General features: G+C 66.3%; 53 protein-coding genes and 1 pseudogene (2 of these 54 cut by a window edge). 28 read left to right on the plus strand and 26 right to left on the minus strand.

Going from position 1 to position 56,310, the window contains the following annotated elements; all coding sequences use genetic code 11:
* The 3 genes from BJF89_RS16835 to BJF89_RS16845 form a co-directional block, all read right to left on the minus strand.
* On the minus strand, positions 1 to 1,259 hold the 5' portion of the coding sequence (locus BJF89_RS16835; RefSeq protein WP_083651013.1) for a DUF1254 domain-containing protein. Its footprint begins 58 nt before the window's first position; 1,259 of the gene's 1,317 nt are visible here — the first part of the coding sequence; it begins with the start codon at positions 1,257 to 1,259; the stop codon falls past the left edge of the window.
* Positions 1,260 to 1,329: 70 nt separating this feature from the next.
* Positions 1,330 to 2,673 (minus strand): MFS transporter, encoded by a 1,344-nt coding sequence (locus BJF89_RS16840; protein WP_083651016.1) that lies wholly within the window; start codon positions 2,671 to 2,673, stop codon positions 1,330 to 1,332.
* A gap of 28 nt (positions 2,674 to 2,701) precedes the next feature.
* Positions 2,702 to 3,856 carry a CaiB/BaiF CoA-transferase family protein gene (locus BJF89_RS16845; RefSeq protein ID WP_075816219.1) on the minus strand — a complete coding sequence of 385 codons (1,155 nt, stop codon included), beginning with the start codon at positions 3,854 to 3,856 and terminating at the stop codon, positions 2,702 to 2,704.
* Between the two features lie 121 nt (positions 3,857 to 3,977).
* Between BJF89_RS16845 and BJF89_RS16850 the strand changes: the two genes are divergently transcribed.
* From BJF89_RS16850 to BJF89_RS16880, 7 genes are all read left to right on the plus strand, one after another.
* On the plus strand, positions 3,978 to 5,198 hold the full coding sequence (locus tag BJF89_RS16850) for a CdaR family transcriptional regulator (RefSeq protein ID WP_158026094.1): 1,221 nt from the start codon (positions 3,978 to 3,980) through the stop codon (positions 5,196 to 5,198).
* A gap of 51 nt (positions 5,199 to 5,249) precedes the next feature.
* Positions 5,250 to 5,651 carry a YidH family protein gene (locus tag BJF89_RS16855; protein ID WP_075816221.1) on the plus strand — a complete coding sequence of 134 codons (402 nt, stop codon included), beginning with the start codon at positions 5,250 to 5,252 and terminating at the stop codon, positions 5,649 to 5,651.
* Entirely contained in the window at positions 5,648 to 6,004 is a 357-nt protein-coding gene (locus BJF89_RS16860; RefSeq protein ID WP_075816222.1) for a DUF202 domain-containing protein, read from the plus strand. The genes BJF89_RS16855 and BJF89_RS16860 overlap by 4 nt, the downstream gene beginning before the upstream one ends.
* 14 nt (positions 6,005 to 6,018) lie before the next feature.
* Positions 6,019 to 7,212, plus strand: a complete 1,194-nt coding sequence (locus tag BJF89_RS16865; protein ID WP_255372716.1) for an MFS transporter — start codon at positions 6,019 to 6,021, stop codon at positions 7,210 to 7,212.
* Positions 7,213 to 7,469: 257 nt separating this feature from the next.
* Positions 7,470 to 8,096: a histidine phosphatase family protein gene (locus tag BJF89_RS16870; RefSeq protein WP_139312142.1), complete on the plus strand. Its 627-nt coding sequence runs from the start codon at positions 7,470 to 7,472 to the stop codon at positions 8,094 to 8,096.
* Positions 8,097 to 8,154: 58 nt separating this feature from the next.
* On the plus strand, positions 8,155 to 8,730 hold the full coding sequence (locus BJF89_RS16875) for a 1-acyl-sn-glycerol-3-phosphate acyltransferase (protein ID WP_075816224.1): 576 nt from the start codon (positions 8,155 to 8,157) through the stop codon (positions 8,728 to 8,730).
* A 9-nt stretch (positions 8,731 to 8,739) separates the two neighbouring features.
* Positions 8,740 to 9,423 carry a hemolysin III family protein gene (locus BJF89_RS16880; RefSeq protein WP_255372717.1) on the plus strand — a complete coding sequence of 228 codons (684 nt, stop codon included), beginning with the start codon at positions 8,740 to 8,742 and terminating at the stop codon, positions 9,421 to 9,423.
* A 60-nt stretch (positions 9,424 to 9,483) separates the two neighbouring features.
* Here BJF89_RS16880 and BJF89_RS16885 read toward each other — a convergent pair whose 3' ends face one another.
* The 7 genes from BJF89_RS16885 to BJF89_RS16915 form a co-directional block, all read right to left on the minus strand.
* Positions 9,484 to 9,687 carry a cold-shock protein gene (locus BJF89_RS16885; RefSeq protein ID WP_075816225.1) on the minus strand — a complete coding sequence of 68 codons (204 nt, stop codon included), beginning with the start codon at positions 9,685 to 9,687 and terminating at the stop codon, positions 9,484 to 9,486.
* A gap of 166 nt (positions 9,688 to 9,853) precedes the next feature.
* Entirely contained in the window at positions 9,854 to 10,465 is a 612-nt protein-coding gene (locus BJF89_RS16890) for a methylated-DNA--[protein]-cysteine S-methyltransferase (RefSeq protein WP_075816226.1), read from the minus strand.
* Positions 10,462 to 10,965 (minus strand): RNA polymerase sigma factor, encoded by a 504-nt coding sequence (locus BJF89_RS16895; protein ID WP_075816303.1) that lies wholly within the window; start codon positions 10,963 to 10,965, stop codon positions 10,462 to 10,464. Before BJF89_RS16895 ends, BJF89_RS16890 begins: the two co-directional genes overlap by 4 nt.
* Before the next feature lie 58 nt (positions 10,966 to 11,023).
* On the minus strand, positions 11,024 to 12,340 hold the full coding sequence (locus BJF89_RS16900; protein ID WP_075816227.1) for a replication-associated recombination protein A: 1,317 nt from the start codon (positions 12,338 to 12,340) through the stop codon (positions 11,024 to 11,026).
* Entirely contained in the window at positions 12,337 to 13,374 is a 1,038-nt protein-coding gene (locus BJF89_RS16905; RefSeq protein WP_075816228.1) for an alcohol dehydrogenase catalytic domain-containing protein, read from the minus strand. Before BJF89_RS16905 ends, BJF89_RS16900 begins: the two co-directional genes overlap by 4 nt.
* Positions 13,375 to 13,454: 80 nt before the next feature.
* Positions 13,455 to 13,979, minus strand: a complete 525-nt coding sequence (locus tag BJF89_RS16910; RefSeq protein WP_075816229.1) for a methylated-DNA--[protein]-cysteine S-methyltransferase — start codon at positions 13,977 to 13,979, stop codon at positions 13,455 to 13,457.
* A 53-nt stretch (positions 13,980 to 14,032) separates the two neighbouring features.
* Positions 14,033 to 14,818 (minus strand): amidohydrolase, encoded by a 786-nt coding sequence (locus tag BJF89_RS16915; protein WP_075816230.1) that lies wholly within the window; start codon positions 14,816 to 14,818, stop codon positions 14,033 to 14,035.
* A gap of 133 nt (positions 14,819 to 14,951) precedes the next feature.
* On the opposite strand from BJF89_RS16915, the gene BJF89_RS16920 reads away from it, so the two are divergent.
* The 4 genes from BJF89_RS16920 (at position 14,952) to BJF89_RS16935 (ending at position 19,433) form a co-directional block, all read left to right on the plus strand.
* A complete protein-coding gene (locus tag BJF89_RS16920) occupies positions 14,952 to 15,662 on the plus strand; it encodes a YoaK family protein (RefSeq protein WP_083651027.1) in 711 nt (236 codons plus the stop codon).
* 166 nt (positions 15,663 to 15,828) lie between these two features.
* Positions 15,829 to 17,415: a hypothetical protein gene (locus tag BJF89_RS16925; RefSeq protein ID WP_075816231.1), complete on the plus strand. Its 1,587-nt coding sequence runs from the start codon at positions 15,829 to 15,831 to the stop codon at positions 17,413 to 17,415.
* Positions 17,416 to 17,419: 4 nt separating this feature from the next.
* Positions 17,420 to 18,802 (plus strand): hypothetical protein, encoded by a 1,383-nt coding sequence (locus BJF89_RS16930; RefSeq protein WP_083651030.1) that lies wholly within the window; start codon positions 17,420 to 17,422, stop codon positions 18,800 to 18,802.
* A gap of 58 nt (positions 18,803 to 18,860) precedes the next feature.
* Positions 18,861 to 19,433, plus strand: a complete 573-nt coding sequence (locus BJF89_RS16935; RefSeq protein WP_075816232.1) for an AAA family ATPase — start codon at positions 18,861 to 18,863, stop codon at positions 19,431 to 19,433.
* Positions 19,434 to 19,590: 157 nt separating this feature from the next.
* On the opposite strand, the gene BJF89_RS16940 is transcribed toward BJF89_RS16935, so the two are convergent.
* The 4 genes from BJF89_RS16940 to BJF89_RS16955 all read right to left on the minus strand — a co-directional run bounded on the left by BJF89_RS16940 (position 19,591) and on the right by BJF89_RS16955 (position 24,052).
* Positions 19,591 to 20,808, minus strand: coding sequence for a hypothetical protein (locus BJF89_RS16940; RefSeq protein ID WP_075816233.1), 1,218 nt, complete (start codon positions 20,806 to 20,808; stop codon positions 19,591 to 19,593).
* A gap of 8 nt (positions 20,809 to 20,816) precedes the next feature.
* On the minus strand, positions 20,817 to 22,178 hold the full coding sequence (locus BJF89_RS16945) for a condensation domain-containing protein (RefSeq protein WP_075816234.1): 1,362 nt from the start codon (positions 22,176 to 22,178) through the stop codon (positions 20,817 to 20,819).
* A gap of 87 nt (positions 22,179 to 22,265) precedes the next feature.
* Positions 22,266 to 22,778 carry a GNAT family N-acetyltransferase gene (locus tag BJF89_RS16950; RefSeq protein WP_075816306.1) on the minus strand — a complete coding sequence of 171 codons (513 nt, stop codon included), beginning with the start codon at positions 22,776 to 22,778 and terminating at the stop codon, positions 22,266 to 22,268.
* Between the two features lie 5 nt (positions 22,779 to 22,783).
* Positions 22,784 to 24,052 carry an NADH:flavin oxidoreductase/NADH oxidase family protein gene (locus tag BJF89_RS16955; protein WP_075816235.1) on the minus strand — a complete coding sequence of 423 codons (1,269 nt, stop codon included), beginning with the start codon at positions 24,050 to 24,052 and terminating at the stop codon, positions 22,784 to 22,786.
* A gap of 66 nt (positions 24,053 to 24,118) precedes the next feature.
* On the opposite strand from BJF89_RS16955, the gene BJF89_RS16960 reads away from it, so the two are divergent.
* The 4 genes from BJF89_RS16960 to BJF89_RS20100 all read left to right on the plus strand — a co-directional run bounded on the left by BJF89_RS16960 (position 24,119) and on the right by BJF89_RS20100 (position 27,517).
* Positions 24,119 to 24,685, plus strand: a complete 567-nt coding sequence (locus BJF89_RS16960; protein ID WP_369803762.1) for a TetR/AcrR family transcriptional regulator — start codon at positions 24,119 to 24,121, stop codon at positions 24,683 to 24,685.
* 230 nt (positions 24,686 to 24,915) lie between these two features.
* Positions 24,916 to 25,626, plus strand: coding sequence for a type 1 glutamine amidotransferase domain-containing protein (locus BJF89_RS16965; RefSeq protein WP_075816237.1), 711 nt, complete (start codon positions 24,916 to 24,918; stop codon positions 25,624 to 25,626).
* 23 nt (positions 25,627 to 25,649) lie between these two features.
* Entirely contained in the window at positions 25,650 to 26,618 is a 969-nt protein-coding gene (locus BJF89_RS16970) for an alpha/beta hydrolase (protein ID WP_075816238.1), read from the plus strand.
* 116 nt (positions 26,619 to 26,734) lie between these two features.
* On the plus strand, positions 26,735 to 27,517 hold the full coding sequence (locus BJF89_RS20100; protein WP_083651033.1) for a thioesterase family protein: 783 nt from the start codon (positions 26,735 to 26,737) through the stop codon (positions 27,515 to 27,517).
* 223 nt (positions 27,518 to 27,740) lie between these two features.
* Here BJF89_RS20100 and BJF89_RS16980 read toward each other — a convergent pair whose 3' ends face one another.
* The 5 genes from BJF89_RS16980 to BJF89_RS17000 form a co-directional block, all read right to left on the minus strand.
* Positions 27,741 to 28,703 carry an NAD(P)H-quinone oxidoreductase gene (locus BJF89_RS16980; protein ID WP_075816307.1) on the minus strand — a complete coding sequence of 321 codons (963 nt, stop codon included), beginning with the start codon at positions 28,701 to 28,703 and terminating at the stop codon, positions 27,741 to 27,743.
* A gap of 11 nt (positions 28,704 to 28,714) precedes the next feature.
* Positions 28,715 to 29,533, minus strand: coding sequence for an SDR family oxidoreductase (locus BJF89_RS16985; protein WP_075816240.1), 819 nt, complete (start codon positions 29,531 to 29,533; stop codon positions 28,715 to 28,717).
* 2 nt (positions 29,534 to 29,535) lie between these two features.
* On the minus strand, positions 29,536 to 31,119 hold the full coding sequence (locus BJF89_RS16990; protein ID WP_075816241.1) for a succinic semialdehyde dehydrogenase: 1,584 nt from the start codon (positions 31,117 to 31,119) through the stop codon (positions 29,536 to 29,538).
* A 31-nt stretch (positions 31,120 to 31,150) separates the two neighbouring features.
* Positions 31,151 to 32,089: an acetoacetate decarboxylase family protein gene (locus tag BJF89_RS16995; protein ID WP_075816242.1), complete on the minus strand. Its 939-nt coding sequence runs from the start codon at positions 32,087 to 32,089 to the stop codon at positions 31,151 to 31,153.
* Between the two features lie 90 nt (positions 32,090 to 32,179).
* Positions 32,180 to 32,872, minus strand: a complete 693-nt coding sequence (locus tag BJF89_RS17000) for a TetR/AcrR family transcriptional regulator (RefSeq protein ID WP_075816308.1) — start codon at positions 32,870 to 32,872, stop codon at positions 32,180 to 32,182.
* A 127-nt stretch (positions 32,873 to 32,999) separates the two neighbouring features.
* Between BJF89_RS17000 and BJF89_RS17005 the strand changes: the two genes are divergently transcribed.
* Complete coding sequence (locus BJF89_RS17005; RefSeq protein WP_075816243.1) at positions 33,000 to 33,953, plus strand: NAD-dependent epimerase/dehydratase family protein; 954 nt, start codon at positions 33,000 to 33,002, stop codon at positions 33,951 to 33,953.
* On the opposite strand, the gene BJF89_RS17010 is transcribed toward BJF89_RS17005, so the two are convergent.
* The 3 genes from BJF89_RS17010 to BJF89_RS17020 are packed head-to-tail and all read right to left on the minus strand — an operon-like array spanning position 33,950 to position 36,173.
* Positions 33,950 to 34,750 (minus strand): isocitrate lyase/phosphoenolpyruvate mutase family protein, encoded by an 801-nt coding sequence (locus tag BJF89_RS17010; RefSeq protein WP_075816244.1) that lies wholly within the window; start codon positions 34,748 to 34,750, stop codon positions 33,950 to 33,952. The genes BJF89_RS17005 and BJF89_RS17010 overlap by 4 nt on opposite strands.
* Before the next feature lie 57 nt (positions 34,751 to 34,807).
* Positions 34,808 to 35,725 (minus strand): hypothetical protein, encoded by a 918-nt coding sequence (locus BJF89_RS17015; RefSeq protein WP_075816245.1) that lies wholly within the window; start codon positions 35,723 to 35,725, stop codon positions 34,808 to 34,810.
* Positions 35,726 to 35,738: 13 nt separating this feature from the next.
* Complete coding sequence (locus BJF89_RS17020) at positions 35,739 to 36,173, minus strand: VOC family protein (RefSeq protein ID WP_075816246.1); 435 nt, start codon at positions 36,171 to 36,173, stop codon at positions 35,739 to 35,741.
* 167 nt (positions 36,174 to 36,340) lie between these two features.
* Between BJF89_RS17020 and BJF89_RS17025 the strand changes: the two genes are divergently transcribed.
* Complete coding sequence (locus BJF89_RS17025; RefSeq protein WP_255372718.1) at positions 36,341 to 37,144, plus strand: ATP-binding protein; 804 nt, start codon at positions 36,341 to 36,343, stop codon at positions 37,142 to 37,144.
* 129 nt (positions 37,145 to 37,273) lie between these two features.
* On the opposite strand, the gene BJF89_RS17030 is transcribed toward BJF89_RS17025, so the two are convergent.
* A complete protein-coding gene (locus BJF89_RS17030) occupies positions 37,274 to 37,720 on the minus strand; it encodes a MarR family winged helix-turn-helix transcriptional regulator (RefSeq protein ID WP_075816309.1) in 447 nt (148 codons plus the stop codon).
* Between the two features lie 117 nt (positions 37,721 to 37,837).
* Here BJF89_RS17030 and BJF89_RS17035 point away from each other — a divergent pair, with 117 nt between their 5' ends.
* The 4 genes from BJF89_RS17035 to BJF89_RS17050 are packed head-to-tail and all read left to right on the plus strand — an operon-like array spanning position 37,838 to position 43,243.
* Positions 37,838 to 39,052, plus strand: a complete 1,215-nt coding sequence (locus BJF89_RS17035) for an MFS transporter (RefSeq protein WP_075816247.1) — start codon at positions 37,838 to 37,840, stop codon at positions 39,050 to 39,052.
* A 19-nt stretch (positions 39,053 to 39,071) separates the two neighbouring features.
* Entirely contained in the window at positions 39,072 to 39,893 is an 822-nt protein-coding gene (locus tag BJF89_RS17040) for an aldo/keto reductase (protein ID WP_075816248.1), read from the plus strand.
* 36 nt (positions 39,894 to 39,929) lie between these two features.
* Complete coding sequence (locus BJF89_RS17045) at positions 39,930 to 42,425, plus strand: alpha/beta fold hydrolase (protein ID WP_083651039.1); 2,496 nt, start codon at positions 39,930 to 39,932, stop codon at positions 42,423 to 42,425.
* A complete protein-coding gene (locus tag BJF89_RS17050; RefSeq protein ID WP_075816249.1) occupies positions 42,422 to 43,243 on the plus strand; it encodes an SDR family NAD(P)-dependent oxidoreductase in 822 nt (273 codons plus the stop codon). The genes BJF89_RS17045 and BJF89_RS17050 overlap by 4 nt, the downstream gene beginning before the upstream one ends.
* A gap of 12 nt (positions 43,244 to 43,255) precedes the next feature.
* Here the strand turns inward: BJF89_RS17050 and BJF89_RS17055 are convergent, their stop codons facing one another.
* From BJF89_RS17055 to BJF89_RS17065, 3 genes are read right to left on the minus strand one after another with little or no spacing between them, the layout of a single operon-like run.
* Entirely contained in the window at positions 43,256 to 44,818 is a 1,563-nt protein-coding gene (locus BJF89_RS17055) for an amidohydrolase family protein (RefSeq protein WP_083651042.1), read from the minus strand.
* A 48-nt stretch (positions 44,819 to 44,866) separates the two neighbouring features.
* Complete coding sequence (locus tag BJF89_RS17060) at positions 44,867 to 45,703, minus strand: MurR/RpiR family transcriptional regulator (RefSeq protein WP_075816250.1); 837 nt, start codon at positions 45,701 to 45,703, stop codon at positions 44,867 to 44,869.
* A 10-nt stretch (positions 45,704 to 45,713) separates the two neighbouring features.
* The gene (locus BJF89_RS17065; RefSeq protein WP_075816251.1) at positions 45,714 to 46,031 is read right to left on the minus strand and encodes a putative quinol monooxygenase; all 318 of its coding nucleotides are present in this window, start codon (positions 46,029 to 46,031) and stop codon (positions 45,714 to 45,716) included.
* Between the two features lie 367 nt (positions 46,032 to 46,398).
* On the opposite strand from BJF89_RS17065, the gene BJF89_RS17070 reads away from it, so the two are divergent.
* From BJF89_RS17070 to BJF89_RS17095, 7 genes and pseudogenes are all read left to right on the plus strand, one after another.
* Entirely contained in the window at positions 46,399 to 47,829 is a 1,431-nt protein-coding gene (locus BJF89_RS17070; RefSeq protein WP_075816311.1) for an MFS transporter, read from the plus strand.
* A gap of 51 nt (positions 47,830 to 47,880) precedes the next feature.
* Positions 47,881 to 49,119, plus strand: a complete 1,239-nt coding sequence (locus BJF89_RS17075; protein WP_075816252.1) for an amidohydrolase family protein — start codon at positions 47,881 to 47,883, stop codon at positions 49,117 to 49,119.
* 115 nt (positions 49,120 to 49,234) lie between these two features.
* Positions 49,235 to 49,990, plus strand: a complete 756-nt coding sequence (locus tag BJF89_RS17080; RefSeq protein ID WP_075816253.1) for an ABC transporter ATP-binding protein — start codon at positions 49,235 to 49,237, stop codon at positions 49,988 to 49,990.
* Positions 49,991 to 49,995: 5 nt separating this feature from the next.
* Complete coding sequence (locus tag BJF89_RS17085; protein WP_075816254.1) at positions 49,996 to 52,596, plus strand: ABC transporter permease; 2,601 nt, start codon at positions 49,996 to 49,998, stop codon at positions 52,594 to 52,596.
* Between the two features lie 87 nt (positions 52,597 to 52,683).
* The gene (locus BJF89_RS19815) at positions 52,684 to 53,094 is read left to right on the plus strand and encodes an MFS transporter (RefSeq protein WP_255372719.1); all 411 of its coding nucleotides are present in this window, start codon (positions 52,684 to 52,686) and stop codon (positions 53,092 to 53,094) included.
* Positions 53,094 to 54,248, plus strand: coding sequence for an MFS transporter (locus BJF89_RS17090; RefSeq protein ID WP_255372720.1), 1,155 nt, complete (start codon positions 53,094 to 53,096; stop codon positions 54,246 to 54,248). Before BJF89_RS19815 ends, BJF89_RS17090 begins: the two co-directional genes overlap by 1 nt.
* A gap of 116 nt (positions 54,249 to 54,364) precedes the next feature.
* A pseudogene (locus tag BJF89_RS17095) lies at positions 54,365 to 56,310 on the plus strand (OPT family oligopeptide transporter) (it continues 51 nt past the right edge of the window).

The following is a 56,310-nucleotide window of genomic DNA, read 5'->3' on the forward strand; positions in this document are numbered from 1 at the left end:
ATGTAGAGCCGGAGCGTGAGCTGGAACGGCCCCTCGGGTGCCGGCAACCAGTTGGACGTCGATTCAGGCCGTTCGTGGGAGATCACGATCTCCAGCGACCCGTCGTCCCCGTACTCGACGCCGGGGGTACGGTCGCCGATGGCGAAGCGGTCGATGGAATTGGAGACGAGGAAGTCGTCCTCGTCGTACATCGTGAGTGACCAGAAGGCGTCGACCGGGGGAAGGCCGTCCGCCTCGAAACGGAGCACGTAGCTGTTGCCTCCGTCGAATCGCTCACCGTCAGCGTCGCAGCCGGCGTTGGCGTACGTCGCCTCTTCGGCCGTGAGCGCTCCGAGTGCATTCAGTCCCACGACGGATCTGAGCAGGTGATCGCCATCGTAGCGTCCGAGATTGAGTTCGTATGTCCAGTCTCCGCCACCGGAGGACAACCCGCGCTCACTGGCGGCGATGCAGGAATGCGCGGCAGCGACTGACGCGTCGAGCGCCGCACGGACCGCGGGATCGGTGATCTCCCGGCTCGGCGTCTTTCCGGTACCGATGCCTGCTTCCGCCATCCGTGAGAGCTGTTCATTGTCGGCTGACAGGACGTTGCCCTCCAGAGCTGCCCCGAGCTCATCGAAGAACTCGATGCCCGCGTCCTTGACTGTATGCGGTGAGGGCGCGGGTGACGGGCCGGAGACATCGACCGTCGGCCCTGTCAGACGGAAGGACTCACCGATGGCCCTGGCCGTGTCCAGGTCGTCAGGCCCTTGGACGACGATCCTTCCGAGGAGCCATACGGTGTTCGTGGGTGAGGACAGGAGGGTCGTCCCCTCAGGGACGTCACCGCTCCAGTCGGGTCCGGCGATCATGTACTCACCGGCCTCCGAACCCGTGGCGCGTGTTCCCACGTAGCCCCACGTGTCCGTGTAGGCATCGAGAAGCTGCAGCCCGTAGTAGCGGGATACCGCGGGAACGGACAGGGAGACGGGTCCGTCGCTGAGCTCGAGCCACCCGGTCACGTAAATGGTGTCGTTGTTGGGCTTCACCACGTCGCGGTCCCGGTCGGTGAGCAGGCGGGGGACCACCCGCAGGGTGTTGACGGTGCCGGGCCGTGTACGGCCCGGGTCAATGAGTGCATTTCGGGTGCGGTGCATCAGAACGAGCGGATAGCCCCACAGGTAGGTGTTGAACCCGAGTCGGAACGCCTCCGTGGCTGTTGCGGTCAGATGCGCTGCAGTCTCGGTCTGATGTGTCTGGCTGGTTGTCTCGTGAGACATGGTGTCGTCCTTTCGTAGAGTGGAATCCGATCCCTACGAGGGGGGACCGGAGGTGGTGTGGTGCACCGAGTTAGGTGGTGGTCCCGTACCGTTCAGCGATGATCTTTGCGTCGCGCTCGGGATGAGCGAAGAAGTACGCCGCGACTGCGCCGAGGATCATGATGATGCCGACCACGATGAAGCCGTAGCCGTAACCCTGGGCCTTGTCGCTGGCGCCCGACACCAGCCAGCCGATCAGCAACGGGGCGGCAGCACCGCCGATGCTGTAAATGGCGACCATGGTGCTCATGACGGACCCGCGTTGCTTGCTCGGCACGACGTCCGACAACACTGAGAACGCCAGGCCCCAGGCGGCGGTGTTCAGCGAGAATGCCAGCGTGATCAGGACCATCTGTACGACGCCGACCGGGAGAACGGTGAAGCCGATCATGCAGATTCCCGCTGCAGCGAGGAGTACCGCACACAGGACGACGCGTGCCTTTCGGGAGGACACGCCACGCATCATCATCCGTGACGATACGACTCCGGTGGCGAAGGTGAGGATCACCGCAGCGGCAAAAGGCAGTGTCACCAGGAAGCCGGTTTCGGAGGCACTGTACTCCAGCCCCTGCCGCAGGTAGACGGGTAACCAGCTGACCTTCAACGAGGTGGCCCAGTACGAGCAGAACGCGAAGAAAGCGATACCGAAGACGGTGGGACGTGCCCAGATCGCGCGGAGAGGCGCGGTCTCCGGAAGAGCAACCGCCTCCTTGTCCTTGTCAGTTACCGGTGTGGAGGCATTCGCGGCGGGACCCTCTTTGCCCACGATGAGCCACAGGACCAACCAGGCGATGCCGAGCACAATGAGGACATAGAACGTCATGTGCCAGCCGAAACGCTGCATGACCCACGTCAACAGGGGCGCTGCGATCAACGGCCCCAGGGATGCGCCCATAATCACGACTGACGAGGGGAGAGACCTTCTCCTGGGCACGAACCAGGTGTGGGCGATCTGCTGTGCGAGTGCAGCCGCCGGCCCTTCGGCGAAGCCGAGGAGCATGCGGGCGCCGAGAATCACCGCGAAGGTCACCGGAATGAGTCCGGTAAGAGGGATGAGGCTGAGTATCCACACTGCCGCCAATCCGCTCAACAACCACTTGGCACTGACCCGGCCACCGAGGGAGCCGAGGACGATGGCACCGACGGCGAACGGCCAGAAGAAGACGCTCTGCATGAGACCGAACTGGCCGGAGGAGATATCGAACTCGTGCTGGAGCTCGACGCCGACGATTCCCACCACCACCTTGTCCGCGAAGTTCACGAACATGAACAGCATCAGGGCGATTGTGACAAGCCAGCCCCTCCGGCGGATTTCGGACGTGTCAATTGAGTTCCCGACGGGCGTGAACCCGATGTCGGGACGTGTATGGATCATGACTGTTCTCCTTGGGGAGGTACTGAAGCTAGTTGAGTGAGAGGGAGCCGAGGATGCGGTCGGTGTCACTGCCGAGGGCAGGGACGGTGCCCCCGTTGTCACCCCGCGGGACGCTGGTGGCCTGGTACGGCAGTCCCGGAATGCTGTAGTGCTCGCCCTTGGAATCAACGGCATCGACGAAGACCCCGGATGCGACGACGTCGCCTGAATCCCGGGCCTGGTCGTAGGAGCGCACTGCACCTGCCACGATGCCGACGCCGGTGAGAAGCCTCAGTGCCTCATCCGACGTCAGCGCAGCGAAATGAGGGCGGAGGATCTCCAGGAGGGCTTCCCGGTTCCGTACCCGGGAGGGATTGTCCGTGAACCTGGGGTCCGTCGGCAGGTCAGGAACACCGGCGAGCTCACAGAGCGCGCTGAACTTACCGTCTGTGTACGCCGAGACCACGATCGAGCCGTCTGCCGTCGGGAAATGGTCGGCCGCCGGCGCCGCGAGTGCCTGGCCGTTTCCCTGGCGAACCGGTTTCGCCCCGTAACTGTAATCCGCCCAGTTCACGGCCTGGAGATCGAGCGCCACGTCTAACAGTGAGACTTCGATGTGGTCACCGGCGTCGGTACGTTCGCGGCGGAACAGTGAGGCCAGTATCGCCTGTGCCAGGACATAGGACGTGGCGTGGTCAATGATGGGTGCACCTACGCGCTGAGGTTCGCCGTCGCGTTCCCCGGTCACGTACATGAGACCGGATTCCGCCTGGGCGGCGATGTCCAGACCCGGCCGCTGCCGGGACGGGCCGGTCTTACCGAAGCCGGTGACCTCGGCGAAGATGACCCCCGGGTTCAGGGTACGGATTGTCTCTGAACTGAGACCGAGCCGGTCGGCGGCGCCCGGACGGAGATTGCTGACGACGACGTCGGCGTCACTGATCAATGCCTTGACCTGTTCGATTCCTCTCTCCGTCTTCAGGTCGATCACGACAGAACTCTTGCGGCGGTTGTAGGCACGCATGATGCTGTCCCCGAACGGGCCGATCGTCCTTGCCTGGTCGCCGCGGGGGCCTTCAACCTTGATCACGTCGGCCCCGAGGTCGGCGAGTGTCTGTGTAGCACCGGGCGTTGCGATGTACTGCCCGAGATCGATGACGGTGATGCCGTGAAGGGGAGGGTGCTGGGGCGTGATGTGAGACATGGTTTTCCTTGGTGTCCTGGAGCCTGCCGACCTGCGGCAGATGGTGCAAGACACAGCATGCTCCGTTTGTGAAGTGAACAACACCGGTTGGGTCACACGAATACCAGGTAGAATGTGTGACATGTCACAAAAAGAAAATGATGTGATGTCGCCTCCTGGTCGTGCCGTGGACATGTCGTCCGACATCAGCGTTCTGCGCCGACGGACGAATGCGTTGGCGCACACCACCATCGACCGTTATGTCGAGGCATCCGGCCTGTACACGCCGGAGACTGTTCCCGAGCACCTGTACCGGGACAGTCTCCACACCATCCGGCGATTCATGGACACTGCGCTTCTGGCGCTGGGTGATCCTGGACTCGACGTACCCGAGATCCTGCGCGACGAACTGGCCCGGGCGAATGACCGTGCTGCTGAGGGGGTACCGCTAAGGAACTTCCTGCATTGCTGGCAGATCGGAGCGGACACGTTGATCGAGGCGGTGGAGGAACAACTTGGAGAACCGTCCCGGTCCGCGCCGGTTGTCGTGCAGATCCGTGCCACCTACGATGCAGTTATCCGCGAGGCGATCAGCGCCTACGAACGGACGTCGCGCGATACGATTACCGCCCGCGCCGGGTGGAGCAGCCGGTGGATAGCACATTTCTTCGACGGGGCTGTCTCACCCCACGACGACTATCCCGGGGAAGTTCCAGAGGATCCTGTCGTTGTGTTGATTCACATCGGGGTCACGGTTGCAGAAACCACCGGTTCTGACCAGGTTCGAACCATTGCCGGAACACGAAAAGTGCGTCGTACCCGAGCCTTGTTGCAACGACACCTCGGAGAACGTCTGTGGCTGGCCGACGTCAGGGAGCAGAGTGCGCGGTTGATCACCAGTTCCGTGCCGTCCGAGTTGGCTACCGCCGTAGAGAAACTGCAGGAGTTGCATTCCGTCCCCGTAGCGGCAGCGGTGGCCCAGGCGGAACGACCAGAGGACCTCCGCCGGGCGGCGCAGGAGGCATCCGAAGTGCTGGAGGTTGCTGTGCAGATCAACCGCACCGGGTGCGTCACATCCCTGGCGGATGTCGCGCTCGAGCACCATCTCGCTCACCACAGCATGTCACTGGCCGTATTGCAGCGTCGGTGCGCACCGGTACGAGCCAACGAAGAACTCCTGGAGACCCTCAACGTCTATTTCAAGACCGACCTGGACCGTCGGCAAACCTCAGAAGCTCTGCACGTGCACCCGAACACCATCGACAACCGGTTGGCGAAGATCCGGCAACTGACGGGACTGGATTCCCGACACCTTCCTGACCTCATGATTCTCGCTGTGGGCGTGAAGTATGCGGTGCCCTGACGAGTCGGGACGGCGACAGCCGGACCTGCCGCGTGTTTAGAATGTTTCACTGTGAATGAAAATGCGGAAGAACCTTCGGGCCACGGCGATGATGGTCGCTCGACGCTGTCGAAGGCCCTGTTTCCCACCGGAACCGAACCGGACCCACGGTTTACATTGGCCAATGAGCGGACTTTTCTGGCGTGGATGCGCACCGCGCTGGCGTTCATCGCTGGCGGCGTGGCACTCGAGGCACTGCCGATCGACACCGTTCCGGAGAACCTCCGCAATACCGGTGCGCTGGTGGCGCTGTGCCTCGGCATAGTGCTGGCCGCCGGTGCGGCGTTCCGGTGGCTGCGGGTTGAACGTGCGATGCGCGAACAGCGGCCCCTTCCCGCGCCGGCGATCGTTCCGGCCCTGTCGGTCGGAGCCATCGTCGTCGCCGTCGTGCTCCTGCTCCTGGTTCTGCTGTGACTGAGCGTTCGACGTCGCGGTCGCCGTCACCGATCCCGGTGGCGGATCCTGGTCTGCAGCCCGAACGGACCAGTATGGCCTGGGGGCGCACATCGATGGCCTACCTGGTGGCCGCCGCGGTAACGCTGCGATGGGTCCCGCACTACGGAGCGACGGTCGTCATCGTTACGGGGGGACTGGTGCTTGTCGCTCTCGGTATCTATGCAGGTCAGCGACGTCGGTATCGGCGTGCTGCCCTCGGTGTCGTCAATGACAGACTGCACAACTCCGTGGGTGCGGTCATCACGTTGGCTTTCTGCACCGTGGCGTTGGGCCTGTTCAGTGTGTACTTTGTCGTCACGGAATCCTTGTAGAAGGGCAGGGGTGCGTGGCCAGGTGTGCGGGGATCCGTGACAATCCCGTGGTGCAGCGGGGGACGGTGGCGCTTGTCCAGGTGTTGTGCCTGGCCACGTGGTTCTCTGCATCGGCCGTGGTTCCGTCGCTGCAGGATGAGTGGGGTATCAGTCTCAGTGCCTCGGTGTGGTTGACGGCTTCGACACAGGTCGGTTTCGTGGTCGGGGCAGTCGTCTCCGCCCTGGCGAACCTTGCTGACCGGATACCTGCCCCACTGCAGTTGTCGGCGAGTGCGGTGGGGGCGGCGGCGACAACAATGGCCTTCACACTCATCGCTGACGGCCTCGCGGTCGCGGTGCCGTTGCGGTTGCTGACCGGGGTGTTCCTCGCCGGCGTCTACCCGGTGGGGATGAAGATCATGACCTCGTGGTCGCCCGGGGCACGTCGCGGGCGGTCGCTGGGGATTCTCATCGGTGCACTGACGCTCGGCTCCACCCTGCCTCACCTGATCGGCACCGTGGACGTGGACTGGCGTGTGCTCATGGCCGCCGCTGCCGGTGTGACCACGGCCGGAGCGGTCCTTGCGTTGCTGGTCCTGACCACCGGACCGTACCTGTCGTCCGGCACGACCGTCCCGGATCCGCACTACCTGACCACGTTGATCACCCGGCGGCGTCCCCGGCTGATCAACATCGGGTACCTCGGGCATATGTGGGAGCTCTACGCCCTGTGGACGTGGTTCCCGCTCTTCGCGGCTGCCGCCGTCGCTGCTCGCGGTGCCGCAGACCAGACCCTCAGCTTATGGACGTTCGTCGTCATCGGCGGGGCAGGTGTCATCGGTTGTCTCCTCGGTGGGTGGGCGGCCGACCGGTTCGGGCGAAGGGGCACCGCTGCCGTCGCACTCACAGTCAGTGGGCTGTGCTGTCTGTTGTCTCCGTTGATGTACACCGCCGGGCCGGTGTTGCTGACCGTGCTGGCGGCGGTGTGGGGAGCGTCGGTGATCGCTGATTCGGGGGTGTTCTCCACGATGCTCAGTGAGAATGTCGACGGAAACGTCGCCGGGACGGCGCTGACTGCACAGACGGCGGCGGGCTTCCTGGTGACTGTCGCCAGCATTCAACTGGTCGGGGTGCTGGTACCTGTGGTGACGTGGCAGTATGCCCTGGTTCCCCTGGTGGTGGGGCCCGTGGCGGGGGTTGTGGCGATGCTGCGTTTCCGGTCGGTGTGATGACCAGAAGACTGTGGGGATCATCATTGGACACGGTATGTTCCTTGAACGTAATACTGCGAAGTATGTATGGTAAGTGCGTTGCTGCACCTGGAACCCCTCTCGAGGAGAGAGCTGTGAATGCTCACCGACCTACTGTCCAGGCCCGACCTTCCGGGCTGACCCGCAGAGGGGATGCCGTGTCGGATGGCGCCGCGCCGTCCGCAGCGTCCCCGCAGTACGGTTGCGACCCTGATGCCGAAAGAACGGAGGGCACCATGACCGTCACCTTCGTACGGCACGGGCAGTCGACGGGTAATGCCTCCGGGCTCATCGTCGGTACAGAGCCCGGACCTCCCCTGACCGACCTCGGTCATGAGCAGGCGGACGCTGCGGCTGAGCGGCTCTCCGACGAGTCGTTCGACGGTGTCTACGCGTCATCGTTGTACCGGACCCAGCAGACGGCCGAGCCGACCGCGAAGGCCCGTGGCCTGACGGTTCAGATCCTTCCGGGTGTGGCGGAGATTCCCGCCGGTACGTGGAAGGGGACCCCGGAGAGCGATGCCTTCGAGACCTACCTTGTCGCTCCCCAACAGTGGATCGACGGAGACACCTCCGCCCGTATCCCGGGATCGATCAGCGGTGACGAGTTCAAGGCGCGGTTCGACGGTGCGTTGGAGTCCGTCGAGAGGAACGGGGACAGGAACCCGGTGATCTTCGCCCACGTTGCCTCGATCATGACCTGGGTCCTGATGAGTACCGACGGTGACAACAATCTGTTCCGTGATCAACCATTGCGCAACACGGGAACCGTCGTGGTGAAGGGTTCGCCGACAGACGGGTGGGAGTTGGTGAAGTGGGATGCGGCGCCTGCCGGCCTGCCGGCGGAAGAGCCCGCGACGTAGTCGGCACCAGCTCTTGAGCCCGAAAGTAACTTTGCAGCGCACCATGTAATCTGGAGAAATGGTAAAACGGCTCATCGCCAGTGCGTACTGGTTCGTCAGTAGATGGCACCTGGTCTCCGAGCCTGCGCCGCGACGCCCCACGATTCTTCTCGGTGCCCCGCACACGTCCAACTGGGACTTCATCCTCATGCTCGGCATCGCCTGGAAGCTGGGCATCAGGATCCGGTGGCTGGGCAAGGACAGTCTCTTCGACGGCTGGCGGGGTCCGGTGATGCGCGGTCTCGGGGGAATCGCTGTCGACCGGGAATCGCCGGAGGATGTGGTGGGCGACCTTGTGCACCACGTCAACGAGGACAGGGCTACCGCGATCGTCATCACGCCGGACGGGACCCGCGGCCCGCACACGCACTGGAAGTCCGGCTTCTACCGGCTCGCCGAGCAGACAGGGTTGCCGGTGACCCTCGGCTATGTCGACCGCCCGACGATGACGACCGGCCTCGGGCCGACCATCGACATCACCGGTGACGTCGCGGACGACATGGAACGCATCCGTGACTTCTACCGGGACAAGTCGGGCTTACGGCCGGACGCCCGTGTCGAGCCGCGCCTACGGAGTGAACCGGGCACTGACTGAGAGGACCCCATGCCGTCTGCACGTCGCACCGTCTTCTACCGCGGTCCCCGCCCCGTACTGCGGGGATACCTGCACCTGTTCGCGTTCTGGTTCTTCCTCGGTACAGGGACGAGCCTGACGGTCCTGGCGTTCTCCAACACCGGATTCTCCACGCTGGCGGTGTCGACGGCCGTCTACGCGCTGTGTCTGGCCGGGATGCTGGGGGTCTCGGCACTGTATCACCGGGTTCCCTGGAAAAGTGAGGGGTCCGTGCAGTGGTGGCGGAGGGCCGACCACGCCATGATCGCGATATTCATTGCCGGGACCTACGGGCCCGTCTTCATCGGTGCGGATGCGCCGGGAAACAGGACGCCGATCCTCGTCCTGTGTTGGGTCACCGCGCTTGCCGCGGTTGCGGTCAACATCCTGTGGATCAACCACCCGCGGTGGCTGTCCGTGTCGATCTACCTCTGCCTGGGATGGATCGCCCTGCTGGGCATGAAGATCCTGTGGGCCGGGCTGACAGTGCCGGAACTCGTCCTCATCATCACCGGCGGGGCGATCTACAGTCTCGGTGCGCTGGTGTACGCACTGAAGTGGCCGACAATCAGTGAACACTGGTTCGGCTTCCACGAGGTCTTCCATGCGGGGACCATCATCGCCGCGGGTCTGCACCACATCGCCATCTGGATGATCGTCCTGGGGGCGGGGTGACGGCAGAGGAAAACCCCGGCTCTGTCGTGTTCGACAGTGCCGGGGTCGGAGAAACCTCGTTTAGACGACGGTCACGCCGACCGCTGCCAGGCCCTTGCGGCCGTCCTCGGTCTCGAAGGTGACCTTCTGGTTCTCCTCCAGGCTGCGGAAACCGCCGCCCTGGATCTCGGAGTAGTGGACGAAGACGTCGGAGGAGCCGTCCTCGGGAGAAATGAAACCGAAACCCTTTTCGGCGTTGAACCATTTGACAGTGCCGTTGATCATGCGATCTTCCCTTCTTCAGTGTCAGTGTCCGGAGTCTTCCGTCCACTGGGTTGACCGAATGTTCCTTGAGGAATCAGTTCGCGTCCTAAAGACAACTTCCGTGAACTTGATTCCTCCCGGTACTCGGAAGGGAAAAACAACTCAGAAACTGTAACCAGCGCTCACATTACACACCGTCTGCGCCGTTTTCCAGCTCCAGCAACGTCGTCTTCGCTTCCAGCCCGCCGAGGTATCCACCGAGCCCGCCGTCGCTCCGCAGGACCCGGTGGCACGGGACCACGATAGGTAGCGGATTCGTCGCACAGGCTGTGCCGACGGCGCGTACTGCCTTCGGATTCCCGACGTTCTCGGCGACCTGTTTGTACGACTGCGTGTGCCCGTAACCGATGTGGGGAAGATAGCGCTGGACCGTGCGACGGAACCCGGCGGACATCGCGTAGTCCAGGTCGACATCGAAGGATCGCCGTCGACCGGCGAAGTACTCGTCCAGTTCCGAAGCCACCGTGTCGAGACGCCGTGGGAACTCCAGTACCCGCGGGCTGACCTTGTCAGCCAGCGATGACAGGACGCGGCCGAAATCCTCCACGTCGAACCCCACACGTACCAGGCCTTTCTGTGTCGCAGCCAGCAACAGAGGTCCGACCGGTGAATCGACGGTCCGGTACGCAACGTCGAGAAGGCCGTCGGTGTCCGAGTCTGCGCTGAGTCGGGCGCGGAGACGTGACAGGTCGTCCTCCCCGACGGGGAAGGAGGCGGGGGAGAAGCTGTCTGCGGTCATCGTGGTTCTCCTTCAGCGGGATCGGTGTGGCCGGTGAGGTAGATGCGGCGTAGTGTCCTGAGCCCGTCGGCGCAGGCACGGCGCACGGCGTCGGGGCTGCCGCCGATGAGGGCGGCGGTCTCCGCATGGGGGAGCCCGCCGAAATAGTGGTAGGCCACGGACAGACGTTGGCGTTCCGGGAGGCGGGCCACCGTGTCCCACAGTGCGTAGTCATCGGCGCCGGGCGTCCCGAGGCCGGAGGTCTGTTCAGGCAGCGCGTCGGTGGGGATGGCATGGCGCTGCCGTCGGCGGGTGACGTCGATGGCTTTGCGGTGGGCGACGCGAACCAACCACGCCTCCACGTTCGTGCCGTCCTCCAGTGAGGGCCAGGAGCGAAGCAATGCGAGGAACGCCTCTGACCAGGCGTCGTCGGCATCGGCTCCCGGACCGAGGACGGCACGGCAGACCCGCAGCACGGTGGCCCCGTGCTGTCTGACTGCCTGCTCGAACGGTGTTGTCATCGTCATCACACGGTAGTCGCACTGGGCGGGCCGAACGTGAGATCCGGACCGGGGAAAGTTACCGACGTCCGTCCCGCAACTGTTCCCAGCGCAGGATCCGGTCCCGGATCGTCTTCTCGTGCCCGTGTCCGGACGGTTCATACAGTGTCTGTCGGTCGACGCCATCCGGGAAGTAGTCCGCTCCGGAGAACCCGTCATTGGTGTCCGGGTCATACCGGTAGCCCTCGCCGTACCCGAGATCCTTCATCAGCCGGGTCGGCGCGTTGAGGATGTGTGCCGGTGGCATCAGTGAGCCGGTCTTCTCCGCCAGGCGGGTGGCGGCGGTGAATCCGCGGTAGACGGCGACTGATTTCGGTGCCGTCGCCAGGTACACCACCGCCTGGGCGATGGCGAGTTCACCTTCCGGCGAGCCGAGCCGTTCGTACACGTCCCAGGCCGCGAGTGACTGGTGGACGGCCTCCGGATCAGCGAGCGCGACGTCCTCGGTGGCGAACCTGACCAGACGCCGGGCGATGAACAACGGGTCCTCACCGCCGACGAGCATGCGTGCGAGCCAGTACAGCGCCGCGTCCGGGTCGGAACCGCGCATGGACTTGTGGAGGGCCGAGATGAGGTTGTAGTGGCCCTCCTGCGACTTGTCGTAGACCGGGGCACGCTGCTGCACCAGCTGCAGGAGCCCGTCCACGTCCAGCGGACCGGGCACGGCCTGCACCTGTTCGACGAGGTTGAGCAGGTAGCGCCCGTCGCCGTCGGCCAGGGCCAGCAGCGTCTGCCGGGCCTGGTCATCCAACGGAAGCGACCGTCCCGAGAGCTCCTCGGCTTTCGTGAGCAGTGACTCCAGGGCCGTGATGTCCAGGCGGTGGAGGACATACACCTGGCAGCGTGACAACAGTGCGGCGTTGAGTTCGAAGCTGGGATTCTCTGTCGTCGCGCCCACCAGCACGATGGTCCCGTCCTCGACGTAGGGGAGGAACGAATCCTGCTGGGCGCGGTTGAAGCGGTGGATCTCGTCGACGAACAACAGTGTGCCTTGGCCGACCTCCCGGCGCTTCTGCGCGGCCTGGAACACCTTGCGCAGTTCGGCGACACCGGAGAATGTCGCGGAGAGGGGAGCGAAGTGAAGGCCCGTCGCGTCGGCCAGCAGGCGGGCGATGGTCGTCTTGCCGCACCCCGGTGGACCCCAGAGCACCATCGAGGTCAGGTGATGCGCCGACACCATCCTCCCGATCGGCCCGTCGGGTCCCAGGAGGTGCTCCTGGCCGACGACGTCGGTGAGAACCCGGGGACGCAGACGGTCGGCGAGAGGACGTGAGACGTCGTCTGGCCCGGACGGTTCGAACAGGGACGGCGGCTCCTGCGCGGGGTCTTGTGTCACGGCACCAGGACGATGCGTCCGCTGACCTTGCCGTCCCGCAGGTCATCGAAGGCCTGTACCGCGTCGTCGAGGGAGTACTTCGTGGTCTCCACGTGGAGCTTCCCCTGCTGTACGAGGGCGACGGCCTCGCGCATGTCGGAACGGGTGCCGCCGTAGGAGCGTTCAATGTTCACGCCCCACGGGAGGGCGGAGTTGTTCGCGTCGTAGGTGAACTTCCCTCCACCGAGGCCGACGAACCGGATGGCGCCACCGACTCCGATCACGGACAGCGCCAGATCGACGGTCGGTTGCACACCGACGAAGTCGAGGACGACGTCTGCACCGCGACCACCGGTCTCCTCCATGATGCGGGAGGCGGCGTTGGCGTCACTGAGCAGTGCGACGTCCGCACCGTGGTCGGCGGCGTAGTCGACCTTGTTCTGGTCGGTGTCCAGGGCGATGATGCGCGCACCGGTGGTGGCGGACAGGATCTGCAGGCCGACGTGGCCGAGTCCGCCGATACCGATGGTCACCACGGTTGCGCCGCCGACCAGTCGGTCACGGACGCTGTTGACCGCGTGCATCGGCGTCAGCGCAGCATCCGCCAACGGTGCGGATGTGGCAGGGTCCAGCTCACCGAGAGGATCGAGGTGATGGGTCTTCACCGCCAGGTACTCAGCCATGCCACCGGGGGAACCGATACCGGGTGACAACGGTGCGAGGGAACCCCGCGGGCTGGCGACCTCACACTCATTGTCGCGACCGGCCAGACACTTGTCGCATTCGCCGCAGCTGAGGACGAGAGCCACCAAGGCGCTGTCACCGACATCCCAGCCGGTCACAGCATCGCCGGTCTTCTCGACGACACCGGCGACCTCGTGGCCCAACGTTTCGCCGATCAGTGGGTTGTCGTCGCCCCCGGCGATGATGTGCAGGTCAGAGTGGCACAGGCCGGCGCCGGACACCTTCAGCAGAACCTCATCGGCCTCAATCTCCGGAACGGGCTTCTCCTGCACCTCAACGGTGTTGTTCCGGACGTAGGACACTGCTCGCATGACTGCTCCTTCTTCGAGAACTGAGCGCGGGGTCATCACCCCGTTCATCTCTCTACGCTACGCCTTATTCACGGCCAGCTTCAGAACAGTCGCGACGAGGATATTTCCACAGGTTCCTCCAGTTCCAGCAGCCGGCGCTTCCGCGTCAGACCACCGGCGTACCCGGTGAGGGAACCGTCGGCGCCGACCACCCGGTGACACGGGATGATGATGCTGACCGGGTTGCGGCCGACCACCTGCCCGACGCGCTGGGCGAGCCTGGGGTTCCCGAGCTTCGTGGCGAGCGTCCCGTAGGTGGTGGTCTCTCCGTAGGGGATCTGTCTGAGCAGTGCCCACACCTTCTCCGAGAAGCCGTCCCCGTGGGTCGCGACGGTGACGTCGAAGGTCTGACGCTGTCCGGTGAGGTACTCCGACAGTTCGGTGGTGGCCTGGGCGAGGACGCCGTCGGACGCTACGTCCTGTCGCGCGACCCGGTCGCCGAAGGGAGTATCGTCGGGAAGGGGAGAGTGGTCGGGGAAGTACAGCCCGGTCACTGCGTCACCGTCGGCGACCAGGGTCAACGGCCCGACCGGTGTGTCAATCAGGGTGTGCCGGACAGCCATCATAGCCACCGCCTTTCCGTGCTTATCGTGTTGTCTCACCGGGTAGACGCGCCGGGTCAGCGGTCTGTGAGGTCGGTGGTCCGGAGGTAGAAACGTGCGGCGTTGTTCCAGAAGACGTCCTCGACGTGATCGGCACCGACGGTGTCGGTGACGATCTCGGTGATGAGGTCCAGGTCGGTGTCGGTGAACGGACGCGCCGCCCTGGTGGACGGGAGGTCGGTGCCGACCATCAGGGCCGACGGATCAATCTCCATGATCTGCCGGATCACGGTCGCGGGGTCAAGATCGACGCGTCCGAACCCGGTCGCCTTCACCTTGACCCCTTTCTCCACCAGCCGTAGCAGCCCCGGGACACCGTCGCGGTGCATGCCGAGGTGGTCGATACTCACCGCGGGCAGACCGGTCAGGACGTCCTCCAGCCCGTCGAGTTCGCGGGCGTCGACGTAGAGCTCGGTGTGCCAGCCGACGAGGTCGTGGACTCGTCGTGCGAGTGCGGCGAGGTCACCGGTCCCGGCGGAGCCGCCGCGTTTCAGGTTGAACCGTACTGCCCGGATGCCGGCCCGGTCGAGGTCCCGGATCGTCTCGTCGGTGGTGTCGGCGGGGATCTGGGTCACGCCGACGAAGCCGGGTCCCAGCACGCTCAACGCGTCGCGGAGGTACCCCTGGTCGAACGCCTGGAAGGACCCGGAGACGACGGCACCTCCGGCGACGTTCAGCTCAGCGACGCGCTGCAGGTAGTCCTGTGCGGTGAACGGGTCGGGCAGGTAGCCGTTGTTCTCCACGAGCGGGTGCGCGGGGTCGATGACGTGGAAGTGGGCGTCGAACAGGCGGGGGCGGGTCACTGCTGTGCTCCTGTGGCTGGTGGATGGGTCCGCCTGCAACGATATCCGCCCGGTGGGCAGTCTTGAATCCAGGTACTATAGCGGCCCCGCACACCCCTCGCGCTCCCCGTTCCCCATACCGAAAGCTCTCCACATGCCCCCACAGCATCCTGCCCTCGGCCCGTACTACGACCGCCGCGAGATGAATCTCGGCATCGTCCTCGCCGGACTCGCCGGGGCGATGGGAGCGGCCGCCTGGCTGCACACCTCCGGCTGGTACGTGACGTTCATGACCGGCAACACCGAACGGATGATCCTCGAGCACTTCAAGGGCAACCACGTTCTCGGACTCGGCGCCCTGGCCACTGTGCTCGCGTTCCTGGTGGGCGTGATGGTCGCCACCCTGGCCCGTATCCACTGGTGGAAGAAGTCCCGGCACGGTGCCACGCTGGTCACCATGGCCGCCGCCTACGTCGCCTGGCTGGTCGACGTGCTCACGAACGATTCCGACGCGCCTCTCGGCGTCGTCCCGATCCTGTCACTGGCCTTCGGCCTCGGGGCGTTGAACACCTCGATCAGCCGTCAGAACCAGGTCGCCATGCCGCTGTCGTATGTCACCGGCACCCTGGTGAAGATGGGGCAGGGGTTCGCCCTGCACCTGTCCGGTGTCCGCCGGTGGGTGTGGGTCGCCCAGGTCGTGACCTACGCCGGATTCCTCGCCGGGATCGTGCTCGGCGGCACGGTGTTCCACTCCATCGGGACACATAATTCGCTGGCGGCCCTGGCCCTGATGTCCACCGTGATCGCCGTGATCACCTGGAAGCTCGACCATCCGCGCTTCGCGGACAAGGACGCGGGTGAATAGACCCCTCCGCGGACGGCGGCTGTGTCATCGGTCACGAAGCGGTGTTCACCTGCTGCGCTGCGTGCTCCAGCGTGTTATCACAGAGCCCTGACGTTCCCCGTCCTTCCCATACTCCCCGCCCTTTCACGCTTCACCTCACCCCTGACCCTGGAAAGGACCCTTTGTCATGGAATACACCGAACTCTCGGCGTACCGGCTGCACCCCGGGCACGTCACCACCTGGACCCCCACCGCCGCCGATGCCTGGGCTGTTGATCCGCGCCCGCTGTCCAGCAACCACGAAGCACACGTCCGGGAGTCGCTCGCCTCCCCGTCGGCGGATACTCGGACGGACCCCCGGACGGACTCCCGGACCGAGCCGCGGGGCGACAACTGGATCGGCACGGCGTTCCGCATCCACCACCCGTTCGACGCCGAGGCGTTCAGCGCCACCCTGCGGCTGTGGATGGTGCGGCACGAGGCCTACCGCACGACCGCGGTCGCCGGGACGGTCGGCGACACGGGGGTAGAGGGCGACGCCCTGCACCGCGAGACCCTGCCGGCCGACGCCGTCGACGTCTCCTCCCACACCGTCGGCGACCTGCCGGACGCCGGAAGCGTCCATGCGTTCCTGGAACACCATTTCGCCACCGAGGTCTCCGCACTACGCTGGCCGCACCTCACCGTCGCCACCGTCGGGCCGGACGACGCGTCCGCCGGCGATCCCGCCGTCTCCCTCGGTAGCCAGGACGGCCCGTGGTTCACCGTGGTCTTCGCCGCCGACCATGCGGTGATGGACGCCTACACCCAGATCGTCTCCATCGCGGAGCTGCGGGAGATCTACGCCGCACAGCTGGCCGACCGCACCCCGGAACTTCCGTTGGCCGGGTCCCACGTGGACTACAGCCGGGTCGAGCGTGACCTCGCCGACAGCCTCACCGCGGACCATCCGGTGGTGCAGCGGTGGCGCACCTTCCTCACCGGTGCCGGCGTCACCGGCGGGGACGCCGGGACGTCCGCCACGCCGCGTCTTCCGCTGGCCGGTGCCCATGCCGACGAGGAGCGGGACGTCCAGCAGGTCAGCACGTCGATGTGGCTGCTCGGCGAGGTGGACGCCACCGTCTTCGGTCAGCTCAGCAAGCGCTACGGCGGCAGCCAGGTCACCGGACTGCTGGCGGCACTGAAGGTCGCCGCCGCGCGCGCCGACCGCGCCGGACTGTGCGGTGACACCTTCCGTTACGTCATGCCGATGCACACCCGCACCTCCCCGGAGTTCGCGTTGTCGGCCGGGTGGTTCGTCGGGCTGATGCCGGTGGAGGACCCCATGCCCCGCGGTGCAGCGTTCTCCGAGGCGGTGTCGGCGACGACGGCGGCGGTGAAGGAGAACCGCGACCTGGTGGCCTACCCGTACCCGAAGGTGGCCGAACTGCTCCAGGTCGCCGAGCCGCCGCGGTTCGTGGTGTCGTACGTGGACACCCGGTTCATCCCCGGTGCGGAGGACTGGACCCCCCACGACCGGACGCTGCGCGGTGTCGCCTACAGCTCCACCGACGTCTACATCTGGGTCGTCCGGACGAAGGGCGGGGTGAACATCTCGATGCGCTACCCCGACGCTCCCTGCACCCGCGATTCCGTGCGGGCGCTGGTCGCCGAGTACTTCGCCGTCCTGCACAGCGTGGTCGACACCGGGGACGCCGCCTCGTTGCCGTTCGGCGCGGCTGAGGCTGGCGAGACGGCTGGCACGACGGTCAGCGAACCGGTGTACGAGGGCTGAGTCGGTGACCCACCTGCCGGACGGTGAACGCCTGACCGCCGACGACCACCTGTTCGTCGTCATGGAACAGGTGATGGGCGTCCCCGTCATCCCCCAGGTGATCTGGCGGGTGGATGCGTCCGGACCTGTACTCGACCACGTGGCGGAGGTTGGACGACGGCTCACTGCAGGACGGCTGTCCCGGCTCGTCCGACGTACACGCGGGCCCGTCCGCGACCGCTGGGTGTACACCGCACGCGCCGGACACGTCCGGATCGACCCGGACCCGGTGGCCCCGGATGAGGTGACCGGGTGGCTGCACGACCGGCTCGAGACCGACATCGACAGCGTCCACGGGCCGGCCTGGGAACTCAGCGCCGTGCCCACCACCGACGGTCACGTCATCGTCTCCCTGGTGCGCAGTCATGTCGTCGCCGACGGTGCGGCGATGATCCGGGCGGTCACCGAGGCCGTCACCGGGCAGGCCAGGACGCCCCACCACCGGGTGCGCCGCCGCGACAGCGTGCGCGACGCCCTGTCACTGCTCACTGCGGCAGGCCGGGCGGCAGCATCGATGCGGAACTCAGCGGCAGGGGGAGCGTCCGTCCCGGAGAACCACGGAGAGGTGCCGGCAGGACCGGCGGTGGTGCCGACCGTGGCAGTGCGGGTCGACGCCGCACGGTTCGATGCCGTGGCGTCCTCCCGCGGTGGAACAGCAAACACCCTCTTCCAGGCCGTCACGCTGGGTGTCCTGGCCGGCTCGGGGCGCGTCAGCGAGGGAGACACCGTACCCCTCGCGGTGCCCATGTCCGTCAGGGACAGGGACAGGGACAGGGACAGGGACGGGACGGACGACGAGGGCGAGCTGGACCTGCGCGCCAATGCGACCACCGGTGCCACGGTCACCGTCCGTCTGGATGCCGGGCGGTATGACGACCTCGGAGAGATCCGTGCCGCGGCGAAGGCGGCCTACCGGGACGTCGCCACCCGTACGGGCCCCGACAAGGTCGCTGCCATGGCGCAGGTCGCGCAGGCCCTGCCCGATGCCGTGGTCCGCCGTGCCGCCGCCGGATCCACCACACCGCTGTGCCTGGCCTCGAACCTGGGGGAACCGTCGGGTGCGTTCACCGGGCTGGGGCTGGACCACGGGCGCGAACACGGGCTGGACCACACCGCCTGCGATGTCGCCCTGCGCTCGGTGATCCGCGCCGGGTCCGCACGCGAGCTGGCTGCCCGACAAGGCGGGGTGAGTGCGTGGGCGGTCCAGACCGGGTCAACGCTGTCACTGTCCTTCACGTCCCTGGATCCGGTCCACGTGCGCGATGCTGCTCACCTGCTGGACCTGGTCCGACAGGAGATGGCCCGGTGGGGTCTGGAGTGGGGCGGCGACGTCACCCGGTGGCTGTAGGGCGGTGCAGGGTGCCGGTATGCGACGATGTTGCACACCACTGGCGAGAGGAACACCTATGAGCGCAACCGCGCGCCACATCGTATGGATCAACGGCGCATTCGGTGCGGGGAAGACGACTGCCGCGCGGATACTCGCGGATGAGATTCCGGGTGCTGTCATCATCGATCCCGAGGAGATCGGTGCCCTGCTGCGGCCGGTTCTCCAGCCGGTGGCCCCGGTGCGGGACTTCCAGGAGTGGCCCGCGTGGCGACAACTCGTTGCCGCCACGCTCAACGCTGTTCTGCGGGAGTTGCCAGAGGACGGGCCGGCGCTGGTCATTGTTCCTCAGACCGTCCTCGTCGAGCAATACTGGTCAGAGATCATTTCTGACCTTGATCCGTCGGCGCGACTCACACCTGTGGCGTTGCACGTCGATCAGGAGGAGCACCGCCGTCGTGCGACCGAAGACACCGAGGAGCCTGGTGCGCTCCGGTGGCGACTCAGTCGGTTCGCGTCCTTCCGCGAGGCCGGGTGGATCCGGCGTGAATTCATCGGCGTCGATGTCTCCGAGCTCAGCCGGGATGCGACGGTCGCGGCGATCCGCGGCGTGACCGTGCCTCTGTGGGACGGTCGAGCAGACCACGAGTGACCTGCTGTGGCAGAGGCAATGGCCCCGTGGCAGAGGTACCGGGCGGTTTCAGGGTCCAGAACGACCGTCGCCTCTGCCGCCGGACCGTTTGCTCTGCCACCCTCTCCGGCGCACATATGCCACCCTTCGTGGGGCACGGATGCCAGCGCGCCCCGGCCTACCTCAGCGCCGCCGACAGTCGGTCCAGCACCCCGCCCATGACCTGACGTGCCTCCGGTGTATCCGGGTACTTTGCGCGGACGGCCAGACCGTCGCGGGTGCGCGAGAACCACAGCTGGGCGGTGTCGGTGGGAGAGGTCGACGAGATGTAGCGCGCCTGCGGCAGCGGGTCGCCACGGTGGCGGAAGTCCATGTAGGACACCATCGGCACCACACCGGCAGGCAGCGCCGGTCGGCATTCCCGGATCATCGTCTCCAACGGGAGACCTGCCACGGTCACCGCGTCGCGTAGCCAGCGTGCCGTCGATACGGGGTCACCGGCACGGGCGACGACGGGAGCGTTGCTGACCATCCAACCGATGACATCGTGGCGCGGGTCATCCCGCCGTCCCCGGGTGTGTACCGGGATGACCGTGGCGAACTCCGGGGAGCCGGTCACGGGTTCCATCGCCTCGGCCAACGCGGTGAGGATGACGGCGAACGTGCGATGGTCGAGGTCCCCGTCGAGCGCCGCCGCAGGTGTGAGGCTCCGGACGTCGTGGACCGGCTCGGTCATGCCCGTGCTGAGCTGCACCGGGAAGGCAGGGACATGACCCTCGGTGACCGTGAAGAACCGTTTCCACACGTCCAGCGCCGCCCCGGTGGTTGCGGAGGTGTCTGAAGCGGGGGTCGGTTCTGTGTCGGCGTCGGTGACAGGACGGCCGTGCAACGCGTCCCACAGCCGTCGCAGCGCCAGGTCGATGCTGAGCATGTCGCCGTGGACATGGTCGACGGCGAAGAGCAGTGTGGTCCCGGCCCGTGCAGCGTAGACACCCGGCACCGCACCAGGCAGACATGCTGCAGCGATCCGGTCGGCCAACTCAACCTCCGTCGGCACCGGACGGACCTGGCCGACCGAGACCGTCAGTGCGTCGGGGGAGAACGTCGCATGGACGTCATCCGAGGCGACGCGGCGCAGGGATGGTGCACCGACGACGACGGTGTGCACTGCGTCGGCCAGCTCCGCGTCCGACCATGCCGGTGCGTCGTCGGGACCGCTGATGTCCACCGTGCCCCCGATCCACGTCGACCGTCCTGACGCGGCGACGGCGGCGAGATGGTTGCGCTGGTTGAACGTGAGGGGGACGCGGGGCCCCGACGGTGCGCCCGCCCACTGCAACTCCAGCTCCACGAAAGACCCGGCCAGGGGAACGTGATCGAGGTAGGTGACGTCCATCCGAGGTCTCAGACAGCGGCGAGAATGTCGTGGACCGTGGCGACGTAGGTCTCCACCGATTGCCGGGCGGTCGGGTTGTCCGGCGCCTGGGAGCCGATGCCGAGTCCGTCGGCGTTGCGGTAGACCCACAGGTTGGCGTTGCTGGTCCTGCCGAAACCGGTGAACAGGCGGATGTCCGCGCCGTCGGGTTCCTCGAACCACCCGAGGTCGAGGTAGGTCACCATCTGCGGGCTCCCCATCACTGACGGGTCCACCTGTCCGCTGAGGATCAGGTGTCCCAGCGAGGCGTGCACCGGCTCGTCCAGCGCCGCCTTCAGGCGCGCCTGGGCGGTCACGACGTCGGGCAGGACGTCCTCCACCGTCGTGCCGCTGACGGGGAAGTACAGCGGGGTGAAGTTGCAGAACCAGCCCTGGGAGACGGCGTAGCGGCGACCACGGGTCGCGGAGACCACCACCGTGGCGTAGTGGTCCTCGCCGGTGAGCCGCGCGTGCGCCAGGCCGAGCGCGGCGTACACCACGGTGCTGAAACTGACCTGGTGTTCGCGGGCGAGTGCACGCAGGCGGCCGGTCAGGTCCGGGTCCGCCAGAACGCCGTCGATGCCGACGACCGGTTGCGGTTCGCCGTCGACGATGCCGGTGGGCAGCGGAAAGTCCGGGACGCGGCCACCGGTGATCTCGAACAGGCCACGCCAGGCACGGACACCGGGGGAGTCGTCCCCCACCGCGGCGGCCCGCTCATGCTCGTCCCGGATGTAGTCGAGGAAGCTCGGACGCGTCTGCGCGGCCAGTGCCTGCGCAGCGGGCCCCGTGTCGCCGGTGTAGCGGGCCATGAGTTCCAGTAGCCCGGTCATCTGGGAGATCCCGTCGCCGGAGGCGTGGTCCAGGGCGAGCAGCAGGTCGAAGGACCGGCCGTCCTCCCGGGCCGCCGTGACGACCGCGAGAGCAGGCGCGTGATCGAAGACGGCGGTGGTGGCGAGCAGGTCGGTGACGGTGCCGGTGACCGGTGCAGGCACAAGGTCGACGGCGTCGGCGGGCACCGTCCGACGACGGATCGAACCGTCCGGTGCGTCGCCGTCCACCGACAGCGTGGACCGGAGCCCCTCGTGCGCGGCGACGAAGTCGTTGACCGCGCGGGTGAGTCGCTCCCGGTCCGGGACGCCGGGCAGTGTCGCCACCGAACAGGTGTAGGCGTGGTGCCGTCGTCCCTGTGCCCGTCCCGCCAGCACGCCGCGGACATGGTCGGTCTGCAGGAAGGATGCCGGGGTGGGGTCGTCGGCGGTGGCGGCGTAGGCGGCGGTCATGGTCTCGGAAGGCAGCCACGTGGTCACCGTGCCCTGGGGCGACCAGTCGTGTCCGTCGATGATTCTCATTCGTACATCCGCTCGTGAGGGGTGGAAGAGGACATGTCAGCCCCTGACTATAGGTCGGCTGCGCGGCCGCCGCAGCACAGTGCCGCATCAGAGGGACAGCTTGAACCCCTGGTGGCTGGCGGTGTATCCCAGCCGCTCGTAGAAACGGTGGGCGTCCGTCCTCGTGACGTCGGAGGTCAGCTGGGCCAGTGTCGCCCCGCGGGAGCGACCGTAGGCGTGGACCCGGTCGAACAGGGCCGAGCCCAGCCCGCTGCCACGTGTCCCGGCGGCGACCCGGACCGCCTCGATCTGCAGGCGGGTCGCTCCGCCGCGGGAGAGTCCGGGGAGCAGGGTCAGTTGCATGGTCGCCACCGCGGGACCGGAGGTCGGCGAGTTCTCGCGCACGATGAGGAGAAGATGGTTCGGGTCCGCGTCGATCCGGCGGAACGCCTCCATGTAGGGCGCCAGGGACGACGACTCCCGTGTCCGTCCCAACGGATCGTCGGTGAGCAGCGCGACGATGTCGGCGACGTCGACGTCCCGGGCGCGGGACAGGTGGAACGTGCGGCCGTCGAGGGTGAGGGTCTCCGGGTCCGTGTCGTCCGTGTCGTGGTCGTCCATGATGGTCATGCTACGTGCGTACGATCGCCCAACCATGCGGCGTAGCGGCGTCGGGCGAGCGTGTCCCGGACCTGTTCGACCCCGAAGGCCCACAGGGCGCTGGTGCGGACGCTCGCCGGGCGGCCCCTGCCCAACCGACGCAGCTGGTAGCGGACCCGGGCCATGGACGCCGCCGACGCCAGCGCCTTGTCCCGGATGCGGACGCGGGGGACGGTGACAGCGGCGTCCTGTCCGCTCTTCCAGGCGTTCGGGAGACCGGGGTCGACGGCCAGGGCGGTTCCGATGCCGACAACGGCGACGCCGCTGTCGATGACCTGCTCCGCGACGGGACGGCGGGTCACTCCACCGGTGACCATCAGCGGGACGGGACTGTCGGCGACGAGTTCCTCGGCGAGTTCCAGGAAGTAGGCCTCGCGTGCCGCGGTACGGGCGTCCTGCCCTCCGACGGGGTTGCCGGTCATCGCGGGACTCTCGTAGCTGCCGCCTGACAGTTCCACCAGGTCCACGCCCAGTGGGGCGAGCCAGTCGATGACCTGCCGGGCGTCGTCCTTGTCGAAGCCGCCACGTTGGAAGTCCGCCGAGTTCAACTTCACGGCCACCGCGAAATCCGGGTTGACCGCCGTACGGGTGCGTCGGGTGATCTCGAGCAGCAGGCGTGCACGGTTGTGCAGGCTGCCGCCCCAGTCATCGGTCCGGGTGTTCGACAACGGTGACAGGAACTGGGACAACAGGTAGCCGTGCGCGGCGTGGATCTCGACGCCGTCGAAGCCGGCGCGTTCTGCCTGGCGGGCGGTGTCGACGAACCGGTCGACGGTGGCGGTGATCTGTGCCTCCGTCATCTCCTCGGGGACGTCGAACAGGGCGCTGGTGCGACCGGTGTCCACCTTGGTGGCGGACGGGCCCCACGTCACCCCCGGCATGTTCTTCTGGATCTGCCGGCCGGGATGGTTGATCTGCATCCAGACCTTCCCGCCGCCGCCGTGTGCGGCGGCGGCCCACCGCCGGTAGGGCTCCAGGGGCGTGTCCTTGTCGAGCACGACACCGGCGGGCCCGGTCAGTGCGGCGTCGTGGACCATGACGTTTCCGGTGATCAGCAGGCCCGCGCCACCGCGTGCCCAGGTGCGGTAGAGGCTGGTCAGCATGGGGCCGGGGAGCTGGCCGGCGGTGGCCATGCTTTCCTCCATGGCTGCCTTGGCGATGCGGTTGGGAAGAATCTGGCCGTTGGGGAGGTTGACCGGAGTGAACAGCGGGTGTGACATGATTTCCCTAGTCATAGGTGTATGTGTACGGTGCTTACATGAAGATAGGAGAGGATGTTATCGATGTCAACATCGGGGTCAGTGACAACACAGAGTTACCACCACGGAAATCTCCGGCAGGCGTTGATCGACGCTGCCGTCGAGATGCTCGAGCAAGGGGAAAACTTCTCGCTACGGGCCGTCGCACGCTGGGCGGGCGTGTCGCAGACGGCACCGTACCGGCACTTCTCGGACCGGTCGAAGCTGGAGTCCGCCGTCGCTGCGCAGGGGTTCCGTGCGCTCGGTGAAGAGCTTTCCGTGAGCGGGGAAGGGTCGTCGTCACCTGAGGGCCTCGCGGACTTCGCGGTCGCCTACGTCCGCTTCGCGGTGGAACGTCCTCGGATGTTCCGGCTGATGTTCGGGAGTGAGTGTGACGACGAGAACGATGAACGTGTGCAGGCTGCCGGCATCCTGCAGGCGGCCCTGACGGAGAGTCTCCGGGCCGTCTACCCGGACAGGGCGGTCGACGACCTCGCCGTCGGGCTGTGGAGCACCGCCCACGGCCTGGCGTTTCTCCACCTGGACGGTAAATTCCCGGCGGAGCCTGCCGGGGAGATGTACGACCGGGTCCGCTCTGCGTTCCTGGCGGTGCTCGGGCTGGCGGGGTAGAGGGGCCGAGGGGGGCATCTCGCGAATTGTTCTAGCTCCGTGCACACTTTCGGGAGTCTGGCGTACACGAGGCTAGAACCTTTTCGTCGCTCGGGGGTGTTGACAGCGTTCACATCTGGTTTTACTCTGGGGCGCGTGTCCGGTGCACCGCCGGAACACGCAGTACACACTGACCACCGTTCTGCGGCAGGGTCACCTGCCCCGCGTGAGACCACGAGAGGTACATCTCCATGATCAACGTCCTGATGGCAGTCACCGCCGCACGGCACTGGACCCTCACCGACGGAACCGAACACCCCACCGGCTTCTGGGCCGAAGAATTCCTCGTCCCCTACGAGATCTTCACCAGCGCCGGATTCGACGTCACCGTCGCGACCCCCGGGGCCGCTACTCCGGTCGTCGATGAACTCAGCCTGGGGCTCACCGGCGGCGTTCTTCCTCACACGGTCAAGAAGTTCCGTGCGAAGCTCGGGGAACTCGCCCCGGTCCTCGAGAACACCGCCGACCTGCACGCGATCACCGAGGATGACGTCGACGGCTACGACCTGGTGTTCTACCCCGGCGGGCACGGGCCGATGGAGGATCTCGCCGTCGACAAACTCTCCGGCAGGATCCTCACCCACCGACTGGCCTCGGGTCGCCCGCTGGCACTGCTGTGCCACGCCCCGGCAGCCCTGCTCGCCACCGTCGACGACGACGGCACCACGCCGTTCGCCGGTCGACACGTCACCGGACTCTCCAACCGTGAGGAGCTCGTCAACTCCTTCGCGAAGAAGGCTCCCTGGCTGCTCGAGGACAAGCTCAAGGAGATCGGCACCGACTACGACAAGGCGCTGATCCCCTTCCGTCCCCATGTGGTCCAGGACGGCAACCTCTTCACCGGCCAGAACCCGCAGTCATCGAAGAAGCTCGCAGAAACGCTCGTCTCCACCCTCAGCTAGAACCTCTCTAGAAAGGACGACCCATGAACGCGAACCCGAAGAACATCTCCCTCGAGCCTGCCGCCCAGGCTTTCGCCGAAGCCACCTCCGAGCCCCCGTTCCTCTACCAGCTCCCTCCGGAGGAAGGCCGCAAGGCCGTCGACGAGGTGCAGGACGAGGAGATCCACAAGCCTGAGATCGACGAAGAGTGGATCACCGTCACCGGTGGCCCCACCGGTGAGGTGCCGACCCGCATCGTGCGCCCCGCGGGCTCCACCGGCGTCCTGCCGGTCGTGCTGTACACCCACGGGGCCGGCTGGGTCTTCGGCGACGCCCACACCCACGACCGGCTCGTCCGTGACCTCGCCGTCGGAACCGGTGCGGCAGTCGTTTTTCCGGAGTACGTCCGAGCACCGGACGCACAGTACCCGTCGCAGAACGAACAGTCCTACGCCGTCGCCCAGTGGATTGTCCAGCACGGTGCCGAGCACAACCTGGACCCCGAGCGCGTGGCGATCTCGGGTGACTCCGTCGGCGGCAACATGGCCATCGCCCTGAACATCATGGGCAATGAACGCGGCGACGTGTCCTTCAAGGGAGCTGCGCTGTTCTACCCGGTCACCGACGCGAACTTCGACACGGAGTCCTACCGGGAGTTCGCCGAGGGGTACTTCCTCGCCCGCGACGGGATGAAGTGGTTCTGGGACCAGTACACCACTGACGAGGACGCCCGGAACGAGATCACCGCCTCCCCGCTGCGTGCCTCCGAGGAGGAACTGGCATTTTTCCCGCCGACGCTGGTGATCACCGCCGAGGCCGACGTGCTGCGCGACGAGGGGGAGGCCTTTGCCGCGAAGTTGCGCCGCGCCGGGGTGCAGGTCACCCAGGTCCGCTACGGCGGAATCATCCACGACTTCGTGATGGTCAACTCCATGCATGACACCCCACAGGCTGTCGCTGCCGTCGCCCAGGCCGTCGCACACCTGAAGGACGTGCTCGGTATCGAAGGGTAGGGTCCACGCCGGGCGGCTCGGCCATCGCCGTACGTCTGGAGCTATGGCCTCTGTCACACTTTGCTGCTAGCGTCGCGTTCACACATAACCGATGACTTTCAGGGTTCGTGAGTGGTATGAAGAGCTTCTACGTGCAGGTAGAGTGCGACCAGTTCGACAGTACAGAATTTACCGCCGGACCTTGGGGGCCGGATACGCAGCACGCGGGGCCGCCCTCGGCTTTGCTCACTAGAGCATTTGAGATGTATGAGCCGCGGGAGTCGACCCGCCTGGCTAGGGTTGCTGTTGATATTCTCTCGCCTGTCCCCGTCGATCGCCTGAGTGTGCAGACTGCATCGGTGATCTCGAGGAGGAATGTCGAGCTTCTCGAGGGAACAGTGTGCGCCGGTGGCACGACGGTTTTGCGGGGTCGCGCATGGAGATTCTCGAAAGCTCCGACAGGTATACCGGCAGTGGGTGCCCAAAGAACCATTTCACCGGTCCCAGACCAGGGAACAGCCAAGCTTCCCGGAGCGCACATGGACGGATATATGTCAGTCGTCGACTGGCGGTTCGCCAGTGGGGGTTTTATGCAACGGGAACCGTCGAGTGCGTGGTTGCGGCCCCGGATCCCCTTGTTGACGCAGGAAGAACTGACGCCGTGGCAACGGACGATGATCGTCGCAGACTCAGGGAGCGGCGTTCATATGCCACTGAATCCAATGGAAACGCCGACGGTCAACTGTGATCTCGTCGTCACACTTGACCGGGATCCTGTCGGTGACTGGATCGGGTTGGAGGCTGCTACAACAATTGTCCCGGACGCGGGGGGAACGACGAACGTGCGTATCAATGACGAAGATGGAGTAGTGGGCTCGTCAAGTCAAGTTCTCTTTATCCGCTCACGCACCGAGACATAGTGGCGGGGAATACAATAGCGCTGGCTGGAATATGCGGGCTGCACCACCGGGAAAAGACGGAGTCCACTGTGTGATTCCTCTGACCAGTTAATGTGATGATGCCGTCGAGTCGCCGCACAGGGCAATCCAGAGGGGATTCGTGCCCTGTGCGGCGGCTCAGGTGTCTGCGGTGCGGTGGCAGTGAACGGAACAGAGGTGTTCCGCTGTCCCGTCTCCTCGTCACTCAGGGCAGGAGCAGCACCTTGCCCACCGAATCAGCGGAGTCGAGCATCTCGTGCGCGGCGCGGGCCTCCGAGAGGGGCAGCGTCGCCGAGATCACCGGTTTCACCGTCCCGTCCGCCACCAACGGCCACACGTTCCTGACGACTTCCGCGGTGATGTCTGCCTTGGAGCCGGGGCCGGTCAGCGGGCGCCGACGCACATTCGTGCCGATCACGCGGGCCCGTTTGTTGATCAACGCACCGATGTCGAGGTCGCCGTGGGTGCCGCTCATCATGCCGATGATCACCAGCTTCCCGCCCGGGGCGAGCACCCGGACATTGCCCGGCAGGTACTTCGCGGCGATGATGTCGAGGACCACGTCCACCGAGCCCTCGAGCTCTTCGGCGAAGTCCTGCTCGCGGTAGTTGATCACCCGGTCCGCACCGAGTTCGCGTGCCCGTTCGGCCTTGCCCTCGGACCCTACGGTGACGATCACCGTGGCGCCGATGGCTTTCGCGACCTGAATGGCGTGGGTGCCGATTCCGCTGCCGCCACCGTGGATCAGCACGGTCTGACCGGCGGTCAGGCCCGCCTCCATCACCAGGTTCGACCACACCGTGGCCGCGGTCTCCGGCAGTGCGGCAGCGTCCACCAGGGACATGCCTGCGGGGATCGGCATCAGTTGTCCGACGGGGACCACGGCGTACTCGGCGTAGCCACCGCCGGAGATGATCGCGGCGATCTCGTCGCCGGGGGCCCATTGTCCGTCCCGTGCGACATTGTCCCCGACCTCGGTGATCACCCCGGACAGTTCCATGCCGATGATGTCGGTGATGCCGGGCGGCGGCGGGTAGTTGCCTTCCCGCTGCATCACGTCGGCGCGGTTCACGCCGGCGGCGACGACTTTCACCAGGACCTCGTCGGGTCCGGGGGTCGGCACCGCGGTGTCTTCGAGGTCCAGGTTGTTGTTCCGGATTGCTTTCATTGTCGTGTCTGTCATTGCGAGATCCTTCCGGAGAGCGCCAGGGTGAGGCGCCGGGGAGCCAGTCGCGCGATGGTGGCGACGACGGCATTTCTGCGTCCCGAGACGATGCTGGGACGGGGTTTCTTTCGGTCGAGTTCCTGCAGCGCCAGCGAGACGACCTGGCCGGCGGTCTGGAAGGCGCCGACAGCAGCGTCTGTACCGTCGGTACCGTCCGTGACACTGCCGAGGACGTCGAAGAACTCGGTCTTCGTCGGCCCGGGACTCAGGGCCACGACGCGTAACGGTGATGTCCTCGTCTCGAAGGCGAGCGCCTCGGTGAGGGAGAGGACGTAGGCCTTCGTCGCGCCGTAGGCCGCCATGCCCGGCGTGGGCTGGTAGGCGGCGGTACTGGCGACGTTGAGCAGGACGCCCGGTCCACCGGTGCGTCGTGAGCGGTCCACCAGGCGGGGCAGCAGGAGACGGGTGAGGTCCGTGAGGAGCCCGACGTTCAGGTCGATCATCCCGGACAGATGCCCGGGGTCTTCATCGGTGAACTGACCACCCATGCCGAAGCCCGCGTTGTTGATGAGGGAATCCACCTGCAGGTTGCGTTCGTCCAGCGTCTCCACCAGGGACGCTGCCGCACCCGGGGCGGCCAGGTCCGCGGCGATCACGGAGACGGTGACTCCGTGGTTCTTCTCGAGACGGGCCGCGAGGTCGGCGAGGCGGTCCTCCCGGCGGGCGACGAGCACCAGGTCGGCACCGCGGGCGGCGAGCTGGGAGGCGAACTCCGCTCCCAGGCCCGAGCTCGCCCCGGTGATCAGCACGGTCGTTCCGTTGTAGTCCGCCACAGCTACTTCACCCCCGGCAGTTTCTTGGCCAGGCGCAGGGCGCCCGTCATGACCTTCGCGTAGCGTCCGGCGTCCAGCCAGTCCGGTGCGCCGACCGGCAGCAGCCGTTCCACGGCGATGGTCTGCGACTCCGTGTACTTCATGATGCCGTGTTCTCCGTGACGACGTCCCACTCCGGACGCCTTCATCCCGCCCATCGGAGCGTCGACGGAACCCCAGGTGGGGGCGTAGGCGTCGTTGACGTTGACGGTGCCGGCCTCGAGTTGCTCGGCGACCCGGCGTCCGCGGGCGGTATCGCTGGTCCACACGCTGAAGTTGAGCCCGTACTCGCTGTCGTTGGCCAGTCGGATCGCCTCCTCTTCACTGCTCACACGGTAGAGGGAGACGACCGGACCGAAGGTCTCGTGGTCGAAGACGGTCATGTCCGCGGTGACGTCGGTGAGGATCGTCGGCTCGTAGAACAGGGGACCGAGGTCGGGACGTGCCTGTCCGCCGGCCAGCACCGTCGCGCCCTTGTTCCGGGCGTCCTCCACGTGGTCGCTGACGGTGGTGAGCTGCTTCTGGGACACCAGGGACCCCATGTCCGCGGAGTAGTCCAGGTCGGGGGAGAGCGTCATGTTCTTCGCCGCGGCGGCGAAACGGGAGGTGAACGAGTCCCACATCGAGTCCGGGACGTAGATCCGTTCGATCGAGATGCACAGTTGACCGGTGTTGGAGAACGATGCCCTCACCGCGCCTGTGACGGCCTTGCCGATGTCGGCGTCGTCGAGGACGAGCAGGGCGTTCTTGCCGCCGAGTTCCATGGAGTAGTCGATGAGGTGCTCACCGGCCTGGGCGGCGACGGTGCGGCCGACCGCGGTGGAGCCGGTGAACATCAGGAAGTCGGAGTGCTCGATGATCGGGGTGCCCAGCTCCGATCCGCGACCCGTCACGACCTGCACCAGTCCTTCCGGCATGCCCGCCTCCTCCAGGAGTTGGACCGCCCACAGGGTGGCGTAGGGGGTCTGCTGGTCCGGTTTGGTGAGGATCGCGTTGCCGGCGATGATCGCCGGCAGGGAGTCGCTGATCCCCAACGTCAGCGGGTAGTTCCACGGGGAGATGACCCCGACCAGGCCCTTGGGGTGGTGGACCTCCACGACCTTGGTCAGCGAGAGCTGGATCCCCTGGCGACGTTTCGGTTTCAGGTAGTCGGCGGCGGTGTGGGCGTAGTAGCGGGCGTTCACGGCGACATCCATGATCTCCTCGTAGGCGTGACGGCGGGCTTTGCCGTTCTCCCGCTGAATGAGATCGAGGACCTCGTCCTGACGCTCCAGGACGAGGTCGTGGAAGCGCATCAGGACGTTCGCCCGTTCCTCGACGGGGCGTGCGGCCCAGGCACGCTGGAGACGGCGGGCGCGCGTCGCGGCGGCGGCGACGTCCTCCGCGGTGGAGGCGGGGACGGTGCCCATCACCTCTCCGGTCATGGCGTTGGTGATCTCCAGGACGCGGTCGGGGTCGGCGACCTGCACGCGTCGGGCGAGCCTGTCGAGGAATTCGGTGGTGGAGGGGTCGATGCCGGGGAAGGTGGCGGAAGAGGTGCGTGACATGGTGGTTGTTCTTTCTCGCGCGATGCGGGGGTTATCGGCTGGCGACGGAGATCGGTGCGGGCATGTGCAGGGCGATCTGTGATTCGGTGGCGACGTCGAGCTGCATCGGCCGGATGAACTCCAGCGAGCGGACATCGTCGGAGACCCGGCCGGAGCCGAGGGTGAGGTCAATGCCACGGGGGAACATCGTGACCCCGCCGGAGAGCACGTTGGTCTGGGTGAGCGTGGAGTGCCAGTTCTCGCCGATCTGCGTGTACGAGGTGAGGGAGCCGACCTTCTCGCCGCTGCGGTAGCGCTTCTGCTTCGGGGTGGACGCGGTGAGGGAGATGTCGTTGGTGCCGTTGTCGTTGAAGACCTGGGCGGAGACACGCCTGTCGTCGATGTTCACGTCGATGTCGGTCCGCCACTTCGGGAAGCCGTATCCGTCGTGACCGCGGACCTGCGCGATGTCGGTGTTGACCGGCAGTGACAGGACGTAGGCGTGGAGGTGGTTGTTGCCGAGTCCGGTGACGAGATCGGCGACACCGACCTTGCCGTGGCGGGCGGGGCGTACGGCCACGCCGACGGCGGTCTCGGTGTAGAAGTCGATGTCGGCGACGTCGTAGCGGAAGAACATGACGAATCCGAGGGCGATGCCGGGGGCGACTTCCAGCGGGTCGAGTTCGGCGGGCAGACGCTTGCGTGCGGCGCTGGACTTGGCGAGGAAGGCGACGCGGGCGGTGGAGTTACGGTAGTAGAAGTTCGGCGTCAGGGTCTCGCCGATGGGGGAGTCGACCTTGGTCTTGGTGAGTGTGCGGAAGAAGTCGACGCTGCTGACCCGTGGGTCCTCCGCGATGGCGTCGAGGTCGGGGTCCATCCGGTAGCGGTCGTAGAGGCCACCCTTGGGGACTTCGACGGTGCGGTTCCCGAGGGTGACGGAGACGGTTCCGGTGGAGTGGGATGCAGAGGAGGTGTTGGACGAGGAAGACATGGCGTGGAGCCCTTTCGCGAGTTGACGGTGCTTACATCGACGAACCGTAGTCCGGTGCGTGAGCAGTGTCAACATCTGCGCGGAAAATGTTCAGTCCAGTGAGAACTGCCGGGCGGTGGAGGTCGCCCAACGGTCGAGGAACTCCGGGCCGAATGTGGTGAAGTCGCTGCCGAGCTGGTTGAACACCTCGGCGCTGACCGTGCCGATGAGGCTGATCCAGGCGTCGACACCGGCGGCGAGGAGTTGCGGAGGGAGCTGCGCCATTCCGAGTTCGCCGGCGGAGGACTGGAGCTCCGCCGCAAGCGCTGTGGACGGTGGTGGCGTGGGGGCCTGGTCACTGAGTGTCCCACGGGAGAGGATCTCCAGGAGGGCGACCATCACCCGGGTGCCCGCGGGGGTGGTCTCGTCCGGCGGGGCTGCGTAGCCCGGCACCGGCGTGCCGTAGATCAACGCCCACCGCGAGGGGTTGGCGACGGCCCACGAGCGGACCCGGTGTGCCAGCGAACTGAGCCGGGAAAACTGTCCTGCGTCATCGCTGTGGGGCAGGGGGACGGTGGCGTCGGCCAGGTCGTTGTAGGCGTCGATGACGAGCAGCGTCACCAGCTCGTCCCGGTTCTTCACGTGGCGGTACACGGCCGAGGATGCGACGCCGAGCCCGCGGGCGATCTCCCGGACCGAGAGGTCGGCCGCGCTACGGGTGGCCAGTTGTTCGCGTCCGAGCCGGAGGATGCCGTCGCGCATCTCGGCGCGTGCCTGGGCGTGGGTGCGGCGTGGCTGGTTCATGTCGTCGAGTGTTCCACGGGATCCCGGCGGCGACAAGAAAGTGAGCACTGCTCTTGATATTGGCGGCACCAGGCAGTAGCGTCAGGGTTCAAATAGAGAGCGCTGATCACAATATGGAGGACTCATCATGCGGTACGTCATCACCGGAGCAGGTCAGATCGGTCGCCAGCTCGCTCGGGACCTGCTCGACGCCGGGCACCATGTCACCGTGATTCGTCGAGGAACCGAGGTCGAGGACGGGGCGGAACTCATGCAGGGGGACGCCGGCGACCGCACCCTGATGGAACGTGCCGTCGCCGGTGACGGCGACACCGCGTCCGCGATCTTCCACTGCATTCACACGGCCTACGATTCGACCGCGTGGCGCCGGGACCTCCCGCACCGCGAGCAGGTGGTGATGGACGTGGCGGCGGACGTCGGCATCCCCGTCGTGTTCCCGGAGTCCGTCTACGCCTTCGGCACCCGCGCCCGGGATCTCAGCGAACCACTGACGTCGGACGCCGTAGCCCCCGTCTCGCCCCTGGGTGCGGTGCGCGCGGAACTCCTTGCTGCCCGGCGGTCACACCCCGCCCGGACGGTGTCTGTGGTGGCGGCGGATCTCGTCGGCCCCACCGCAGAGTCGAGCTCCTCAGTCTTCCATCTTCTGGTGTTCGGCCCGGCAGGTGCCGGACGGACAGCCTGGGTGCTGGGCGACCCGGATGTGGAACGGTCGATGACGACGATCCCGGACCTCACGTCGGCGATGGCCACCGCCGCCGAGGAGGCGGGCGCCCTCGCCACGGACGGTGACGCCGTCCTGACGGCACCGTCCACCGGTCCGTTGCCGCAGCGGACGATGGCCGAGGACATCGCGCGGGCTGCCGGCGTCCGACGTCGACCGGTACGGAAGACGCCGTGGTGGGTGGTGCGGCTGGCGGGGTTCTTCTCCGCGACGATGCGCGAGCTCCACGGCAACCGCGACCTGTGGGATGCTCCGGCGGTGATCCGCCCCGGCATCCTGCAGACCGGCTACGGAATCACGCCGGCAACCTGGGATGACGTGGCCCGCGACACCGTCGGCAGGGCACCGTCCGCAGATTAGGCGGAGTCGTCGGCGGAGAGATCCTTCCAGTCACCGAGCAGCTCACGGGTCGTGTCCGCCAGTGCCGCCTGCAACAACGGGCCGAAGGAGATCCGGCCGACCCCTGCGCGGGCGGCGTCGGCGAAGCTCATCGAGCCGGGAATCGCACCTGTGCGTGGGTGGGCCGTGACGTTCACGGGGGTGGAGACCTCGTCGAGGATGCGCTGCAGTGCGTCGGTGGAGGGGATCAGCACCGGGTACAGGGAGTCCGCGCCCGCGTCCTCCAGGAGCCGGAGGCGGGTCAGGGCGTCGTCGAGCTTGGCCTCGTCGTCACCGTCCTTGGTGAACGCGTCCGTCCGGCCGTTGATGACCAGGTGCACGTCCTGCGCCTCGGCGGATGCGCGTACCGCGCCGATGTAGGCGGCGTGCTCCTCGGGGCTGCGGTAACGGTCGTCGGAGTGGACCGTGTCCTCGATGTTCACGCCGACGGCACCGGCGTCCAGCACCTGCTGGACGAGTTCGGCGGGCTGAAGACCGAGCCCGGACTCGACGTCCACCGACACCGGGACACTGACGGCGGCGGTGATCCGTCCGACGACCTGGAAGTACAGGTCAACCGGGGTGTTCTCTCCGTCGGGATAGCCGAGGGAGTCGGCCACGGGGTGCGAACCCACGGTGAGGCCGTCGAAGCCGGCGTCTTCGGCGAGACGAGCGCTCCACACGTCCCACACGGTGGGGAGGACGAGGGGTGCGCTGCGGTGATGGAGGTCGAGGAGGAGTTGGGCCTTCTGGCTGAGTTCAGCGGTGGTGTGCGACATGACGCCACGGTACGCCGATACGGGGTGAGGGTTGAGCCTGACGGTGTTCCGCCCGTGTCACGGAGATTCGGTGCACGGTGGTCTCAATTGCTCGATCCTGGCGTGGAACGCCCGGGCAGCGTTCACCGGCGGTGCCTGCAGTGCCGTCGCCACCTTGACTCGGGCGGCGTCAGTTCGTACGCGCTGCTTCTCCTCCCACTCCCTCTTCGTCTGTTCCGAACGACGGTGGTTCCGGATCGCGACGATGCCGATACCGATGCCGATGAGCACGGGCACCCACACCTTGGAGTACTCGGCCAGGAACCCCACCCACCACGGAGCGTCCCAGCTCGGCAGGTTGATGTCGGGCCAGGGGATCGACGGGAGATTGACGGACGGCAGGTTGATGTCCGGCCACGGAATCGAGGGGAGGTTGATCTCCCAGTCGGGGAGGTACTGGGAGAGCCACTGCCACAACCGGCGTAGCAGTCCTACGATCAGTGGCCCCAGGACGATGACCCCCAGCGCCCACCCACCCTTGCCGATCCCACCGAGGAGCGGGTAGAGCCACCGCTTGAACGCGGAGCGCTCCATGGCCTGCTGTCGTTTGGCTGCGCGCGAGCCGGCAGGGGCGTCGAGGAGGACGGCAGTGTCCCGGACGCGGACGGTGATGCTGCGGATCCAGGAGTCCGCCCAGTTGGACTCGATCTCCAGGAAAGGCTTGAGGACGGCCTCCTGGTGGCCGTACTCACCGGCGTCGGGCCGCTTCCCGGAGTCGTCGAGTGTCTTCTCCGAGAGGTCGATCTTGGTGTTGCTCAGCGACTTCTTCCGTGCGATGACGGTGCCCCCGATCCGGACGAGGAGGCGGGGTGAGTCCGAGGTGCTCTTCCCCTGCGGGAAGTGCGGGTCCAGTGCGCGCAGCTCCCGTCCGGTCCCGGTGGACACCTCGATCCGCCCGAGGGACGGGTGTGTGATGCTCCAGGTCTCTGCGGTCATCGGCGTGCACGAATCAGTCGAGACAGAACTCGTTGCCTTCGACGTCCTGCATGACCAGGCAGGACTCGTTCACACCGTCGGCTGGTAACAGCCGCAGACGCCGCGCACCGAGCGCCTCGAGTCGGGTGGCCTCCGTCTCAAGTGCGGTGACGCGTTCGTCACCGCGCAGCCCCGTCCCCACACGGACGTCGAGGTGCACGCGATTCTTCACGGTTTTGGGCTCGGGAACGCGCTGGAAGAAGAGTCGCGGCCCGGTCCCCTCGGGATCCTGGCACGCCCAGGCGGAACCCTGGTCCTCCTCGGGGAGGGAGGCGTTGAAGGCGTCCCAGGAGTCGAAGCCTGATGGCACCGGAGGATCCACGTATCCGAGGGTCGCTTTCCAGAACTCGGCCACTACCATCGGCTCCCGGCAGTCGAAGGTGATCTGCACCTGCCTTGTCGCACTCATGTTGACCAGCGTAGCCGTCATTGTGGCGTGCAGGGGCGATGGTCGGATGATCGAGGGCGGGCGCCTGGTTACGGTTGGCAGTTTGCCTGGTTTCGCCTTGGCAGATCGCCTAGTAGGATGATGGCAGATTGCCTAGTTTCCGGAATACCCCGTGGTAGAATCCTCATATGCCGTATAGGACCCGGGGCTTGATGGAACCCTCGGTCTCACTTCGAGAGCTTCTTACGGGTGACCGGCCCGACATCACCGGGAGGTCCGGGTTCGGATTGTCGGACTACACGGATGAGATCCTACGTTCGGTATTCCCCGGTATTCGCCACCTGCCGGAACGGGCCAGGGATATCCAGCTCGACAGCTACCTCTCCAGAATCGTGGAGCGGGAGATGCCGGAGAACGGCATCTCTATCCGCCGTCCGTCAGCTCTTCGGGCGTGGTTGGCCGCATACGGTGCAGCGGTATCTTCAGACGCGTCCTATTCGAAGATCCTTGATGCGGCTACCCCTGGAGATGATGAGAAACCTGCCCGCGCCACGGTAGACGCCTACCGTGAGCATCTCACCCGGTTGTTCATACTCGATCCGATTCCAGCTTGGGCCCCTGCATTCAATCCTCTGAAGCGGCTCACCCTCGCACCGAAACACCAGTTGGTCGACCCTGCGCTTGCTGCTCGACTGGTCAGAGTCGGCAGGGACGGATTGCTTCGCGGTGAGGGAGTCCGTGTGGCGGCGGGTGTCGGAACGTGGCTGGGTGCGCTTTTCGAGTCATCCGTTGCACAGAGCGTTCGTGTGTATGCCGATGCGACTGAGGCAACGACCTCGCATCTCCGAACCCGGGACACCACGCATGAAGTCGACTTGATCGTGGAAGGAGGCGATCGCCGTATCGTTGCCGTAGAAGTTAAGTTGGCGGCCAGCGTCAGTGATAAGGACGTGAGGCACCTCAACTGGATCGAAGATCAACTCGGTGACTAGGTGGCAGATAAAGTACTGGTCACTACGGGAGAGTATGCGTACCGGCGCCCTGACGGAGTTGCCGTGGTTCCGTTCGCCCTGCTTGGTCCGTGAGTCACTGGACACTGGGGTTATCGGTACGCACAGCCCCTAGCGGAAGTTCCCGGCGTGCAGTGCGCCGGCCAGCGGTGCGAGCTCCGGGACGGTGGACGCCTCGTCCAGCGCGTCCTCGAGCGTGCGGTCGTGGGTGGGACGGGCGGCGTTGAGCAGGTCGCGGCCGTCGTCGGTGAGTTCGGTGTAGATGCCGCGGCGGTCGTCGTCACAGAGGATGCGGCGCAGCAGTCCACGGTTCTCCAGGCGGCTGACCAGCCGCGTCGTGGCGCTGGGGGAGAGTGCCGCGGCGCGGGCGAGTTGTGCCATGCGCATGTGCCAGCCGTCCTGGCGGTCCAGGGAGTCCATGACGGCGAACTCGACGACGGACAGGTCGTGGCCGTCCTTCAGCGCCCGTTCCAGGGCGGTGTCGATCGCGCCGTGCAGGGCGGCGAGCGTGCGCCATCCGCGGGTGCGGACTTCGACGGCGTCGTCGGAGATGCTCATGCGGACCACTATAGCCGACTTGCGCGCATATCCCGCGTGTGCAACTATCTTCAACGTTGCGCGTGCAACTAATGCACATGCAACTGATGCATACGCAAGGAAAGGACGCTCCCCACCATGCCCGCTGCGCTCTACGCACTGGCCCTCGGCGGATTCGGCATCGGTCTCACCGAATTCGTGATCATGGGCCTGTTGCCCGAGGTCGCCGTCGACTTCGGTGTCACCGACACCGCCGCCGGATACCTGATCTCCGGCTACGCACTCTCCGTCGCCGTCGGCGGCATCATCCTGACCGTCGCCCTGCGGGGCCTGGAACGACGCAAGGCCCTGCTCAGCCTCCTCGTCCTGTTCATCATCGGCAACATGATGTCCGCGCTCGCGCCCACCTATGAATTCATGCTCGCCGGACGCGTCGTCGCCGCGCTGTGCCACGGTGCCTTCTTCGGTATCGGGGCCGTCGTCGCCGCCGATCTCGTCGCCCCCGCCCGCCGCGCCGGCGCGATCTCCGTCATGTTCGCGGGGCTGACCATCGCCAACGTCGCCGGTGTCCCGTTGGGGACATTCATCGGTCAGGCCTTCGGCTGGCGCGCGACCTTCTGGGCCATCACCGCGATCGGCCTGGTCGCGTTCGCCGCGCTTGCCGCTCTCGTCCCCGCCACGCCGGCGACGGGTGGTTCGGTGCGTCAGGAGTTCGCGTTGTTCCGGTCCCGGCAGGTCTGGCTGTCGATGGCAGTGACCGTGCTCGGTTACGGCGGCATGTTCGGTGCCTTCACCTACATCGCCTTCACCCTGACCGAGGTCTCCGGGTTCTCGTCCTCGACGGTGCCGTGGCTGCTCGTCATCTTCGGTGTCGGCCTGTTCGTCGGCAACCTCGCCGGAGGACGTGCCGCCGACCGTAACCTCGGCGCCACCCTGATCGTCCTGCTCAGCGTACTCACCGTGATCCTCGTCGTCTTCGCGGCGACGGCGACCAACCAGGTCGCGACCGTGATCGCCCTGGGGTTGATGGGAGGTGTCGGCTTCGCGACGGTTCCAGGACTGCAGATGCGCATCATGAACTACGCGTCGGACGCCCCGACGTTGGCCTCGGGGGCGAACATCGCCGCCTTCAACGTCGGCAACGCCGTCGGTGCGTGGATCTCCGGCCTGGCCCTCGCCGCCGGCCTCGGCTACACCTCCCCGCTCTGGGTCGGCGCGGCTGTCACCGTCCTCGGCCTCGTCCTGCTCATCGTCGCGACACGCCTCCGCGGCGGCGAATTCTCCGGGACGACGGCGGCCTCGACATCGACGACGACGGCTGCCGCCACCCCCTCCGTCCAGGCACCCGCCTGATTCACGAAAGAAGACAACCATGATCCCCACCGTCACCCTCAACGACAGCACGACCATGCCGCAGCTCGGCTTCGGCGTCTTCCAGGTTCCCGACGACGACGCCCACCGCGCCGTCGCCACCGCCCTGGAGACCGGGTACCGCAGCATCGACACCGCCGCGGTCTACGGCAACGAAGCCGGTGTCGGCCGCGCGGTCGCCGAATCCGGCCTGCACCGCGACGACCTGTTCATCACCACCAAACTCTGGGTGGACGGACTGTCGCGGGACGGCGTCCGTCCCGGCCTTGAGGCGAGCCTCGAGCGACTCGGCCTCGACTCCGTCGACCTCTACCTCATTCACTGGCCTGCTCCGGCGACGGACGGCTACCTTCGTGCCTGGGAGGGCATGGAGGAGGTCCGGGAGCTGGGGCTGGTCCGCTCGATCGGTGTATCCAACTTCCTCCCGGAGCACCTGCAGCGGCTGGTGGACCTCGGTGGAACCGTCCCGGCGGTCAACCAGGTCGAGCTGCACCCGGCTCTGCAGAACCGGGAGACCGTCGCCGCGAACGCCAGCCACGGTACCGCCACTGAGGCGTGGAGTCCGCTGGGACAGGGAGCTGCACTCTCTGACCCCGTGGTCGCGGAGATTGCCGCGACACACAGCGCGACGCCGGCGCAGGTCGTCCTGGCCTGGCACCTGCAGCAGGGTCGGATCGTGATCCCCAAGTCCGTCACCCCGGCACGGATGGCCGAAAACCTCGACGCCACCCGACTCGTCCTGCGGGAGGAGGACCTCGAGGCACTCGACGGGCTCGACCGGGACGCCCGCACGGGCCCGGATCCGAAAAACTTCAACGGATAAGCGGTATCGTTCCGGAGACATAACTATGGTGTAGCCATGACTACAGAAACTGGCACGGTGGACCAGCCCCTCGATCTGTTGATCGTGGGCGCGGGACTCTCCGGAATCGACCTCGCCCACCACGTGGCCCAGAATTTCCCTCACTGGTCGTGGGAGATCCACGACACCCACGACGACCTCGGCGGAACCTGGCACACCTTCACCTACCCGGGCATCCGCTCCGACTCGGACATGGCCACCTTCGGATTCCCCTTCCGCCCCTGGCCGCACAAGGGCACCCTGGGGCAGGGGGCGGACATCAAGGAGTACATCCGGGACGTCGCCCGCGACTGTGGTGCCCTGGAGCGCCTGCGTACAGGCTCCTGGATCAAGGACGCCGACTGGCAGACCGACAAGGACCTCTACGCCGTCACCGCCGTGACAGGGTCCGGAGAGCGCACGATCTACGCCCGCCGCGTGCACTACGCGTCCGGCTACTACTCCCACGACAAGGGCTTCCGTCCCACCTTCCCCGGGGAGGAGGACTTCACCGGACAGATCATCCACCCGCAGCAGTGGCCGGACGACCTGAACTACAAGGGCACCAGGATCGTGGTCATCGGGTCCGGTGCCACCGCGATCACCCTGATCCCGGCCCTGGAGAAGGCAGGCGCAGAAGTCACCATGCTGCAGCGCAGCCCCAGCTACGTCGCCCCCTTGCCGGAGGTGGACATCATCAGCAGCATCTGGAGGAAGCTCCTGCCCGCCGGCCCCGCCTACCGGGTGGCACGCTTCAACCATGCCGCCCGCGACATGGCGCAGTACGTCGTCGCCCAGCGCACCCCCTGGCTGTTCAAGAACGCCCTGCGCCTGATGCAGCGGCCGTACCTTTCCGCGGACCAGATCAACGAGCACTTCACGCCCCGGTACAACCCCTGGGACCAGCGCGTCTGCAAGGCGCCCAACGGCGACATCTTCTCCGCGTTGCAGCGCAACGCCGACGTCGTCACCGACACCATCGACCGGTTCACCACCGACGGGGTCCGCCTGGCGTCGGGCAGGGAACTGCGTGCCGACATCATCGTCACCGCCACCGGCCTGGAACTCGAGGCTTTCGGCGGCGGCACGCTGAGTATCGACGGCGAAGAACTGCAGCTCAGCGACCAGGTCTTCTACCGGGGAATCATGCTCGCGAGCCTGCCGAACTTCAGTTTCACCGTCGGGTACGTGAACGCGTCCTGGACGCTACGGTCCGACATGGTGTCCCGCTACATGGTCAAGCTGTGGAAGACGGGTGAGGAGTTCTACAGCCCGGCACTGCCACCGGGACGCAGCGACCGGCCCCTGCTCGACTTCGAGGCCGGCTACGTCCAACGTGGCGTGCACCGGTTCCCCACCCAGGGCGACGGCTCACCCTGGCAGTACACCCAGAACTACCTCACCGAACTCCCCGAGCTCGCCTACGGCGATCAACGCCGCGACATGGTCTTCGGCGACCGCTGCCTCCGACTCGCCGGCAGTTCACGGCCGGGGCCGGACGTCCAGACCGTCAGCACCGGTGGCGACTTCACCGAGACCTCGATGCGTGCGCTGCCTCCCACCGAGACCGTCACCGTGGACGGGCGCACCGTTCGGGTGCGTCGTGGCGGCCCGGCGGCACGGCAGGAGGGCCGTGAGAGTGACGGCGCCGTGGTGATGATCCACGGCATCGGACGTTCCCTGGAGGACTGGGACGACCAGGCGATACTCATCGGTGAGAACAGCCGCTACATCGCCCTGGACATTCCCGGCTTCGGCTTCAGCGATCCCGCGGCGGACGTCACCCTCGCCGACACCGCCGGTCTGCTGTGGAAGGTGCTCGACGCCCTCGGGGAAACCCGGGTGAACCTGGTCGGGAACTCTCTGGGTGGAGCGCTGTCCATGGAGATGACCGCGCAACGTCCCGATGACGTCTCCAGTGTGTCGCTCGTCGACCCGGTGGGTTTCGGCGACCGAACCACGCCCCTGATCCGGCTGATCACTGTTCCCGTCCTCGGACGGCTCAACGCCGCGACGACGCGCCTGCGGGCCATCTACCAGCCGGTGGAGCATGTCGTCCTGCGCCGTCGTGGTGCCGTGACCCGCCGCCGGCTGGACGTCCAGAAGCGGATCGCAGCGCACCCGCACCGCACCCCGACGTTCTACTCCTTCGCCCGGCACCTCGGGACCCCGTTCGGTATCCGTGAGGGATGGCGCCGGGACCTGCTGGCCCGCTTCAACCGCGCCACGGCCGAGCGTATCCCGGTGATGCTGGCCTGGGGCAGGAAGGACGCGATCCTGCCGTACGCGGACTTCCGCGCGGGCCTCGAGCAGATCACCGTCCGCGACGCCGTGGTCTTCGACGACTGCGGGCACATGCCCCAGCTCGAGTACCCGCAGGAATTCGCGGAACAGTACCAGCGCTTCCTGTTCGGCGTCTGGGCCACGCCCGAAGACGCTGCACACCACAATGACCACAATGACCACAATGACCACAATGAGCACGATGAGAAGGAAACGGTGACGGGGAAATGATCAGGACGAAGCACACCGGCCCCCGTACCGTGCTTGTCACGGGTGCGGCTTCCGGCCTGGGCCTGGAAATCTCCAGGCAGTTCCTGGACAAGGGCGACCGGGTGATCCTGACCGACCTCCACGACGACGCCCCGCCGAGTGTCCGGGCGTTGACCGGGGACTGGAGCTACCGGACACTCAACGTGACCAGCGACGAAGACTGGCAGGTCGCCGCCGACGAGGTCGGTTCACTGGACATCCTCGTCAGCAACGCCGGCATCGCCATCGGCGGGCGTGTCACCGAGACCAGGATCGACACCTGGCAGAAGGCACTCGACATCAACGTCCTCGGCTCCGTCCGTGGTGCCCGGGCGTTCGTTCCCTCGATGCGTGAAGGCGGCCGGGTCGTGCTCACCGCCTCCGCCGCGGGCCTCGTCCACGCGCCGGCAATGTCCACCTACAACGCCACGAAGGCTGCGGTCGTGGCGCTGGGGGAGACCCTGGACGCCGAGCTACGGCACCGGAAGATCAGCACCACGGTGATCTGTCCGCAGTTCTTCAAGTCCGGTCTCGCCGACTCCCTCGTCGGTGACGACGACGCGATGGACGCCGTGGCACGCGTCCTGCTCAGCGGGACCTGGCTCACCTCGGAGATCATCGCGCGCCGGGCGGTGAAAGGCATCGAGGCCCGGCGCACGGTCGTCACCCCTGACGGCTTCGCCACATTCTCGTGGTACTCCAAGCGCTTCACTCGGATCCCCTACCTCTTCCTGCTCCGCACCATCGGGTGGGGAGTGGCGCGTCAGGTCCGGCGCTCGGAAGGGCAGGCCAAGCGCTGACCGAGACACCGGTCAGTGCACCCCGAGTTTCTCCTTCTCCTCAGCCACGATGCCGCGAACATCATCGCGGAGCTGTTCGGCGTCGAAGAGTGACCCGCCCTTGACCGTGTACCTGATCGCGGAGTGCCGACGTGCGACACCGTCGGTGTACCGGAGGGCACCGTGCCCGTACATGACCTTGAGGTTCGACAGCGGGTTCTCGTCCAGCACGATCAGATCGGCGTCCTTGCCGACCTCCACGGAGCCGGTCTGCGCATCCAGGCCCATGAGGCTCGCGGTGTCGAGGGTCGCCGCCCTCACGATGTCGAGGGGGTGGAAGCCGGCTTCACGAAGCAGCTCAAGTTCTTCGATGATCCCGAATCCGAAGGTCTTGTAGATGAACCCGGAATCGGAACCTGCAGTTACCCGGCCCCCTCGGTTCTTGAAGTCGAGGGTGAACTTCATCCAGCGGGTGTACGCCTGACGCCACGGTGCCTCCTGTTCCGAGCCCCAGTCGCCGTAAACGGAGCCGTGGCTGTCCGGGTCCGGTTCGAAGAAGTCCCAGAGCTGTGGGGCGGTGAAGTCTGTGTGCCATTCCGAGTTCCTGACCCGGGCGGCATCGCGGTGACCGATGTAGATGTTGAAGGTCGGACTCAAGGTGACGCCGAGTGACAGGAATTCGTCGAGAGTCTCATCCCATGCGGCGGAACCCGGCTCCGCGGACTGCATCCAGAGCGGACCGCCACTGGCGTATCGCGCGGGTTCGTCACTGTAGTTGTAGCCGGCCGGGAAGTTCTGCACCGTTCTGTCACGGAACATCGCCTCCGGAAGGCCGTACCAGTGTTCGATGCTGCGGAGCCCCCACCGTGCCGTGGTCATGGCGTTGATCTGGCGGACCCTGCGCTGTTCATGGTGGCATGCGCTGTCCAGTCCGAGTGCCGTCGTCTCCTTGAGGGCGCCCTCGAACGCCTCCGGGGCGGCCCCCATGAACTTCACTCCCCGCGCACCACGGTCCGCCATCTTCTGCACCCACTGCGCCGCGGTCCGGGCATCGGTGATCGGACCGCCGTGTTCCGTGCCGAAAAAGGGGTAGGGGACGATACGCGGGGCCGCGATGTCGTGCTCGGCGCTCCGAGCGGACTCGCTGAGGCTGAAGTCCAGACCATTGAGGCAACCGACCTCGCGCACTGTGGTGACACCGTGGGCGAGCCACAACTTGTAGACGTAGTCGGCGCTGGGAGCCTGGTCGGGGTTCCCGATATGGACGTGCGAATCGACGAGGCCAGGCATGACGAAATGCCCGTCGAGGGCGATGACACGGGCATCGGGATGGGCCGTCGGAAGGTCGATGTCGCCGACGATGGCTTTCGCGATCGGATCGGTCTTGTCCATGATGCTCTCGATACGTCCGTCCCGGAGGAGGATGTCCGCCGGACCGTAGGGAGGGGCACCCGTACCGTCGATGATGAAGACCGACTGCAGAATGACCGGCTCGCCGGGGGACGTCCCCCGGTTCCTGGGAGAGCCGGGCACCTGGAGCGCTGCCCCAGGGTTGTCGGATGGACCGGGCAGTCCGTTCTCGTGGTTCTGGCACATGGCGATCTGGGCCTTTCCTGTCAGTGGTGGGGCAGTGCGTACATCGGGTCAGGCCTCGTCGTCCATGAGGTCGAGGTCGTTCCAGGCACGTTCAATGGCGGAACTCGTCCGGTAGTCCGACGCCGACACGAGCTCCGAGAGAATGGCCTGGACCACCGCCATGGGAGCGGTGACCGACGGCATCCGGTCGATGCTCTCGACGGGGGCGACGATGAGGTGGTCGGCGTCCTTCCCGAGGGGGGAGGACGCGAGATCGGTGAGCACGGCCACGGTGGCACCTCGTTCGCGTGCGAGATGCGTGACGGTGCGGAGCGACCTGGTGAGACGCCAGATGTTGATCGTGAGGACGCAGTCCCCGTGCCGTAGCTGCGAGACCTCGACGACCTGGCTCGTCGCCGGGCCATCGGCGACGTGTACATCGAACCCGGCTATTCTCGCCTGGTACCCGAGCACACGGGCGGGGCCGGACCCTGTTCCTGTGGCGACCACGACCGTCCGGTTGGCCGCCCGAATGGATGCTGCGGTCGCGCGGATGGCGGCGACGTTCTCCGGGGTCTCCAGAGAGGCAAGATTCGACGCGTCCTTGTGGATCGTCAACATCGCGGCGTTGCCCGTGGAGAGTGACACGCCGGGGCCGGGGAGCGAGGAACCGTGGTAGACGTTGCGTAGAGCCAGGCGCAGATCGGGCCAACCGTTGAACCCGACCTGCTGCGCGGTGCGCACGACCGTGGAGACGTTGGCGCCGGCACGCTCGGCGACCTCGCGGCCGGAGGCGTACGAGGCGAACTGCGGGGAGTGGGCGAGTACGCTGACCACACGCTCGGCCTGGCTGCCCAGTGAAATGTCCCGTGTGAGCTCTGCGAGCCATTGGTCGGGTGCTGTCATCGGTGTCTCCTCACGATGTCTGTCCGTCTGTATGAGTGGCGTGGGCGACGCGGAACTCATGGTTCGAGGCGGTGAGGTCCGGGCCAGCGGCCTCGGCGATGCCCGCGCTGAATTCGGTACGCACGGGGGAGTGCAGCCAGTTGTCGTAGCCGGCCTGGTCCTCCCACCATGCGGTCACCAGGATCCTGGTGGGATCCGCCGGATCCACGAGGAGCTGCGCGGAGACGGCCCCTGAGCTCTCCAGAACCTGCGCCTCCCGGTAGTAGGCGACCACGGCGTCGACGTTCTCGGCAGGGACGCGGAGTTCAAGGAGACTCATCGAGTGCATGCAATGAGTATTGCATAACGTAATGACGTGCACTAGCGCCGAGTGGTGGTCCGTAGAGGAGGAGGCAGGAGAAAGACCTGCAAGAGACGTGTTTATGTGCTGATTTCACATCTTTGTGCGGGTGGCCGGACAGGGAGGAGTGTGTTGCATCAGTGCATCGCCTCGCTGTGGTCCGAGTTCTTGGACAGTGCCCTGAGGGGTGCTGCTTCTCTGGACGGAGTGCTGTGACCTGCCCTGATGTAGGAGTGTCGGGTGACGTGACGGACGGAACAAACATTGCAGAAAAAGAAAATCTGCAAAAAGTGTTGCAAGACACACTCCGCACCTCTACTGTTTCATTTCACATCGAAAGTGAATGGAGGTCGTGATGACCACATCAACAGGCGCAACGGGCGCACAGCAGGAAGAACTACTCGCACGTCTCGACAGGCTGGAGCCGGGGAAGCCGCACCGTCGGCTGATGGTGATGGGTGGTCTCGGCTACACCTTCGACTCATTCGACGGCCAGTTGATGGGCTACGCCCTCTCTGCCCTCATCGTCGTCTGGGCCATCCCGTCGTCCGTCTCCGGATGGCTCCTGTCGTCGATCTTCTTCGGCTACCTCGTCGGGGCACTGATCTCCGGTGTGCTCGCCGACAGGTTCGGTCGCCGGAAACTCATGATGACGGCGCTCCTGATCTTCTCCGCGTGCAGCCTGCTGATGGGCACAGCGAACTCGGTGCCGGAGCTGTTCATCTGGCGTGCGCTCGCCGGCATCGGTATCGGTGCCGAGACGGCGCTGATCGCTCCCTACATCTCCGAATTCCTGCCGGCACGTGTCCGCGGAAAGTTCGTCTCCCGGACCGTCGGATTCCTGGCATTCGGGTACATCATCGCCGGTGTCCTCGCCCCGGTGATCATCTCCCCGAATCCGGAGACCGGCTGGCGGATCGCCGCAGTCGTCGCTGCCCTGCCTGTGGTGCTGCTGCTCTGGTGGCGGCGGTCGCTGCCTGAATCCCCCCGTTTCCTGCTGTCCAAGGGGCGTATCGACGAAGCCACCGCCGTCATCGAGGAGTTTGAACGCCGCAGTGGTGTCGATCCCGCCGAGAATGCCGCGGTCGCTGCCGAAACGCCGGCACCGAAGGCTGTCGGAGGGGACAACCTGGAGTCTGAAGCCACCGTGTCCAAGCGGGGACCGTTCTCCACCCTCGCCGCCCTGTGGCGGGGACCGCTGTTCCGGACGACGATGGTCATCTGGGTCCTCTGGTTCATCCTCACCGGCGTGAACTACGGGTTCGCCAGCTGGCTGCCCGCACTGCTCGTCACGGCAAAGGGATTCACGCTGACAGGCTCCTTCCTGTTCGCCTTCGTGACGGCGTTGGCGCAGCTCCCCGGCTACTACGTGGCCAGCCTGCTGATCGACAGGATGGAACGCAAGTGGTTGATCGCGATCTACGCCACCGGTGCCACGGTCTCCGCCGTGATCGTCGCCCTAGCCGGCAACGTCGGAGTCCTCCTGCTGGGATCGTCCTTGCTCGCCGCCTTCACCAACGGTGTCGCCGCCGTCTACTACACCTACACCTCCGAGCTCTACCCGACGTCTATCCGTGCGACCGGTATGGGGGTCGCCTCCGCCGTCGGTCGCGTCGGGGCGATCACCGCACCCATCGCCATCGGCTACATGTACGCCTCGATCGGATTCACCAACGTCTTCCTCGTCCTGGTGGGTGCCCTGGTCGTGGCAGTCATCTTCATCGTGATCTTCGGTGAGAAGACGTCTGGTCGTGCTCTCAACGAGGACGTTCCGGACCACGCCTAGCGACAACGTCCCTGACAACGTCCCTGAAAACGTCCCTGAAAAGGAGCTGCCATGCTTACCCGCATCATCAACGCACACACTCTGGAACCTGCGACAGGTGAACGTCAGCAGGGCGCCTGGATCGAGATCGAGGACGGGCGGATCACCGCCAGCGGTACAGGAGAACCGCCGAGTTCCGGGAACCGGGACGACGGTATCTCCGTGATCGATGCCGCCGGAGCCACGGTGATGCCGGGCCTGGTCGACGCCCATGTACACATCATGGTGACCAGCACTGACAACGCGGAGCGGGCGAACTGGTCCCCGGGGTACACCACCGTGCGCGCGTTGACGTCCGCCGGAGCTATGCTGCGACGCGGTTTCACCACCGTCCGGGACGTGGGAGGCGCCGACTACGGCATGGCCCGGGCACTGGACGAGGGGCTCATGCCCGGTCCGCGACTGATCTTCGGTGGTAAAGCCCTCTCCCAGACGGGTGGGCACGGCGACTTCAGTCCCCTGACCGATGATTCCTGCGGGTGCTGCCAGCTCAAACCAGATTTCGCCCGGGTGGTCGACGGGGTAGATGCCGTCCGACATGCTGCCCGCGATGAGTTCCGCAAGGGCGCCCACCACCTGAAGGTTCTGGTGTCCGGCGGCGTCGCCTCGCCCTCCGACGAGATCTCGGCTGTCCAGTACACCAGGGAGGAGGTTCGGGCCGCGGTCGTCGAGGCGGAGAACCACAACCGCTACGTCACCGTGCACGCCTACCATCCGCGGGCGGTGAATCAGGCGCTCGAAGAGGGTGTGCGCTGTGTGGAGCACGGCAACCTCATCGACGACGAGTCGATTCGCCTGCTCGTGGAGAACGACGCCTACCTGGTGCCCACCATCATCACCTATCAGGCGATGTACGAGGCAGGCGACGCATCCGGACTGTCACCGGTATCGCTGAAGAAGCTTGATGAAGTCCGTGAGGCGGCAGTCGACAACCTCGAGAAGGCCTACCGGGCCGGCGTCAACATCGTCTACGGCAGTGACCTTCTCGGTGACCTCCAGTACCGTCAGCTCGACGAGTTCAGCATCCGTGCCCAAGTTATCCCGACGATCGACGTCATCCGTAGCGCGACCAGCACAGCGGCCCGGCTGTTGAAGCTGGACGGCGAGATCGGCACACTCGCGGACGGTGCGCACGCCGACCTGCTCATCGTCGACGGTGACCCGGTCCAGGACATCTCCGTCCTGACCAACCCGGACCGCCATCTACGTCATGTCATCAAGGGTGGTGCCGTCGTCGAGGGTGGCCGCTGAGGATCAGGACACATCTCAGGGTCTTCCCGGAGGTGCCACCGGGGTCCAGGCTCTACCCTCAGGAGGTAGAGATTGGGGAGAACCGTTCTCCCCACCGTGAGAGAGGACCAGACCAGTGGATTCCCGGCCGTCCCCGACAACAGCACACTCCGCCGCCCGTGCCGAGGGCCTGACCAAGACCTACGGCGCGGGTGACACCCGCGTCACCGCGCTCGACGACGTGACCGTCGACTTCACCGCAGGTGAGTTCACCGCCATCATGGGACCGTCGGGTTCCGGCAAGTCCACCCTGATGCACTGCATGGCCGGCCTGGACAGTCCGACGTCCGGCTCCGCCTTCCTCGGTGACACCGACATCTCCGGTCTCGGCGACAAGGCGCTGACGACGCTGCGCCGCGACCGGCTCGGCTTCATCTTCCAGTCCTTCAACCTGGTACCCACCCTCACCGCCGCGGAGAACATCACCCTGCCCATCGACATCGCCGGGGACAACGTCGACAAGGAATGGTTCGGGGAGATCACCTCCCGACTGGGTCTCACTGACCGTCTGGGCCACCGGCCCTCCGAACTCTCCGGTGGACAGCAGCAGCGCGTCGCCTGTGCCCGGGCCCTGGTGGCACGTCCCGAGATCATCGTCGGTGACGAGCCCACCGGCAACCTGGACTCCAACTCCTCGGCGGAGGTCCTGGACATCCTGCGTACCGCGGTCGACCGGGACAACCAGACCGTCGTCATCGTCACCCACGACGCCAAGGCCGCCGCCTACGCCGACCGTGTCGTCTTCCTCGCTGACGGGCGGATCGTCCACGAACTCCGTGACCCGGACGTGGAACAGATCCTCACCACGATGACCGGCATCGAAGGGCTGTAGGAACCATGTCCGCTGCATCCTCCGCATCCACCATGCGGCGCGTGTCGCTCCGCAATCTCGCCGCACACAAGATCCGCCTTGTACTGACCGTCCTGGCCGTTGTCCTGGGCACCGCCTTCATCGCCGGGTCACTGATGTTCACCTCATCGCTGCAGAAGACCTTCGACACGCTCACCGAGTCCACCACCAGGGGCATCGACGTCGTCGTGTCCGCCCCGCAGTCCGGCTCGTCCCTGCCACTTGATCTCGGCGACGACCTTGCCGAGATCCCCGGTGTGGAGAGGGTCAACCTCAGTGACCAGGTGACCGTCGTCGTGGCCACCGAGAAGGACGGCACCCGGGAGACCCTGCAGACCGGCGGGGCACCCGCTTTCGCCATGCCCTGGTACGAGCCGGGCGACGCCGTCGGTCCCGACACCGGCATCGTCGACGGCACATCGCCCCGTGGTCCCGACGAAGTCGCCGTCAACAGCACCGCCGCGGAGTCCCATGACCTCGCCGTCGGGCAGAAACTCACCGTCGTGGACACCTCGGGCAGCCACCCCGTCACCATCTCCGGCATCTACGACATCGACATCGACGGTGGTGGATTCCTCGGCGTGATGATGGATGAACCCGCTTTCGTCGACACCTTCACCGACGGCACCACGGGCAACGAGTTCTCCCTGGCTGCAGCTCCGGGGACCAGCCCCGAGGCTCTCGCATCCCAGGTCAGTGACAGTCTCGCCGCCGACCATCCCGAGTTGGGGGACGTTGACGTCAAGACCGGTGCCCAGGTCGGTGAGGAGCAGGCGGCGCAGATCGACGAGGCACTCAGCTTCGTCAACTACTTCCTCATCGCCTTCGGCCTCATCGCGCTGGTTGTCGGCACGTTCATCATCGCCAACACCTTCTCCATGATCGTCGCCCAGCGGATGCGTGAGTTCGCCCTGCTGCGCTCGCTGGGGGTCGCCTCGAACCAACTCACCGTCTCGGTGGTCTTCGAGGCGGTCATCGTCGGCATCGTCGGCTCACTGCTCGGCGTCCTCGCCGGCATCGGGTTGACCCAGGTGATCTACGCCGTCATCGGGTCGACCGGTGCCGGCCTGCCGAACACCGGTGTCGAGGTGACCGTCGGCTCCGTCCTGCTGCCATTGGTCCTCGGCGTGATCGTCACCGTCGTGTCGGCGTGGGCCCCGGCCCGACGTGCCGGAGCGGTCCGTCCGGTCGAGGCGATGCGCTCGGGTGACCAGTCGTCCGGTTCCCCGCTGCGTGGACGCACCACCGCCGGCGTCGTCCTCTTCCTCGCCGGCGTGGCGGCCGCGTTGGTCGGGGTCCTGCTCAGTGGGTCCGACACCGGACCACGGGCGGCACTGGTCGGGATCGGCGCACTCGGGGTCATCCTGGGCACGTTCCTGCTGTCCCCGGCGTTGTCGATTCCGGTGGTCCGCGGGATCGGGGGCGCGGTCGGCGCGCCCTTCGGACAGGTCGGACGGCTGGCCGCGACCAACTCCGGACGCAACCCCCGTCGGACGGCGACCACCGCATTCGCCCTGACGCTGGGCGTGGCACTGGTGGCGTGCATCGGGATGCTCGGCGCCTCGATGAAGGCGTCCATCGGCGGATTCATCGGCGATTCCGTCCAGTCTGACTACGTCCTCTCCGGGCCGTCCAACGGCGCCTTCCCGGTTCCTCAGTCGGCGCTGGACGCCGTCCGGAACACCGACGGTGTGGAGGCGGCCACCGGCTTCGGCTTCCTGCCCGTCACGGTCGGGGGCTTCAGCGGCGGCACCGGTGTCATCGAGGGTGACCCGACGGTGTCCGGGGGCCTGGTGGCCGCCGAGGGCGACCTGTCGCTGGACACCCCCGGTGTCATCGCAGACGAAGAGGTCGCTGCGTCGGAGGGCTGGGCGGTCGGCGATGAACTGCCACTGACTGTCCGTATGCCGGACGGGCCCGAGCGCGAGATCGGTGAGGTGACACTGCAGGGCACCTATGAACCCAATGAGCTCTTCGGTCAGCACCTGGTGTCCTGGTCGGCTCTCGAGCCACTGGCCGCCCAGTTCGGCGCCGGGGCCTCGGCGAACATCTACGCCGTCTTCGTCAACGGCGACGGGTCGGTCGACACCGACACGCTGCGCGACCGGCTCGAGGATGCCACGGCCGACCAGATCGTGGTCCAGGTGCTCACCCCGGAGGAGTACGCCGGTGAACAGGCCGTCCTCATCGACCAGATGCTCAACGTCCTCTACGCGCTGCTGGCCCTGGCGGTCATCGTGGCGGTGCTCGGCATCATCAACACCCTCGCGCTGAATGTCATCGAGAGGCGTCAGGAGATCGGCATGTTGCGTGCCGTGGGCACGTTGCGTGGCCAGGTGCGGCGCATGATCACCCTGGAAGCGGTTCAGATCTCGCTCTACGGTGCCCTCGTCGGTGTCGTGATCGGCCTGGGACTGGGATGGGCGTTCCTTGAAGTGCTGGCAGGTGAGGGACTCACCGAAACCGCCGTGCCCTGGGGCCAGGTTGTCGGCATGGTCGTCGCCTCGGGTGTCGTCGGCGTCGTCGCCGCGGCATGGCCCGCGGTGAAGGCGTCGCGAGTCCGGCCGCTGGAGGCGATCGCTGACTGACCGCCGGCAGAACGACCGGAATATTTCGCGCTACTCTCGGGTTAAGCATTAGTTCCTAATTCTTATTCGACGGAGGAGTACTCCAGCGTGAACGACAGCAGCGAGCGACAATCCCGGCGGGATGCCCGCCGGGACGCCAGACAGACCCGGAGCGCTGAACGGAAGGCGCTCCGGGCAGGTCCGCCGCCACCGAAGGCAGGCCCGCCGAACCGTCGCTTCTGGGCGGCAGTGACCGTCCTGACCCTGGGTGGACTGCTTTTCGGCTACGACACCGGGGTGATCAACGGCGCGCTCCCGTCGATGACCGCCGACCTGGGCCTCGAGGAACGCTACGAGGGGATCGTCACCTCCGCACTCCAGTTCGGTGCGATCTTCGGTGCGATCTTCGGCGGCCGGGTCGCCGACCGGATCGGTCGTCACCGCACCATCGCGATCGTCGCGGTGATCTTCATCCTCGGCTCCCTGGCTCGGTCCTCTCGCCGACCTGGGTCGTGCTGATGCTGTGCCGCATCGTCCTGGGCATCGCCGTGGGGTCCGCCTCCGGCATCATCCCGATCTACCTCGCCGAGCTCGCCCCCACCCACCTGCGGGGGCGGGTGGTCAACCAGAACGAGTTCATGGTCGTCTTCGGCCAGTTCCTCGCCTTCAGCTTCAATGCGCTCATCGCCCGCGTCGGTGGTGCCGAAGAAGGTGGGACGTGGCGTTGGATGCTGGCACTCTGCCTGGTCCCGGCCATTGCGCTGTGGGTCGGTATGACGATCGTCCCGGAGTCCCCGCGGTGGCTCGCCGGCCACGGCCGTATCGAGGACATGCTCAACGCGCTGCGCACCATCCGCGAGAAGGTGTACGGGTCACCGGACTACGAGACCTCCCGCTACGGCGGAGAGAACGCACCGCACCCCGACAGTGACGAGATCACCCACCCGGTGTCCGGCGACGTCGAAGGCGTCCGTACCCTCGCCGACCACGACAGTCAGGCGTCCCGGCGTCGGTTCCGTGACCTCTTCGCCGAACCGTGGATCCGCCGCATCATGCTCATCGGTTTCGGCATGGCCGTGATCAACCAGATCTCCGGCATCAACGTCATCCAGTACTACGGCGTGACGATCCTGACCCAGGCGGGATTCGAAGGCAACACCGCCTTCACCGTCAACCTGTTGATCGGTATCGCCGGGGTGATCGGCATGGTGCTGTCGATGTTCCTGAACTCGCGTGTCCGGCGTCGCCGCATGCTGATGAGTGGTCTGACCGGTACCGTCGTCACACTGACCCTGATGGGGTTGGTGTCGATGATGATGCCGGACGAGGTCGAGGCGAAGAAGTGGATCATCCTGGCCGCCATCGTCGCCTTCGTCGGCATCATGCAGTGTGCTGTCGGTGCCATGACCTGGTTGTTCATGTCGGAGATCTTCCCGATGCGGGTCCGTGGCGAGGCCATGGGCCTGGCGGCGGGAGTGCAGTGGTCGGTGAACTTCTGTGTCGCGCTGTTCTTCCCGTACCTCATGGACGCCATCGGATTCGGTCCCACCGTGTTCATCTTCGTCGGTCTGCAGCTCATCGCCCTGGTGTGGGTCTACCGCCTGGTGCCGGAAACCAAGGACAAGACCCTCGAGACCATCGAGCAGGAGTTCCGCGACGCGGTGTCGGCTTAGGGCGGCGAACGTATGTATAGCCCGCTGTTGTAACCGCCGGGACGACGACTAGAGTTTCACGGGTCCCACAACTGAACCGATGACGTCCACGGCGTCCGTGAAAGCGAGCCAACGACATGGCCGACAACAGAACTGCCTCCCCGATCCGGGAACTCACCGTCCGCGCGGTCATCCTCGGTGGACTGATCACCCTGGTGTTCACCGCCGCGAACGTGTACCTGGGTCTGAAGGTCGGTCTGACCTTCGCCACCTCGATCCCGGCCGCGGTGATCTCCATGGCGGTGTTGCGACGACTGCAGAACCACAGCATCACCGAGAACAACATCGTGCAGACCATCGCGTCCGCCGCCGGCACCCTGTCGGCGATCATCTTCGTCCTGCCCGGCCTGATCATGATCGGCTGGTGGACGGGGTTCCCGTACTGGACGACCATGCTGGTCTGCCTCATCGGTGGCATCCTCGGCGTGCTGTACTCCATCCCGTTGCGTCGGGCGTTGGTGACGGGATCGGATCTGCCGTTCCCCGAGGGAGTGGCGGCCGCTGAGGTGCTCAAGGTCGGTGAGGATGACTCCTCCGACCCCGACAACCGCAGCAACCGGGACGGTCTGCGCGCCATCGTAGTCGGGGGCCTCGCCTCGGCGGGAATGTCGCTGTTGTCCGCGTTGAAGGTCACCGCCGCCGAGTTGTCGGCCACGTTCCGTGTCGGTGCCGGTGGCACCATGGTCGGTTCCAGCCTGTCGCTGGCGCTGATCGGCGTCGGCCACCTCGTCGGTCCGACGGTGGGTATCGCGATGATCGTCGGCCTGCTGATCTCCTTCGGCGTGCTGCTGCCGGTCTTCACCGGCGGAGAGCTGCCTGCCGTCGGCGACATCTCCGACGTCGTCTCCGAGACCTTCGCCGGTGACGTGCGTTTCGTCGGTGCCGGGGCGATGGCGATCGCCGCGGTCTGGACGCTGCTGAAGATCATCGGCCCGGTGGTCCGCGGGATCGCCGCATCCCTGGCGGCGTCACGTGCCCGGAAGCAGGGCGAACAAGTGGCGCTCACGGAGCGCGACATCCCGGTGAAGGTTCTCGTGGCCGGGGTCCTGGTGCTGATGCTCCCGATCGGATGGCTGCTGTGGTCCTTCCTCAGCGGGACGGGGGTCAGCCACCACACAGGCTCGCTGATCACGCTGAGCATCCTGTTCGTCCTGCTGCTCGGCCTGATCATCGCCGCGGTGTGCGGCTACATGGCCGGCCTGATCGGTTCCTCCAACAGTCCGATCTCCGGCGTCGGCGTGATCGTGGTGCTGCTGGCCGCCCTGCTGATCAAGCTGGTGACCGGTAACGACGACGGCGGCCACCCCACCGCCCTGGTGGCCTACACCCTGTTCACGGCGACCGTGGTCTTCGGCGTCGCCACGATCTCGAACGACAATCTGCAGGACCTCAAGACCGGACAGCTGGTCGGGGCGACCCCGTGGAAGCAGCAGGCGGCCCTGATCATCGGTGTGGTCTTCGGTTCGCTGATCATCCCGCCGGTGATGGGGCTGATGGCCACCGCGTTCGGTTTCGCCGGTGCCCCCGGTGCGGGGCCGGACGCTCTCGCCGCACCGCAGGCGGGCCTGCTGTCGTCGGTGGCCGAGGGTATCTTCGGCGACTCGCTCGACTGGGGCCTGATCGGGCTGGGTGCGCTGATCGGTGTCGGCGTGATCATCGTGGACGAGGTTGTCCGACAGGCGTCCGGAAAGCGCTTCGGGCTGCCGCCGCTCGCGGTGGGTATGGGCATGTACCTCCCGATCAGCCTCACCCTCATCATCCGTTGGGTGCGTTCCTGGGCTGGTTCTACAACCGGTGGGCCGACGGACGCGCGAATGCCTCGACGGCCAAGCGGCTGGGAGTGCTCGGTGCGACGGGTCTGATCGTCGGTGAGAGCCTCTTCGGTGTGCTGAACGCCGGCATCATCGCCGGTACCGGCGATTCGGATGTGATGGGGATCATGCCGGACGGCTGGGCGGGACCGTCCCAGTGGGTCGGTGCGCTGGTGTTCGTGGGCATCATCCTGGGCGTGTACCGCTGGGTG

Source organism: Corynebacterium sp. CNJ-954 (genome assembly GCF_001942345.1).
Taxonomy (GTDB): Bacteria; Actinomycetota; Actinomycetes; order Mycobacteriales; family Mycobacteriaceae; genus Corynebacterium.

Excerpts from the sequence above, each read along its gene's own strand:
- BJF89_RS16840 (WP_083651016.1), bottom strand. The coding sequence starts at position 2,673 with ATGATCCATACACGTCCCGACATCGGGTTCACGCCCGTCGGGAACTCA.
- BJF89_RS16845 (WP_075816219.1), bottom strand. The coding sequence starts at position 3,856 with ATGTCTCACATCACGCCCCAGCACCCTCCCCTTCACGGCATCACCGTC.
- BJF89_RS16850 (WP_158026094.1), top strand. The coding sequence starts at position 3,978 with ATGTCACAAAAAGAAAATGATGTGATGTCGCCTCCTGGTCGTGCCGTG.
- BJF89_RS16870 (WP_139312142.1), top strand. The coding sequence starts at position 7,470 with ATGACCGTCACCTTCGTACGGCACGGGCAGTCGACGGGTAATGCCTCC.
- BJF89_RS16875 (WP_075816224.1), top strand. The coding sequence starts at position 8,155 with ATGGTAAAACGGCTCATCGCCAGTGCGTACTGGTTCGTCAGTAGATGG.
- BJF89_RS16880 (WP_255372717.1), top strand. The coding sequence starts at position 8,740 with ATGCCGTCTGCACGTCGCACCGTCTTCTACCGCGGTCCCCGCCCCGTA.
- BJF89_RS16885 (WP_075816225.1), bottom strand. The coding sequence starts at position 9,687 with ATGATCAACGGCACTGTCAAATGGTTCAACGCCGAAAAGGGTTTCGGT.
- BJF89_RS16890 (WP_075816226.1), bottom strand. The coding sequence starts at position 10,465 with ATGACCGCAGACAGCTTCTCCCCCGCCTCCTTCCCCGTCGGGGAGGAC.
- BJF89_RS16895 (WP_075816303.1), bottom strand. The coding sequence starts at position 10,965 with ATGACAACACCGTTCGAGCAGGCAGTCAGACAGCACGGGGCCACCGTG.
- BJF89_RS16905 (WP_075816228.1), bottom strand. The coding sequence starts at position 13,374 with ATGCGAGCAGTGTCCTACGTCCGGAACAACACCGTTGAGGTGCAGGAG.
- BJF89_RS16910 (WP_075816229.1), bottom strand. The coding sequence starts at position 13,979 with ATGATGGCTGTCCGGCACACCCTGATTGACACACCGGTCGGGCCGTTG.
- BJF89_RS16920 (WP_083651027.1), top strand. The coding sequence starts at position 14,952 with ATGCCCCCACAGCATCCTGCCCTCGGCCCGTACTACGACCGCCGCGAG.
- BJF89_RS16925 (WP_075816231.1), top strand. The coding sequence starts at position 15,829 with ATGGAATACACCGAACTCTCGGCGTACCGGCTGCACCCCGGGCACGTC.
- BJF89_RS16935 (WP_075816232.1), top strand. The coding sequence starts at position 18,861 with ATGAGCGCAACCGCGCGCCACATCGTATGGATCAACGGCGCATTCGGT.
- BJF89_RS16940 (WP_075816233.1), bottom strand. The coding sequence starts at position 20,808 with ATGGACGTCACCTACCTCGATCACGTTCCCCTGGCCGGGTCTTTCGTG.
- BJF89_RS16945 (WP_075816234.1), bottom strand. The coding sequence starts at position 22,178 with ATGAGAATCATCGACGGACACGACTGGTCGCCCCAGGGCACGGTGACC.
- BJF89_RS16950 (WP_075816306.1), bottom strand. The coding sequence starts at position 22,778 with ATGGACGACCACGACACGGACGACACGGACCCGGAGACCCTCACCCTC.
- BJF89_RS16955 (WP_075816235.1), bottom strand. The coding sequence starts at position 24,052 with ATGACTAGGGAAATCATGTCACACCCGCTGTTCACTCCGGTCAACCTC.
- BJF89_RS16965 (WP_075816237.1), top strand. The coding sequence starts at position 24,916 with ATGATCAACGTCCTGATGGCAGTCACCGCCGCACGGCACTGGACCCTC.
- BJF89_RS16970 (WP_075816238.1), top strand. The coding sequence starts at position 25,650 with ATGAACGCGAACCCGAAGAACATCTCCCTCGAGCCTGCCGCCCAGGCT.
- BJF89_RS20100 (WP_083651033.1), top strand. The coding sequence starts at position 26,735 with ATGAAGAGCTTCTACGTGCAGGTAGAGTGCGACCAGTTCGACAGTACA.
- BJF89_RS16980 (WP_075816307.1), bottom strand. The coding sequence starts at position 28,703 with ATGAAAGCAATCCGGAACAACAACCTGGACCTCGAAGACACCGCGGTG.
- BJF89_RS16990 (WP_075816241.1), bottom strand. The coding sequence starts at position 31,119 with ATGTCACGCACCTCTTCCGCCACCTTCCCCGGCATCGACCCCTCCACC.
- BJF89_RS16995 (WP_075816242.1), bottom strand. The coding sequence starts at position 32,089 with ATGTCTTCCTCGTCCAACACCTCCTCTGCATCCCACTCCACCGGAACC.
- BJF89_RS17000 (WP_075816308.1), bottom strand. The coding sequence starts at position 32,872 with ATGAACCAGCCACGCCGCACCCACGCCCAGGCACGCGCCGAGATGCGC.
- BJF89_RS17005 (WP_075816243.1), top strand. The coding sequence starts at position 33,000 with ATGCGGTACGTCATCACCGGAGCAGGTCAGATCGGTCGCCAGCTCGCT.
- BJF89_RS17010 (WP_075816244.1), bottom strand. The coding sequence starts at position 34,750 with ATGTCGCACACCACCGCTGAACTCAGCCAGAAGGCCCAACTCCTCCTC.
- BJF89_RS17015 (WP_075816245.1), bottom strand. The coding sequence starts at position 35,725 with ATGACCGCAGAGACCTGGAGCATCACACACCCGTCCCTCGGGCGGATC.
- BJF89_RS17020 (WP_075816246.1), bottom strand. The coding sequence starts at position 36,173 with ATGAGTGCGACAAGGCAGGTGCAGATCACCTTCGACTGCCGGGAGCCG.
- BJF89_RS17025 (WP_255372718.1), top strand. The coding sequence starts at position 36,341 with ATGCCGTATAGGACCCGGGGCTTGATGGAACCCTCGGTCTCACTTCGA.
- BJF89_RS17030 (WP_075816309.1), bottom strand. The coding sequence starts at position 37,720 with ATGAGCATCTCCGACGACGCCGTCGAAGTCCGCACCCGCGGATGGCGC.
- BJF89_RS17035 (WP_075816247.1), top strand. The coding sequence starts at position 37,838 with ATGCCCGCTGCGCTCTACGCACTGGCCCTCGGCGGATTCGGCATCGGT.
- BJF89_RS17040 (WP_075816248.1), top strand. The coding sequence starts at position 39,072 with ATGATCCCCACCGTCACCCTCAACGACAGCACGACCATGCCGCAGCTC.
- BJF89_RS17045 (WP_083651039.1), top strand. The coding sequence starts at position 39,930 with ATGACTACAGAAACTGGCACGGTGGACCAGCCCCTCGATCTGTTGATC.
- BJF89_RS17050 (WP_075816249.1), top strand. The coding sequence starts at position 42,422 with ATGATCAGGACGAAGCACACCGGCCCCCGTACCGTGCTTGTCACGGGT.
- BJF89_RS17055 (WP_083651042.1), bottom strand. The coding sequence starts at position 44,818 with ATGTGCCAGAACCACGAGAACGGACTGCCCGGTCCATCCGACAACCCT.
- BJF89_RS17060 (WP_075816250.1), bottom strand. The coding sequence starts at position 45,703 with ATGACAGCACCCGACCAATGGCTCGCAGAGCTCACACGGGACATTTCA.
- BJF89_RS17065 (WP_075816251.1), bottom strand. The coding sequence starts at position 46,031 with ATGCACTCGATGAGTCTCCTTGAACTCCGCGTCCCTGCCGAGAACGTC.
- BJF89_RS17070 (WP_075816311.1), top strand. The coding sequence starts at position 46,399 with ATGACCACATCAACAGGCGCAACGGGCGCACAGCAGGAAGAACTACTC.
- BJF89_RS17075 (WP_075816252.1), top strand. The coding sequence starts at position 47,881 with ATGCTTACCCGCATCATCAACGCACACACTCTGGAACCTGCGACAGGT.
- BJF89_RS17085 (WP_075816254.1), top strand. The coding sequence starts at position 49,996 with ATGTCCGCTGCATCCTCCGCATCCACCATGCGGCGCGTGTCGCTCCGC.
- BJF89_RS17090 (WP_255372720.1), top strand. The coding sequence starts at position 53,094 with ATGCTGTGCCGCATCGTCCTGGGCATCGCCGTGGGGTCCGCCTCCGGC.